This window comes from Paraburkholderia franconis (assembly GCF_009362735.1).
GTDB lineage: Bacteria > Pseudomonadota > Gammaproteobacteria > Burkholderiales > Burkholderiaceae > Paraburkholderia > Paraburkholderia franconis.
This window is the reverse complement of sequence record NZ_WHNP01000007.1, coordinates 1-57,671: the sequence shown is the minus strand read 5'-3', so window position 1 is coordinate 57,671 and position 57,671 is coordinate 1. Positions and strand designations below refer to the sequence as shown.

Sequence of the window (57,671 nt, the reverse complement as noted above, 5' to 3'; positions counted from 1 at the left end):
CAGCCTGAAAACCCGGCTGACCCGCAAGATCTCCCTCAATATGCCGCTCGTGTCCGCCGCGATGGACACCGTCACGGAAGCCCGCCTCGCCATCGCAATGGCGCAGATGGGCGGCGTCGGCATTATCCACAAGAATCTCACGGCGGCCGAACAGGCTCGCGAAGTCGCAAAGGTCAAGCGTTTCGAATCGGGCGTCGTGCGCGATCCGATCACTGTCCCTCCGCAGATGAAGGTGCACGACGTGATCGCCCTGTCGCGCCAGCATGGCATTTCGGGCTTCCCGGTCGTCGAAGGATCGCAGCTGATCGGCATTGTGACGAACCGCGACCTGCGCTTCGAGACGCGCCTCGAAGAACCCGTGCGTACGATCATGACGCCGCGCGAGCGTCTCGTGACGGTGAAGGAAGGCACGCCGCTCGCCGAAGCGAAGGCGCTGATGCACAGCCACCGCCTCGAGCGTGTGCTGGTCGTCAACGACGCATTCGAATTGCGCGGCCTGATGACCGTGAAGGACATCACGAAGCAGACGGAGCACCCGGACGCCTGCAAGGACGAGCACGGCAAGCTGCGCGCGGGCGCCGCTGTCGGCGTCGGCGCGGACAACGAAGAGCGCGTGTCGCTGCTGGTGCAGGCGGGCGTCGACGTGATCGTCGTCGATACGGCGCATGGCCACAGCAAAGGCGTGCTGGAGCGCGTCCAGTGGGTCAAGAAGAACTTTCCGCACGTCGAGGTGATCGGCGGCAACATCGCGACGGCCGACGCAGCGAAGGCGCTCGTTGAGTATGGCGCGGACGGCGTGAAGGTCGGCATCGGCCCGGGCTCGATCTGCACGACGCGTATCGTCGCGGGGGTCGGCGTGCCGCAAATCTCGGCGATCGCGAACGTGTCGGCGGCGCTCAAGGGCTCCGGCGTTCCCGTGATCGCGGACGGCGGCGTGCGTTTCTCGGGCGACGTCAGCAAGGCACTGGCCGCAGGCGCGAACGCCGTGATGATGGGCAGCATGTTCGCCGGCACGGAAGAGTCGCCGGGCGACGTGTTCCTGTATCAGGGCCGCCAGTACAAGTCGTATCGTGGCATGGGCTCGGTCGGCGCGATGAAGGACGGCGCGGCTGACCGCTACTTCCAGGACAACTCCGCGAACATCGACAAGCTGGTGCCCGAAGGCATCGAAGGCCGTGTCGCGTACAAGGGCTCGGTCGGCGCGATCCTGTTCCAGCTGATCGGCGGCGTGCGCGCGAGCATGGGCTACTGCGGCTGCAACACGATCGACGAACTGCACGAGAAGGCCGAGTTCGTCGAAATCACGGCGGCGGGCATGCGCGAATCGCACGTGCACGACGTGCAGATCACGAAGGAAGCTCCCAACTACCACGTGGACTGATCGCCGATGAAGCCGCTGCTGCGCGCCGTACTGATCATCGATGCGCTGATACTGCTGGCGTTCGGGCTGCTGTTCCTGCTCACGCCGTGGAAATCGCTGTACGACGCGCTGCAGCTGGCGCAGACGGACCCGGTGCTGGTGGGTCAAGGCTTCGGGATCGCGCTGGTCGGGCTCGCGTGGCTCGCGCTGCATGCGTCGATCGACGGCGCGATGACGGCGACGGCGGCCAAGGTCGTCGGCCACGTGAACTGGCTGACGGGCGTGCTGATGCTGGTCTGGCTGGTCGGGCTGCATACCCCGTCGCTGCCGGCCCTCGGTCAACTGGTGGCGGTGGTGACGGGCGCGGTGCTGCTCGTCATCGGCTTGGGTGGCGTGAGGCTGGCAAGCACCGTGCGCCGGCGCGATCGGCTGGCGGGCACGGCGTCCGCCGAGCGTGCCGAGCGCGTGGCCGCTCGCGACACGGCGAACGAAGCGCGCAAGACCGAGCGCGAGCGCAACGCGGCGCGTCCCGGAGGCGTCTATCCGGCGGGCGGGTCGCATGCAGTCGAGCCGATGCTCGGCACGACGCGTCCCGAGAGCGCGGTGACACCCGTGAGTCCCGCGACGGGCCATCCCGTCGAGCCGGATCTGACGGCGGCGGCGCCGGGCGCATCGGCGGCGCGGTCGGTCGAGTGCATCGCGTGAAGATGCGCTCGCACGCGAGCGTGCAGCCGCAGCGGACGAAGAAGCCGCCGCGCGGGAGCGCGCCGCAGCCGAAGCGAAGTCCGGCACACCCCGGCCTCCGTTTCATGGCTGATCCGCGACACGACAAGCTCTCTGCCGAAACAACCGGAATCCGTCTGCGCGCAGGCCTTCTGTCGATGGAGCTTCGCCGCTGCGAGTGCATCGCCGGGGTGCCGTCGATGGTGCCTCGTTGCAGTGCGGTCATGCCGCCAGCGCGACTGTTTGTGCCCATTGAGCCGGTCCGTTTTGAATACCACGCCGCCCGGTCGCGAAGCGACTTGCGCGGCTTTCCCTATCCGTTCTTTTTAGATTCCGTCCGCTGCCATGCATGACAAGATCCTGATCCTCGACTTCGGTTCGCAAGTCACCCAACTGATCGCACGCCGCATCCGCGAAGCGCACGTGCTGTCGGAAATCCATCCGCACGACGTCAGCGACGAGTTCATCCGCGAATTCAAGCCGAAGGGCATCATCCTGTCGGGCGGCCCGAACTCGGTGACCGAGACCGACACTCCGCGCGCGCCGCAAGCGGTGTTCGAAGCGGGCGTGCCCGTGCTGGGCATCTGCTACGGCATGCAGACGATGGCCGAGCAGCTCGGCGGCAAGGTCGATACCGGCCATCTGCGCGAGTTCGGCTATGCGGAAGTGCGCGCGCGCAACCACACGAGCTTCCTCGACGGCATTCAGGACTTCGCGACGCCCGAGGGCCACGGCATGCTGAAGGTGTGGATGAGCCACGGCGACAAGGTGCTGGAAATGCCGTCGGGCTTTCAGCTGATGGCATCGACGGAATCGTGCCCGATCGCCGCGATGGCGGACGAAGCGCGTCACTTCTACGGCCTGCAATGGCACCCGGAAGTCACGCATACGGTGCAGGGCCGCGCGATGCTAGAGCGTTTCGTGCTGAAGATCTGCGGCGCGAAGCCTGACTGGGAAATGGGCAACTACATCGACGAGGCCGTCGAAAACATCCGCAAGCAGGTCGGCGACGAGCACGTGATTCTCGGTCTGTCGGGCGGCGTGGATTCGTCGGTGGCGGCGGCGCTGCTGCATCGCGCGATCGGCGATCAGCTCACGTGCGTGTTTGTCGATCACGGCCTGCTGCGCCTGAACGAAGCCGAGCAGGTGATGGCGACGTTCGCCGATCACCTGGGCGTAAAGGTGATTCACGTCGACGCGAGCGAAGCGTTCCTGTCGAAGCTCAAGGGCGTGACCGATCCCGAGGCGAAGCGCAAGATCATCGGCGCAGAATTCGTCGAAGTGTTCCAGGCCGAAGCCGGCAAGCTGACGGACGCGAAGTGGCTCGCGCAAGGCACGATCTATCCGGACGTGATCGAATCGGCGGGCAAGGGCAAGAAGGCGGCGCACACGATCAAGAGCCACCACAATGTCGGCGGCCTGCCTGAAACGCTGAACCTGAAGCTGCTCGAACCGCTGCGCGAACTCTTCAAGGACGAAGTGCGCGAACTGGGCGTGAAGCTGGGTCTGCCGCCGTCGATGGTGTATCGCCATCCGTTCCCGGGCCCGGGCCTCGGCGTGCGGATTCTCGGCGAAGTGAAGCGCGACTACGCAGACCTGCTGCGCCGCGCGGACGCGATCTTCATTGAGACGCTGCGCACGTTCATCGACAAGGAAACGGGCAAGTCGTGGTACGACCTGACGAGCCAGGCGTTTGCGGTGTTCCTGCCTGTGAAGAGCGTTGGGGTGATGGGGGATGGCCGCACGTACGAGTATGTCGTCGCGCTGCGCGCCGTGCAGACGCTGGACTTCATGACGGCGCACTGGGCACATCTGCCGCACGATCTGCTCGGCCACGTGTCGAACCGGATCATCAACGAAGTGCGCGGCATCAATCGCGTCGTGTATGACATTTCGGGCAAGCCGCCTGCGACGATTGAGTGGGAGTGAACTTCAGCGCGGAGGTCGTCTGCACGTTCGACGTGCGTCTGCAGGACACGCCCGACGGTGTTATCGGGACGCTGCTCTTCAATATCTGATCACAGCATCATGTGACGCAAACGCCCGGCAGGAGGACACCTGCCGGGCGTTGTTTTTTGCGCGATGAGCGGGCCGTCATCTGGTTGACGATAATGGATGTTTTCCCACCGGCGTACCTGCAATGCTGCTGTGACCCAACTTACGCTACCAGGATTCGAGGCGCCTCAACTGGCTCCGAAACATCGCTTGTTGTTTGTCGCGATGCCCGATCCGGACACCGCTGCGCGCATTGCTGACATGGCGGGATGGCTGCGGTCCGAGATGCGTGTCAAGGCCAGGCTGCTGCATACCGAGCGCCTGCACATCACGCTGCACCATCTGGGCGACTTTGCGCGTGTGCCGGAGGTAGCCGTCGCGCGTGCATGCGCCGCGGCGACGAGCATTGACGTGCCGCCATTCGGCTTGACGCTTGATCGGGTCTCCAGCTTCAACGGGCGGCAGGGGCATCGGCCTTTGGTGCTGACGGGGAGCGCCGGGCTGGATGAAATGATCGACCTTCAGCAAGGACTTGGGGACGCGCTCAGAGGGGCAGGTCTGCATGATTCACGCGCGCGTTTCACGCCCCACGTCACGTTGCTGTACGGCGCAGGCAGGTTCGATCCCCGCGCGATTGGACCGATCACCTGGACCGTGCGCGAATTTGTCCTGATCCGTAGCTGGCTCGGCGAGACGCCCTACGACGTAAAAGGGCGCTGGCCGCTGAGGGGCGGCGGCGTCTGATCCCTGTCAGCAGCAGTGCTGGAAGCCGATTTTCCAACACATGAAGATTGCTGATTGCGCTCTGCTCAAGCTGGAAAAAAGCGGCGCACGCGAAGCTCATGGTGTCGCTTTGCAGTCGGCACGGTTTGCGATGTTCTACGAACCGGGGACAGTGCCTGACGCCGGGTTGGGGCCCGGCAATTGGGCTCGCGTGGCACGCCAGCGGGATATTGCGCGCGTTGCATGCGCATCGCGCGCGCCCGACGTCAACCGTGCGCACGGGTCATCGATGAATCAATAGCGATCGAGCCGGTTGCCCGCGATGCGCACACGATCGCCCGGATGCAGGTCGCCGGGTGTGCTGACATCGAAAGCGCGCATCGAGCCGTCGTTCAGTTGCACGGAAACCCGGTAGCCGCCCGGCGACGACGCGCCCGCCTGCTGTCCAAGCTGATTGCCGGCGACAGCGCCGCCCAGCACGCCGATCGCCGTCGCAGCATCGCGCCCGTGACCGTGCCCGAACTGGTTGCCGATCACACCGCCCACGACGGCGCCGATCACCGTGCCCGCGACGCCGCCCGCTGTCACGGCACCGGGATTGGCCAGCGGCTGGATCGACGAGACGACGCCGTATTGCTCGCCGTATCCGTAGCCCTGCTGCGGCTGCTGATAGCCCTGGTTCTGGCCGTCCTGCCAGTCGGATTGATCGTACGCGGGCTGTTGTTGATATTGCGGCTGTTGCGCGTAGGGCTGCTGATACTGCGGCGCCTGCGCGTAACCGGGCTGCACATAACCAGGCTGCGAGTAGGCAGGTTGAGAGTAAGCCGGTTGGGCGTACGCCGGTTGCCCATACGCCGGTTGTGTGGCGTACGACGAACCGTAAGCAGAACCATAGGGCGCGTTGCCGGGAACGACACAGCCGGCAAGCGGCAGCGTTACGCAGAGCGCGATCAGCGACGTTCGGACGAGAGGGCGAGCAAAACGGGAGTGGGTCATGTTGCGTGATTGTCGTGGCGCCACCAGCTGTGGACGGCGACGAGTATAGGGAAACGCGCGTCGTTATTGACGGACGCCCTGCGTAACAGTGTGTAAATTGCGCGTCGGAGAAAAACGGCCAGGCGATAGGGACATACGAGCAGGGAAATCGACAACCATATTTCGATGCAGAACGCCATCCCATACGACATTTCTTAGGATCTGATTGCACACTCTAGGCGTCTGACAAATGCATTTCGCGGCTCCTGATAAAATGCCCGAGCCGCAACGTAGTGGATTGCAAATGAAATTGCTTGATGCACTTGTCGAACAACGGATTGCCGCCGCGGCCGCGCGCGGCGAGTTCGACGATTTGCCGGGAGCCGGCGCGCCCCAGACGCTCGACGACGACGCACTGGTGCCCGAAGAAGTTCGAATCGCGAACCGCATTCTGAAGAATGCGGGCTTCGTGCCGCCGGCCGTCGAACAGTTGCGGGCGCTGCGCGACCTGCAGAACGAACTGGATGCAGTCAGCGACCGGACAACCCGCTGCCGTCTGCAGGCGAAGATGCTGGCGCTCGACATGGCGCTGGAATCGCTGCGCGGTGGACCGCTCGTGATGCCGCGCGAATACTGCCGCCGCATCGCCGAGCGTCTTTCGGAGCGCGCCGCTGACGACCCGGCTGCCGACGCGGGGCCGGCGTGAGCATCGACGTCGATCCTTCCGCGTCGCAAACCGATTTGCCCGCCGGTTCGCCGGCCCAGGCCGCCGATCAAACGGGCGCGCAGCCGCCGCTTGCCGTGCCTGCTACGGCCGCTTTGAACGCGTCGAACGCCGAAGCCGCCGTTCCCGCAGAACTGACCAATATCTCCGAACGCGATCTCCACTTCATGGGCCTCGCACAGGCCGCCGCGGACGAAGCGCGCGCCGCGGGCGAAGTCCCCGTCGGCGCGGTGCTCGTGCGCGGCGACGAAGTGATCGCGACGGGCTTCAATCATCCGATCAGCGGACACGATCCTTCCGCGCACGCCGAAATGGCCGCGCTGCGCGCCGCCGCGCAAAAGCTCGGCAACTACCGGTTGCCGGGCTGCGAGCTTTACGTGACGCTCGAACCCTGCCTGATGTGCGCGGGCGCGATCATGCACGCGCGCATCGCGCGCGTCGTGTTCGGCGCGCGCGACCCGAAAACGGGCGCATGCGGCAGCGTCGTCGATGCGTTTGCGAATCCGCAGCTGAACCATCACACGACCGTGACGGGCGGCGTGCTCGAAGACGAATGCGGTGATGCGCTGAGCTCGTTCTTCGCGGATCGCCGGCGTGCCGCGCGGGAAAGGCACGCCGCCGCCGGACGCGATGGCGAACCCGGCGCGTCCGAAACGCTCTAAGACAACAATCCCGTCAACAGAACGACAGCCTGATATGGCCATGCATCGCACCATCGAACTGATTGCGCCTTCGGGCTATCCGCACGATCCGAGCGCGATTCATCTCGCACTGAAACGGTTGCGCGCGCAAGGGCATCACGTCGAAAACATCGGCGCGACGCAGCGGCGTTACCAGCGCTTTGCCGGCACCGACGGCGAACGCGCAGCGGAGCTGAATCGGCTGGCGGACCCGTCGCGCGAGCTGCCCGACATCGTGCTCGCCGTGCGCGGCGGCTACGGCGCCGTGCGTATTCTGCACGGGCTCGACTACGCGGGCCTGCAACGCCGCTTGCGCGACCAGCCGATTGCGTTCGTGGGCCACAGCGATTTCACCGCGCTCCAACTGGCGCTGCTGGCGCAGGCGGGCGTGACGACCTTCGGCGGCCCGATGCTCGCGGTCGACTTCGGCGCCGAAACCGTCAGCGACTTCACGATGAAGCACTTCTGGCGCGCGCTGACTTCGGATACCTACACGATTTCCGGCACGCTCCCTCAGGCGCAAACTGTCGACGTCAAAGGCACGCTGTGGGGCGGCAATCTGGCCGTGCTGGCGTCGCTGGTCGGCTCGCCGTATATGCCGCCTGTCGAGGGCGGCATCCTGTTCGTCGAGGATGTCAACGAGCAGCCGTTCCGGATCGAACGCCTGATCTATCAGCTGCATCTCGCGGGTATCCTCGAGCGGCAGCAGGCGCTCGTGTTCGGCGACTTTTCGGGCGGCAAGCCGTTCGACTACGACAACGGCTACGATCTTCACGCGATGATCGAGCAGGTGAGGTCGGTGGTCGGCATTCCCGTCGTGACGGGCCTGCCGTTCGGCCACATCCCCGACATGGTGACGCTGCCCGTCGGCGCGCAGGCGCATCTCGTCGCGGGGGCGCATGGATTCAAGCTGACGGTGTCGGGACACCCCGTGCTCGGGTAAGGACGCAGGGAGCGGGGCAAGGCCTCGCATTGCGTCGGAGGAAAGGCGAGGCGACTCGCCTTTGTTTTTGGCTATAAGACGCAACTAACCGTCTTACCCCTTCGGTACCCACCAATCTTCACTTCCCGCAGTAGCCGCAAATTTTGTTGACAAAATGTTCGTCAGAGGAGGGGGCTTCGACCGAAGCGGTTGGCTGCTCAATCGCATAGGACGGTCGCCAGAGCCTGTTTCGGATCGTTTTGGGCACGTCAGTCCAAACCAAAATTGTCGAAAGTCGGTGGCATAAATTGTTGACAATTTTTATGTCCGTCATAAGATGGACCCCATAACAGCACGCTCATCATGTCAGAGACACCCAACGCCGCCGCGAGCAGCACGAAACCCGAAACGATCGCCGAGCGCATTCGCGCCGCGATCCTGGAGCATCGGCTTGCGCCCGGCGCGAAATTGACGGAAGCACAGTTGTGCGACGTGTTCGGCGTCAAGCGCGGACCGATCCGGCAGGCTCTGGCCCTCCTGGCCACCGACCGCCTCGTCGATCTGGAGCCGAACCGCGGCGCATTTGTCGCCAGTCCGTCGCTGCAGGAAGTGCATGAAGTGTTCGAGATGCGCCGGATCATCGAGCTGGCCGTCGTCGACAAGATTTGCGCGGGCCAAGGCTCGCGGCGGTTGAAGAGCATCGGCGGGATGATCGCCCGCGAGCGCAGGGCGTTCGAGTCGCGTGACTTCCCGGCGTGGATCAGGCTGTCGGGCGAATTCCATACTGAACTGGCATCGCTGACGGGCAACACCGTGTTGTGCGATTGCCTGAACGGACTCGTCGCGCGTTCGACACTGATCTCCGCGCTGTACGAATCGCTCGGCCGCAGCCCCTGTTCGTTCGAAGATCACGAAGCGATTCTCGCGGCGATCGACGCGGGCGACGCGAAGACGGCGGGCGCGCTGATGTCGCGCCATCTGCAGAGCGTCGAGCTGAAGATGCTTGACCGGCCGGCAAGCGGTGGCACCGATCTGCATGAAGTATTCGGCATGCGTGTGTCCAAGGTCGTCGCCGGCTGAATCAAAGTGCATGCGTGCCGCCCGCCCGCGCTCGCAGGCGGTGCGCGCTGCACTGAAGTGAACTGTGTTTGATCACAAAGTCGGCCGACAGGCCGACCGGGACATGAACCGATACGAGCCGCACCCGGCGCGTATCGAGACCGAAAGACCGTAAGGCGTGAGCGCTCATCAAGCGGCCATGCCGACGCGGCAAAGCCTTGCAGGCATTCGCGGAAAGCCTGCCGGGCCATCAAAACAAGTACGTAAGTACGGAGACACCCGCGGCAACGTGCAGGCACTGCGCATCGGCACGACCCATATCGTGGGCCGGTCGTGCGCCTGGCATACACGATGCAATGCTCGTCGATTCCCGTCGACGTTCCCACCTTAGGAGGAATCCATGGCTCAGTTCAGTGCAGCACCGGACAGTTCGGCAATCCCCGATTACGAGAGCGGCGCGCAAAGCGCTCACGCGCTCCCGGCGGGCTACAGCGAGCGTCTGTACAACGAAGACCTCGCGCCGTTGAAGCATCAGACGTGGGGCGCCTATAACATCTTCGCGTTCTGGATGTCGGACGTGCATAGCGTCGGCGGCTATGTGTTCGCGGGCAGCCTGTTCGCGCTCGGCCTCACGAGCTGGCAGGTGCTGATCGCGTTGCTCGTCGGCATCACGATCGTGAACCTGCTGTGCAACATGATCGCGAAGCCGAGCCAGCTGAACGGTGTGCCGTATCCCGTCGCGTGCCGCGCGACGTTCGGCGTGCTGGGTGCGAACGTTCCTGCCGTGATCCGCGGCCTCATCGCCGTCGCGTGGTATGGCATCCAGACGTATCTTGCATCGAGCGCGCTCGTCATCGTCGTGCTCAAGTTCTTCCCGCAGCTCGTGCCGTACGCGGACGTGCATCATCACGGCTTCATGGGCCTGTCGACGATCGGCTGGGCCGGCTTCATGCTGCTGTGGGTGCTGCAGGCATTCGTGTTCTGGAACGGCATGGAGACGATCAAGAAGTTCATCGACTTCGCCGGTCCGGCCGTGTATGTCGTGATGTTCATCCTGGCCGGCTACATGGTGTGGCGCGCCGGCTGGCAGAACATCGGCATCAACCTGGGCGGCGTGAAGTATCACGGCATGGAAGTGATCCCCGTGATGATCACGGCGATTTCGCTGGTGGTGTCGTACTTCTCGGGCCCGATGCTGAACTTCGGCGACTTCTCGCGCTACGGCAAGAGCTTTCGCAGCGTCAAGCGCGGCAATTTCTGGGGCCTGCCCGTCAACTTCCTCGCGTTCTCGCTGGTGACGGTCATCACGACGGCCGCGACGCTGCCCGTGTTCGGCGAGCTCATCACCGATCCTGTCGAAACGGTGGGCCGCATCGACTATCCGACGGCCGTAATTCTTGGTGCACTGACGTTCACCATCGCGACCATCGGCATCAACATCGTCGCCAACTTCGTGTCGCCTGCATTCGACTTCTCGAACGTCGCACCGAAGCTCATCAGCTGGCGCGCAGGCGGCATGCTCGCTGCCGTCGCGTCGATCTTCATCACGCCGTGGAACCTCTTCAACAACCCGGCCGTGATCCACTACACGCTCGACGTGCTCGGCAGCTTCATCGGACCGTTGTACGGCATCCTGATCGTCGACTTCTTCCTCGTGAAGCGTCAGAAGATCGTGCTCGACGATCTGTACACGGTGTCGGAGAAGGGCTCGTACTGGTATCACAAGGGCGTGAACTATCGTGCAGTGGCCGCGCTGCTGCCGGCTGCACTGATCGCGGTGATCTGCGTGATGGTACCGTCGCTGGACGGCCTGGCGAACTTCTCGTGGTTCATCGGCGCTGGACTCGGTGCGGTGTTCTACAGTGTGCTTGTCCGTAAGCTGCAACGCAGTGCATGAACGCGCATGACAGTTCATCAATGAATGCAATGCAATCATCTTGCAGGGGACTGGAATAAGGCATGAGACCAGAGTAAGTGCTCTGCATGGGGCTGGAGTAAGTGCCAAAGCACTAACTCCAGCCGACAGCTAAAGCGCCAACTCTGGTCGACACGCCAACTCTGGTCGACAGAGGAGTAGACATGCGTATCAAACTGATCAACCCGAACACGACGCAACGGATGACGGAGGCCATGGGCCGTTGCGCGCGCAGCGTCGTGTCGCCGGGGACGGAGCTGATGGCGGTGAGTCCGACGATGGGCCCGCCGTCGATCGAAGGCTACTACGACGAAGCGCTGGCCACGCCGGGGCTGCTGGCGGAAATCGAAGCGGGCGAGCGTGAGGGCTTCGACGGCTATGTGATTGCATGTTTCGGCGATCCCGGTCTCTATGCGGCGCGCGAACTGGCGCGCGGCCCGGTGATCGGCATCGCGGAAGCGGCGATGCATGCGGCGAGCGTGCTCGCGCCAGGCTTCTCGGTGGTAACGACGCTTTCGCGCACCTGCGGGATGGCCTGGCATCTGGCCGAACGCTACGGCATGAAGCGCTTCTGCCGCAACGTTCGCGCCACCGATGTCGCCGTGCTCGAGCTCGATCAGCCCGGCTCGGCGGCGCGGCGCATCATTCTCGACGAATGCCGTCGCGCGCTCGACGAGGATGGGTCGGACGCGATCGTGCTCGGCTGCGCGGGAATGGCGGAATTGTGCGCAGAGATCGAAGACGCGCTGGGCGCGCCCGTGATCGAAGGCGTGACAACCGCCGTCAAATGGGTCGAGGCGCTCGTCGCGTTGCGCCTCGCGACGGCCAAGCGCGGCGACTATGCGCGACCGCTCGCGAAGCGCTACGACGGCGAGTTCGCGCGCTTCAGTCCGACGAGTGAAGTGCCCGCCGACGCGGCATGCAGGCAACAAGCCGCGCCTGGCGCGAATGGTGTCACCGGCACGAACGGCGCGCTGCTGCGGGTCAACGCGAGCGCGCTGCGCGTCGACCCCGCCGCCGATATTGCACCGCACATACATTCCGTCTGACACGCACTATCTGCCCGGGTGTATGGGCGCACCCGGGTGTTTTCGCTACACTGGTTCAACCCTGCCGGCCCTGCCGTAGCGCGTTTCCCCGCTTTCACGACGTCCGCCGGCGCAGACTTGCAACCGCTCACGCCGACCGCTGCGTCACTCACATCATGTCACTCGATTCGAACTATCCACGCGATCTGATCGGCTACGGCCGCCATCCCGTGCAGGCTGACTGGCCAGGACGCGCGCGCGTCGCGGTCCAGTTCGTTCTCAACTACGAAGAGGGCGGCGAGAACTGCGTGCTGCACGGCGACCCTGGCTCGGAACAGTTCCTCTCGGAGATTGTGGGCGCGACGGCGTATCCGTCGCGTCATATGAGCATGGAGTCGATCTACGAATACGGCTCGCGTGCCGGCGTGTGGCGCATCCTGCGCGAGTTCGAGAAGCGCGGCTTGCCGCTCACGGTGTTCGGCGTCGGCATGGCGATCGAACGGCATCCGGAAGTCGCGCGCGCGTTCGTCGAGCTGGGCCATGAGATCGCGTGTCATGGGTATCGCTGGATTCACTATCAGGACATGTCGCCCGAGCGCGAAGCCGAGCACATGCGCCTCGGCATGGAAGCGATCGAGCGCGCGACGGGCGAGCGGCCGCTCGGCTGGTACACGGGCCGCGACAGTCCAAACACGCATCGCCTCGTAGCCGAATACGGTGGCTTCCTGTACGACTCCGACTACTACGGCGACGACCTGCCGTTCTGGATGGACGTCGAGGTGACGGGCGGCGCGAAGGTACCGCAACTGATCGTGCCGTACACGCTCGACACCAACGACATGCGCTTCGCGACGCCGCAAGGCTTCAACACAGCGGACCATTTCTTCACGTATCTGCGCGACGCATTCGACGTGCTGTACGACGAGGGCGACGAAGCGCCGAAGATGATGTCGATCGGCATGCACTGTCGTCTGCTTGGCCGGCCCGGGCGCTTTCGCGCGCTGCAGCGTTTTCTCGATCACATCGAAAAGCACGAGCGCGTCTGGGTCACGCGGCGCGTCGATATCGCGCGTCACTGGCGCGAGCATCACCCCTATCAACCACAGGACATCCGCGGGGCTGCGGCATGAAGGCGATGCAATACACACTCGACCAATTGAACAGGATCTCGACCGACGCGTTCGTCGCGGCGCTGTCGGGTGTCTTCGAGCACTCGCCGTGGGTCGCCGAAGTGGCGGCCGCGCAGCGTCCTTACGAGAGCATCGACGCCTTGCACAAGACGATGTCGAACGCCGTCGAAGCAGCGGGCGAAGCGAAGCAGCTCGCGCTGATCAACGCTCACCCGGAACTCGCGGGCAAGGCGGCCGTGCGCGGCGAGCTGACGGCCGAGTCGACGCGCGAGCAGAGCGGCGCCGGTCTCGATCAATGCACGCAGGAAGAGTTCGACAAGCTGCTGCGCCTGAACGCGGCGTATCGCGAGAAATTCGGCTTTCCGTTCATTTTCGCCGTGCGCGGCTATGACCGGCACGGGATCATCGCGAGCTTCGAATCGCGTGTGAACAACCGCCGCGCCGATGAACTGCGCGCGAGCCTCGACCAGATCTACCGCATCGCGCGTTTCCGTCTCGACGATCTGATCAGCGCGTGAGCGTCGCGCTCGCGGCGCGCTCGGCATTGCGTCGCGCCACATCGCGCGCCCAAGGTACTTACACAAAGTACTCACACAAAGCAACAACCCGACAGCAAGGAACACAAAGATGGCACTCCCGATTCTCGATCCCAACGCACCCGAATTCACCCGCCGTTTCGTGAATCTCGCGGACCCGCGTCTCGGCGCACAGGCGCTCGAAACCAGCGACGATTTCTTCGCGCCGAAGGAACGGATGCTGAATCCGGAGCCCGCCGTCTTCATTCCCGGCAAGTACGACGAGCACGGCAAGTGGATGGACGGCTGGGAGACGCGCCGCAAGCGTACGACGGGCTACGACTGGTGCATCGTGAAGCTCGCGCGTCCGGGCGTCATCAAGGGACTCGATATCGACACGAGCCACTTCACGGGCAACTTCCCGCCGGCGGCATCGGTGGAAGCGGCACGCGTGACGGATGGCGCGCCGAACCAGTCGACGCAATGGACCGAGATCGTTCCGTCGACGACGCTGCAAGGCAATAGTCACCACTACGTCGAAGTGGGCGACACGAACGCGTACACGCATTTGCGCGTGAACATCTATCCGGACGGCGGCATCGCGCGCCTGCGCGTGTACGGCCAGCCGCAAGTCGACTGGGCGGGCGCGAGCCGCACCGATCTGTTCGATCTGGCCGCGATGGAAAACGGCGCGTATCTGGTTGCCGCGAACAACCAGCACTTCGGGGCCGCGTCGACGCTCTTGATGCCGGGCCGCGGCGTGAACATGGGCGACGGCTGGGAAACGCGCCGACGCCGCGAGCCGGGCAACGACTGGGCGATCGTCGCGCTCGCGCAGCCGGGCGTCATCAAGAAGATCGAAGTCGACACGGCGCACTTCAAGGGCAACTTTCCTGATCGCTGCTCGCTTCAGGCCGCATATGTGACGGGCGGCACCGACAGCTCGTTGATCACGCAGGCGATGTTCTGGCCGGTGCTGCTCGGCGAACAGAAGCTGCAGATGGACAAGCAGCATTTCTTCGAAAGCGAGATCGCGGCGCTCGGCCCTGTCACGCATGTCCGCTTCAACATCATTCCGGACGGCGGCGTGTCGCGTCTGCGTCTGTGGGGCACGCTCGCATGATGAAGACACTCGCCATCGAACCGCTGACACGCGAAGCGTTCGCGCCGTTCGGCGACTTGATCGAACTGGAAGGCGCGAAGCAGATCCCGATCAATCTCGGCACGACGATCCGTTATCACGATCTCGCGAAAGTCGATGTCGCCGATCAGGACGGCCGCACGCTCGTCAATCTGTTTCGCGGGCAGCCGCGCGTGCTGCCGTTCGAAGTGAAGATGCTCGAACGGCATCCGCTCGGCAGCCAGGCGTTCATTCCGTTGAACGACAAGCCGTATCTGGTCGTGGTCGCGCCGGCAGGCCTACTCGACGAGTCGAAGATTCGCGCATTCGTCACAAGCGGCTGGCAGGGCGTGAACTACGCGAAAGCCGTGTGGCACCATCCGCTGATCGCGCTGGGCGAAGTGAGCGATTTCATCGTCGTCGATCGCGGCGGCGAAGGGCTCAATCTCAACGAGCAGGATCTGACGGCTTCGCTGTGGCTCACGGAAGAGGCGTTGAGCGCTGTAGCGATTTGAGATGACGTGACATGCATCGCGTCGTGTGCGGTGCTTCGGTGATGAAGGAAAAGCCCATCGCGGATGAATGTCCGCGATGGGCTTTTTTGTCGGCAGGTTCGGGATCGGAGAAACCCGCCGCGTCGATTGCATTCGACTTCGACGAGACTTTGAACTGCATGTTCTTTTTCGGGCTGCGCAGCGGCTGACGATGTGTCGCGCTGCGCATCGGGCGCGATGAAAGTTCTTCGCGGAACAGATCGACCAGGAAGTCGTCGAGCAGGCTTCGCCCCGAAGCGATTTGCCGATAATTGACGCTCCCGAGGAGCACAGGCCGCAGCATCCAGCTTGTAGATCCAGGGCCGCGAAATACCTGCTAAATGCGCATGCCGTAGCTTCGGGCTACGAACGCCCCGGCACCGATTCATCCGCACGCAAACGTGCAGCCCAGTGCAGTCGTCAGACGCAAAAAAAAACGGGCTGCCGCTTGCGCGAACAGCCCGCCAACCTCGAAGAAACGGGCTTGCGCCCATCATCGACACCTCGTCTTATTTCACTGCGCCGCCCTGGAACCACGCGGCGATTTGTTGTCGTTCACCGTCGGTCATGTGCGTGACGTTACCGAGCGGCATCGCCTTGAGCGTCACGGCCTGTTGATAGATGCGCTGCGCGTTCGTCGAAATTTCGTCGGGCGTATCGAGCAGCACGCCGGCGGGCGCGCTGCCCATCAGCGTCGGATGCGCGGAGTGGCACGCGACGCAGCGTTGCTGCAGCACGGGCACGATATCGGAGAGCTTGATGACGGGCGCGTTCGCAGCTTCCGCCACGGGCACGACCGGCTTCGGCATCGTCCAGAACAGCGCGCCGAACATCAGCGCGACGCCGGCGAGGGGCAGATACCACAGTATCTGGCCGCGGTGACGCATCACGAAGAACTGGCGGATCAGCGCGCCCGCCAGCATGATCACGACGAGCACTGCCCAGTTGTACGGATGCGTGTACGTCATCGCGTAGTGGTTCGACAGCATCGCGAACACGACGGGCAACGTGAAGTACGTATTGTGCACGGAGCGCTGCTTGCCGCGCTTGCCGTAGATCGGGTTCGGCGTGTCGCCCTTGAGCATCGCGTCGACCATCTTGCGCTGGCCGGGAATGATCACGAAAAACACGTTCGCCGACATGATCGTCGCGAGCATCGCGCCCATGATCAGATACGCTGCGCGGCCCGCGAAGATGTGACATGCGAGGAAGGCCGCGATCAGCACGTAGATGCCGACGCAGATGCCGAGCAGCTTGTCCCGGTTGCCAAGGATACGGCACAACGAGTCATAGACGATCCAGCCTGCCGCGAGGAAGCCGAGTGCCGAGAAGATCGCGACGACGGGGCCCATATCGAGCACGTTCTTGTCGATCAGATACGTGTTCGGCGCGAACAGATAGAGCACCGTGAAGAGCCCGAAACCGGAAAGCCACGTCGTGTACGACGGCCACTTCGACCAGTGCAGGTCATCGGGCATCTCGGGCGGCGCGACGGTGTACTTCTGCATGTTGTAGAAGCCGCCGCCGTGCACGTGCCACAGTTCGCCGAACACGCCGCGCCGGCGCTGGCTCGGGTCGGTGGGCGGCCTCAGGCTGTTATCGAGAGCGACGAAATAGAACGACTCGCCGATCCAGGCGATCGCGGCGATCACATGAAACCAGCGAATCGCGAGATTCAGCCAGTCGGTAATAAAGCCTTCCATGAAACTCCTCCACTTTTGATTCGTTGTTCGCGCAGCATCTCGTGTGCTGCGCGCAATGCGATGCTGTTGCGCCGCTGCATGTCCGCTAGGGGTTCAATGCATGCAACGACAATAAGATGAACTCGGGTACTGATGGACCGCGTCTGTCCGGCTTGCGCTTCGCGCATGTCTCCATGTCATCGGCGAAACGCACGCGCCCGTGTACGAGGCGCCGCGTCGTTCCGTGTCAGCTGCCGCGATAGGTGCTGTACGACCACGGCGACACCAGCAGCGGCACGTGATAATGCGCGCCGGCGTCGGCGATGCCGAAACGCAGTACGACACGATCGACGAAGCGCGGCTCGGGCACTTTGGTGCCGATCGACGCGAAGTAGTCGCCCGCATGGAACACGAGTTCATATTCGCCGACAGTCAGTGCATCGCCTTCGAGCAGCGGCTCGTTGCAGCGGCCATCGTGATTGGTGGTGGTGGCCTTGAGCGCGCGGCGCGTGTCGCCGGAAAGCGCAAACAGTTCGACCTTGATATCGGCGCCGGGACGGCCGTTTGCCGTGTCGAGCACGTGGGTAGTGAGCTTGCCCATTCGCGATTGTCCTTGTGTAGATGCGAGGTTTCAGCGGCGGCCCGATCCATCAGTTTGCGGCGGATCGAGGCTCCACGTCAGTGGCTACATACCCGTCGGCGGATTGAAGCGAGCGCCGTGACATCCATTGTAGAAACATTGTTCATCTGCGCGAGCGCGCGATAGGAAAGATAATCGCTGCCGCATGACGGCTCACTGAAAGCCTCTGCACAGGTAGTCGAGTGCAGTCCGAAACGGCATGGCCGCGCTTGCTCGATCGTACCGGCGCCAAAAATACCGACTATATGCACTGCGTGAATCCGGGTATCGCAACCTCCCGGGTTGCCAGCGCAATTTTGTCGTCCGAAGGTTACGTCCATGCACGGTGCGGCCGTGCATCCCGAAGACGGCGGAGCACGCCGGGTAACCGGGCCAACGGCGTTCGAACGGGACGCGGCGGCGCGGTGGCGTGCCCGTGACATCGCGTTCGAACGACTTTTGCACTCGCCCGGACTGCCGCGGACAGTGATCACGTGCAGATCGATGCAGCAGCAAGTGACGGCATGCAATCCTATGCAGCCGAATGCAGCGGCAGCCGCATCGCGTGGCGGCGAACAGGGCGGCACTGGAGAAACGAATGACGATGCAAACCCAAGCAACGGGCGCAACGCGAACAACCGGCCAGCGCGGCAAGACGATGCTGGTCCGACACGCAGACGTACTCGTGACGATGGACGACGGGCGGCGCGAACTGCGCGACGGTGGCCTCTATATCGAAGACAACCGGATCGTCGCCGTCGGCCGGACTGCGGAACTGCCGGACACGGCCGACGAGATTCTCGACATGACGGGGCATCTCGTCATTCCCGGTCTCGTCAACACGCACCATCACATGTATCAGAGCCTGACGCGCGCGATTCCGGCCGCGCAAAACGCCGAGTTGTTCGGCTGGCTGACGAACCTGTACAAGGTGTGGGCGAATCTCACGCCTGAGATGATCGAAATTTCGACGCTGACGGCGATGGCGGAACTGCTGCTCTCAGGCTGCACGACGTCGAGCGATCACCTGTACATCTATCCGAACGGCAGCCGTCTCGATGACAGCGTCGCCGCCGCGCGCCGTATCGGCATGCGTTTTCATGCAAGCCGCGGCAGCATGAGCGTCGGACAGAAGGACGGCGGCCTGCCGCCCGATTCCGTCGTCGAAAGCGAAGCGGACATCCTGAAGGACACGCAACGGCTGATCGAGACGTATCACGACGAAGGGCGCTATGCGATGCTGCGCATCGTCGTTGCGCCGTGCTCGCCGTTTTCGGTGAGCCGCGATCTGATGCGCGAATCGGCTGCACTGGCGCGGCACTACGGCGTGTCCCTGCATACGCACCTCGCCGAGAACGTGAACGATGTTGCATACAGCCGCGAGAAGTTCGGCATGACGCCGGCCGAGTATGCCGAGGACTTGGGCTGGGTCGGCCGCGACGTATGGCATGCGCACTGCGTGCAACTCGACGATGCGGGCATTGGCCTGTTCGCGCGCACGGACACGGGCGTCGCGCATTGTCCCTGTTCGAACATGCGGCTCGCATCGGGCATCGCGCCTGTGAAGAAGATGCGGCTGGCGGGCGTGCCCGTCGGGCTCGGTGTCGACGGGTCGGCGTCGAACGATGGCGCGCAGATGGTCGCCGAAGTGCGCCAGGCGTTGCTGCTACAGCGGGTCGGCTTCGGGCCCGACGCGATGACGGCGCGCGAAGCGCTCGAAATCGCGACGCTCGGCGGCGCAAAGGTACTAAACCGCTACGATATCGGCGCGCTGGCGCCCGGCATGGCAGCGGATTTCGTGTCGTTCGATCTGCGCCAGCCGCTTTTTGCGGGTGCACTGCATGATCCTGTCGCGGCGCTTGTGTTCTGCGCGCCGTCTCAGGTATCGACGAGCGTGATCGGCGGAAAGATCGTCGTCAAGGACGGCGTGCTGACGACGGTGGACCTGGGCCCCGTGATCGAACGGCACAACAGCCTTGCGAAGTCGCTGTACGAAAGTGCCGCTTAAAAGCGAAGCGGCAGTTTCAAAAGCGGAAGCGGCGGTTTAACAACCGCCGCCTGCAACATAGTGCCTTCTTTGTCTCGCTTTACTTGTCGACGAGCGTTTTGGTCGCCTCCGCGACGAGGCTGCGCAACCAGCGCACTTCATCGGAGTAGTGCACGCGCTCATGCCACAACTGGTAATACTGCATCGGCGGGAAGTCGAGCGGCGCGGGCACGACGGTCAGCGGCAGGAACTTCGCGTAGTAGTCGGCGAACAGGCGCGTCGTCGTGAAGATCAGGTCCGACTTGATCAGCACGTAAGGCGCGAGGTTGAAGTACGGCAGCGTGACGACGACGTGGCGCTTCAGGCGCTCGCGCGCCAGATGCACGTCGATCGCGCCGCGCTGGCCGACGGAGTAGGGCGTCGGCGCGAGATGCGGCGCATTCAGGTACTGGTCGAGCGTCAGGACGCCGCGCCGGGCGAACGGGTGTGTGTTGCTCATCAGGCACACGATCTGGTCGACGAACAGGTTCGACAGGTGCAGCTGCTCGGGCGGTTCCGGCCAGTTGCCGACGACGATATCGAGCTTGCCGTCCTCGAGCGCCAGTTCATAGTCGAACGCGGGCCCGAGCGAGTGGAACTCGAGTGTCGCGTTCGGCGCGGCCTGGCGGAAGCGCTCGACGACGGTCGGCACGAACAGCACGTTCAGGTAGTCCGGGCAGCCGATCCGGTAGCAGCGGATCGAAGTTGCGGGGTCGAAGTTGTGCTGCTGAAATTTAATGCGTTCGATCTCGCGCAGTGCATTCTGGACGGGTTCGAGCAGTCGCAGCCCGTACTCGGTCGGCACCATCCCGGATTTGCCGCGCACGAGCAACGGATCGCCGGTGATGTCGCGCAGCCGTCGCAGCGCGGCGCTGATGGCGGGTTGGGACTGGTTCAGTTTGACGGCGGCGCGCGTGACGCTGCGCTCCATCAGGAGGGTGTGCAAGACGCGCAGCAGGTAAGTGTCGATCGCCTCGCGTTGTTGGCTCATGACTTCTCCGAAATATATGTTCAGGCTGATCGAACTGGCATGGGGCTATATGCGTTTTAATATAGGGATAAGAGACCGTCAAGGGAGGGATACCCGCAAACCGTGCAGTGGCGCGGCTCTGCGGGAATTTTGGCGGCTCGACTGATGGGGTCGATTTCGGTATCGTCGATCGGCTGCGGCACCACGACACGCGCGTCCACGCGGGCAATTCAATCGGGGAAACGTGTGAGGCCGCGTGCTGGCGGCATCACGCGTAATACGGAACAACATGAGCGACACATCTTCAGTCAGCCCGACGGGCGGCAGCGCACACGCAAGCGGCGCAAACCGTAGCGGCCGCGCCACACCGCGCCTCGCGCTCGCGGGCATCAGCAAGCAGTATCCCGCCGTGCGCGCCAACGACGACGTCACGCTGGTCGTCGAGCCCGGCGAAATCCATGCGGTGCTCGGCGAAAACGGCGCGGGCAAGAGCACGCTGATGAAGATCATCTACGGCGCGGTGCGGCCGGATGCGGGCGAAATCCGCTGGGAAGGACAGCACGTCGAGATCGCGAGTCCGGCGGCCGCGCGCAAGCTCGGCATCGGCATGGTGTTTCAGCACTTCTCGCTGTTCGAGACGCTGACGGTCGGCGAGAACATTGCGCTCGCGCTCGACGAGCCATTCGATCTGAAGGCGCTCGGCAAACGCATCCGCGAGGTGTCGGCGGACTACGGGCTCGACATCGATCCGCAGCGTCACGTGCACAGCCTGACGGTGGGCGAGCGGCAACGCGTCGAGATCGTGCGCTGCCTGCTGCAGAACCCGCGTCTGCTGATCATGGACGAGCCGACTTCCGTGCTCACGCCGCAAGCCGTGCGCAAGCTGTTCGAAACGCTGCGCCGTCTCGCGTCGGAAGGCTGCAGCATTCTCTACATCAGCCACAAGCTCGACGAAATCCAGGAGCTCTGCGATACCGCGACCGTGATGCGTGGCGGCAAGGTGACGGGGCACGTGAGGCCGCGCGAGGAAACGCACGCGTCGCTGGCGCAGCTGATGGTCGGCCATTCACTGCCCGATTACGAGCGCCGCGCGCACATGCCGGGCGACGTGCTGCTCGACGTGAAGCATCTGTCGTCGTCGAGCGACGATCCGTTCGGCACGTCGCTCGACGATGTGTCCTTCAGCGTGCACGCGGGCGAGATCTTCGGCATCGCGGGCGTGTCGGGCAGCGGGCAGGCCGAGCTGCTCGCCGCGCTGTCGGGCGAACACAAGGGCAACAACAAGGGCCATCGCGCGGATGCGGTGACGATCTGCGGCAAGCCGGCGGGCAAGCTGGGCGCCGCAGCGCGCCGCAAGCTGGGCTTCGCGTTCGTGCCCGAAGAGCGTCTGGGACGCGGCGCTGTTCCCGCGATGTCGCTTGCGGAGAACGCGTTGTTGACCGCGCATCGGCAGCAGATGGTCCGCTCGGGCTGGATCAACGCGGGCGCGATGCATGCGTTCGCGAAGCGCTGCATCGAAGCCTTCGACGTGCGTTGCGGCGGCGAAGGCGCTTTTGCGCAGAGCCTGTCGGGGGGCAATCTGCAGAAGTTCATCGTCGGGCGCGAGATCCTGCAGGCGCCGAAGGTACTCGTCGTCGCGCAGCCGACATGGGGCGTCGACGTCGGCGCGGCCGCGTTCATCCGGCAGCAGTTGCTCGATCTGTCCGCACGCGGCGTCGCGATTCTGGTGATCTCCGAGGAACTCGAAGAACTGTTCGACATTTGCGATCGCCTGGCCGTGCTGGCGCGCGGGCGCCTGTCGCCGTCGCGCAAGACGGGCGACACGAACGCGGAGGAAATCGGCCGCTGGATGGCCGGGCTCTTCGGCGACCGCGAAGGTGCGCCGCCGTCGGCCGGCCAGCCGGCGCATGCATGACGGCGCACGCGCAACGCGCACGACACGAGGCGCCTCACGCGAGCCCGGATCAAACCGCAGACACCCCATCGACCAGGCACACAATGATTCTTCCGTATCGACTCGAAGCCCGCACGACGCCCTCGCGAACGATGCAGCTTGCCGTGCCGCTGATCGCTGCGCTTCTCACGCTCGTGATCGGCTTTCTGATCTTTAGCCTCGTCGGCCGCGATCCCGTGCAGGCGATGGTCGCGTTTTTCATCGAGCCGCTTTCGAGCGTCAACGGCTGGTCCGAACTGCTGCTGAAGGCGTCGCCGTTGTGCCTGATCGGCCTCGGTCTTGCGATCGGCTATCGCGCGAACGTGTGGAACATCGGCGCGGAAGGGCAGATGGTGCTGGGCGGCATCGCGGCGAGCGGCGTCGCGATCTACTTCGATCAGGCGACGGGCTGGTGGATCCTGCCGACGATGATGATCGCCGGGATGCTCGGCGGCATGGCGTGGGCGGCGATTCCTGCGCTGCTCAAGAGCCGCTTCAACACGAACGAAATCCTCACGAGCCTGATGCTCACCTACGTCGCGACGCAATTGCTGATCTATCTGGTGAGCGGCCCGTGGCGTGATCCGCAAGGCATGAACTTCCCGCTCTCCGAAATGTTCACGGGCGACGCGCTGTACCCGACGCTCTACGGCGACTGGCACTGGAAATTCATGCGCGGCACGCGGCTGAACGCATCGATCTTCGTGACGATCGTGGCGATCCCGCTCGTGTGGCTCTTCATGCGCAAGAGCTTCGCCGGCTTCCGGATGAACGTCGGCGGTCTTGCGCCGCTCGCCGCGCGCTACGCGGGCTTTTCGGACAAGAAGACGATCTGGACGTCGCTGCTCATCAGCGGCGCGCTGGCGGGCCTCGCGGGCATGGGTGAAATCGCCGGCCCCATCGGCCAGTTGCAGGCGACATGGTCGCCGGGCTATGGCTTCACCGCGATCATCGTCGTGTTCGTCGGGCGGCTGCATCCCGTCGGCATCGTGCTCGCGAGTCTGCTGATGGCGCTGCTGTACCTCGGCGGCGAAGCCGTGCAGACATCGATGCAGCTGCCGCAGGCGTTGTCCGGCGTGTTCCAGGGGCTGCTGCTGTTCTGCCTGCTGGGCGCCGATCTGTTCGTCAACTATCGCGTGCGCCGTCGCGGCATCGCGGCATCGTAACAAGGCTCGAAACCGGATCAACATGGATATTCAACAAGCTAGCTCGCTGACGTCGAGCGCGGTCGTCGCGGCGATACCGCTGATGTTCGCGGGCATCGGCGAACTCGTGACCGAGAAGTCGGGCGTGCTCAACCTTGGCGTCGAAGGGATGATGCTGATGGGCGCCGTGACGGGCTACGCGGTGACGTCGATCACGGGCAACCCGTGGCTCGGCGTGCTCGCCGCGATCGGCGCAGGCATCGCGATGTCGCTGCTGTTCGCGTTCCTCGTGCTGTCGATGCTCGCGAACCAGGTCGCGACGGGCCTCTCGCTGACGATCTTCGGCATCGGCCTTTCGGCGTATGTCGGCAAGCCGTACACGTCGGCGGCCGTGCGTGAGTCGATCGGCACATGGGTCATTCCCGGCCTCTCGAAGATTCCCGTGCTCGGCCCGGCATTGTTCAGCCTTACGCCACTCGACTATCTCGCGTTCGTCATGTTCGCCGTCGTCGGCTGGTTCCTGTACCGCACGCGCGCCGGGCTCGTGCTGCGCTCGGTGGGCGAGTCGCCGCAGGTCGCACATTCAGTCGGTTTTCCCGTGATCGGCGTGCGCTATGGCGCGACGCTCTTTGGCGGAGCGATGGCGGGGCTCGCAGGCGGCTACTACTCGATCGTTAATCTGCACCTGTGGCAGGAGCAGTTGACTTCAGGTCGCGGCTGGATCGCGCTGGCACTCGTCGTGTTCGCGACGTGGCGTCCGGGACGGCTGTTGATCGGTGCATTATTGTTCGGTGCGGTGACGGGCCTGCAGTTTTATGCACAGGCGATCGGCGTTCCAGTGCCGACACAGTTTCTTGCGATGCTGCCTTACCTTGCGACCGTCGTCGTACTCGTGCTGATTTCGCGCAATCCGAACACGATCCGCCTGAATGCGCCTGCGTCTCTCGGCAAGCCATTCTTCGCGGCGGGCTGAGCGCGTGAACGAATCCATACGCGGGGCTCATGCGTCCCGGTTCATCAATCAAAACCCAACGACAGGAGAAAACATGAAAAAAAGAACCATGCTGAGCGCACTTGCGCTGGCGGCTGCGTCGCTGGCTGCCGGCGGCGCACTGACGCAGACGGCGCAGGCCGCCGATGTGCCCGGCGTCGCATTCGTGTACCTCGGCAATCCGGGCGACGCGGGCTGGACGTTTGCGCACGACCAGGGCTCGAAGGAGGCCGAAGCGAAGTTCGGCAACAAGATCAAGATCACGCGCATCGAGAACGTGCCGGAATCCGCGGACTCGGAGCGCGTGTTCCGCGATCTGGCGAACAAGGGCAACAAGATCATCTTCGGTTCGAGCTTCGGCTACCAGGATTTCGAGCTGAAGGTGGCGAAGGACTTCCCGGACACCGTTTTCCTGCATGCAACCGGCTACAAGAAGGCAGCGAACTTCGGCACGTATGACGTGCGCATGTATCAGGGTGCATATCTCGCAGGCGTCGCTGCGGGCTACGTGACGAAGACGAATACACTTGGCTTCGTCGCGTCGGTGCCGATTCCGGAAGTCGTGCGCAACATCAATGCATACACGCTTGGCGCGCGCTCGGTGAATCCGAAGGTGCACACGAAGGTCATCTGGATCAACAGCTGGTTCGATCCGGGCAAGGAAAAGCAGGCGGCTGAAACGCTGATCGGCCAGGGCGCCGACGTGCTGCTGCAGAACACCGACTCCAGCGCGACGCTCGCAACGGCTTCCGAAAAGCATGTGCATGCATTCGGCTGGGATTCTGACATGAAGAAGTTCGGTCCCGACGCGCATCTCGGCTCGGTGGTCGCGCACTGGGGCGTGTATTATTCGGCCGCCATCCAGCAGGTGCTGGACGGCAAGTGGAAGAACGACCCGGTGTGGTGGGGCATTCCGCAGAAGGCTGTCAATCTCGAAGACCTGAATACGTCGGCGATCCCGGCCAATGCGCAGAAGGAGGTCGAAGCGAAGCGCACGCAACTGGCAGGCGGCAAGTGGGACGTCTTCACGGGTCCCATCAAGGACCAGACGGGCGCCGTGAAGGTGCCGGCTGGCAAGACTCTGACCGATCCGGAACTGCAGCGCCTGAACTGGTACGTCGAGGGCGTGGACGGCTCGTTGCCGAAGTGATGTCCCGAGCTGACGTGCCGATGTGACGTGACGATGTGACGTGGACGATGTGAATCGCGCGCGGCATGCCGGATCTGACGCGGCGCGTGAATCGACAGGCACTCGGACTGCGCGGCGCGTGCGACTCTAAAAGCTGCATAGGGCTCTGGGCCCTGTGCAGCTTTTTTCATGAGGTACGCGAATCGAGCGACCGCGCTTTCACGGCCGCATGCATGCCGGCGGACGCCGGCATCAATCCTCGATGCGCAAGCCGACTTTGAGCGTCACCTGCCAGTGCGAAACCTTGTTGTCTTCGATCTGGCCGCGCGTTTCGATGACTTCGAACCAGTGCAGATTGCGCAGTGTTTCGCCGGCCTTTTCGATCGCGCAACGGATGGCGTCGTCACTGGACTTCGTCGACGAACCGGTTAGCTCAATCTGCTTGTACACGTGGTCGCTCATGATTCACCTCCTGGTGGTCGAAAAAAGTATAGGCAATGCCTGTCGTGTGAACGAACCAGAATTCACGTCGCACGTCGCGTGCCCGGCATGATGCATTGCGATGCCACCGGTATCATTGACGATTCATGTGCCGCACAACGGTGGCTGCAATCCGGTGCGTTTGATGCGCCGAATAGAGGAGAAACAAGTGGAGATCGGTTTTTGCGGACCGGGGCTGATGGGTGCGCCGATGATCCGGCATCTGCTGAGTGCAGGACATGCAGTACAGGTGTGGAACCGCACGCGCGCCAAGGCGGACGCGCTGGTGGCTGACGGCGCGACCGTCGCGTCGACGCCTGCGGAACTGGCCAGTCGGGCTGAAGCCATTTTCCTGTGCGTGCTGGATGCGGCGGCCGTCGAGGAAGTCGTGTTCGGCACGAACGGGGTCGTGCAGGGTGTCAACCAGTCGAACGGAGCGAGTCCTGTTCGCTGGATCGTCGATCACGGCAGCATTCCGCCATCGGCTACACGCGTCTTCGCAAAGCGGGCCGCCGAAGCGGATATCGGCTGGATCGACGCGCCCGTGTCGGGCGGCGTTGCAGGCGCAATCGCGGGCACGCTCGCCGTGATGGCGGGCGGAGACGCCGCCGATGTCGAGGCAGTGACGCCCGTCATCGGGGCCTACGCGGCGCGCGTCACGCATATGGGCGCGGCGGGCGCGGGACAGACGACGAAGCTCTGCAATCAGGCGATCGTCACATCGACGGTGGCGGCGATCGCCGAGGCCGTCAGCCTTGCGCAACGCAGCGGCATCGACGCCGCGCGCCTGACGCAAGCGCTCGCCGGCGGCTGGGCGGATTCGGTGCTGCTGCAGACCTTCGTGCCGCGCATGACGCAAGCGGGCCAGCCGCCCATCGGCGCGCTGAGCACGTTCCAGAAGGACGTCGATACGATTGCAGCCGCTGCGTACGAAACAGGCACTCCAATGCCGGTTTCAGGCACAGTGCAGCAGCTACTACGCCTGGGTGCAGTCATGGGGCTGGCGGATGCCGATCTTTCCGGTTTCATCGACGTGTTGCACACGCCGCGTAAAAAAGCGTAGCGGGGTATCGCGGCGGCCCGGGGCGCGGCGCGCGAGATGCGATAACCTGCTAAGATATTTGGTTTTTCGCCGATCTACATTCAAAGGGACGCGCCGTGCTGTCTACTGCCAACATCACCATGCAATTCGGGCCGAAACCCCTGTTCGAGAACATCTCGGTCAAATTCGGCGAAGGCAACCGCTACGGCCTGATCGGTGCGAACGGTTGCGGCAAGTCGACGTTCATGAAAATTCTGGGCGGCGACCTGGAGTCGAGCTCCGGCAACGTGATGCTCGAGCCGAACGTTCGTCTCGGCAAGCTGCGCCAGGACCAGTTCGCGTATGAAGACGTGCGCGTGCTCGACGTCGTGATGATGGGCCACGCGGAAATGTGGGCGGCGATGACCGAGCGCGATGCGATTTACGCGAACCCGGAAGCTACCGACGACGACTACATGCACGCGGCGGAACTGGAAGCGAAGTTTGCCGAGTACGACGGCTACACGGCGGAAGCGCGCGCGGGTGAACTGCTGCTCGGCATTGGCATCGCGATCGACCTGCACAATGGTCCGATGAGCAATGTCGCGCCGGGCTGGAAACTGCGCGTGCTGCTGGCGCAGGCGCTGTTCTCGAAGCCCGACGTGCTACTGCTGGACGAGCCGACCAACAACCTGGACATCAACTCGATCCGCTGGCTCGAGGACGTGCTGAACGAGTACGACTCGACGATGATCATCATCTCGCACGACCGTCACTTCCTGAACCAGGTTTGCACGCATATGGCGGACATGGACTACGGCACGCTGAAGGTCTACCCGGGCAACTACGACGACTACATGCTCGCGAGCACGCAGGCGCGCGAGCGCCAGCAGGCCGCGAATGCGAAGGCGAAGGAGCGCGTCGCCGACCTGCAGGACTTTGTGCGCCGCTTCTCGGCCAACAAGTCGAAGGCGCGTCAGGCAACCAGCCGTCTGAAGATGATCGACAAGATCAAGATCGAGGAATTCAAGCCGTCGTCGCGTCAGAACCCGTTCATCCGCTTCGAGTACGAGAAGAAACTGCACAATATTGCAGTGGTCGCTGAAGACGTCACAAAGAAGTACGACCGCACGATTTTCCAGAACTTCAACTTCAGCGTGCAGCCGGGTGAGCGTATTGCGATCATCGGTGAAAACGGCGCGGGCAAGACGACGCTGCTGCGTTCGCTGTATGGCAATCTCACGGTCGACCACGGTAAGATCAAATGGGCCGAGAACGCGAACGTCGGGTACATGCCGCAAGACACGTACGAAGAATTTCCGGACGACATCACGCTGATGGACTGGATCGACCATTACCGAAAGGAAGGTGACGACGAGCAGATGGTGCGCGGCACGCTTGGTCGCCTGCTCTTTAATGCAGACGACATCAAGAAGTCGGTGAAGGTGCTGTCGGGTGGCGAGAAGGGTCGCATGATCTGGGGCAAGCTGATGCTGGGCCGCCACAACGTGCTGCTGATGGACGAACCGACCAACCACATGGACATGGAATCGATCGAGTCACTGCAGATTGCACTGGAAAAGTACGATGGCACGCTGATTTTCGTTTCGCACGACCGTGAATTCGTGAGCGGTCTCGCCGACCGCATCATCGAAGTGAAGACGGACGGTACGCTGAACGATTTCGGCGGCAATTACGAAGACTTCCTGGCGAGCCAGGGCGTGCAGTAAGCAAGCATTACTGCCTGGCTTCTAGCGAAAACCCGCTTCAGACGAAGCGGGTTTTTTGTTTGGTGCGGCGGGGCTATGGTGTTGCTCGAGCGATTAGTCTCGCGTGTGTCCGATTACGTCCTAAGTCGGCGAGTAGAATAAATAGACTATCCGTGCGACAGGACAGAAGACATGAAGACCTTCGAGCACTTCTACATCGACGGCAAATGGATCAAACCATGTGGCACCGGCACGATCGACGTGATCGACTCAGGCACCGAAGAAATCATGGGCCGCATCCCCGAAGGCAACGAAGCGGATGCCGAAGAGGCGATCAATGCTGCGCGTGCCGCATTCGACAGTTGGGCGGCGACGCCACCCAAGGAGCGCGCCAAGTACCTGCAAAAGATTGCCTACAACCTCAAGGCGCGCACCGATGAACTCGCCGGCTACATTTGCGGCGAAGTCGGCATGCCGATCAAGCTTGCGCGTGCAATTCAGGTCGGTGGTCCCGTGTACAACTGGAATGCCTACGCGAAGCTCGCAGGTGAATTCCACTTCGAAGAGCAGGTCGGCAACTCGCTCGTCGTGCGAGAACCGGTCGGTGTCGTGGCCGCGATTACGCCGTGGAACTATCCGCTTAACCAGATCACGCTGAAGGTTGCAGCGGCGCTTGCCGCGGGCTGCACTATCGTGCTCAAGCCGTCGGAAGTCGCGCCGCTCAACGCGTTCGTGCTGGCCGAAGCAATTCATGATGCGGGGCTACCCGCCGGCGTATTCAACCTCGTCTGTGGGTATGGACCGGTGGTCGGCGAAGTGCTTGCCAGCCATCCGTCTGTCGACATGGTGTCGTTCACAGGTTCCACGCGCGCGGGCAAGCGTGTATCGGAACTGGCGGCGGCATCGGTGAAGCGTGTCGCGCTGGAACTGGGCGGCAAGTCGGCGTCGGTGATACTCGACGATGCGGATTTTGCGGCGGCGATCAAGGGCACGGTGAACGCATGCTTCCTGAACTCAGGGCAAACCTGTTCCGCGCATACACGCATGATCGTACCGGAATCGCGCTATGACGAAGTGCGCGATCTTGCGAAGAAGGCGGCCGAAGTCTTCGTGGCAGGCGATCCGCGTGCCGAGACGACGCGTCTTGGTCCGCTCGCTTCGGCTGCACAGCAAGCGCGAGTGCAGCACTATATTGCGCGCGGCATCGAGGAAGGCGCAGATCTCGTGACGGGTGGTCCAGGCATGCCGGACGGTGTGTCCAAAGGCTTCTTCGTGAAGGCGACGGTGTTCGGCCGTGTCCATCCGAAAGCGACGATCGCGCAGGAGGAAATCTTCGGGCCCGTGCTGACGATCCTCACATACAAGGACGAAGAGGAAGCCGTGCGCATCGCCAACGACTCGCTATACGGTCTTGCTGGTGCGGTATGGGCCGGCAGCGACGAGCGCGCGATTGGCGTCGCGCGGCGTATCCGCACGGGGCAGGTCGACATCAACGGCGGCGCATGGAACATGGCCGCTCCGTTCGGCGGCTTCAAGCAGTCCGGGCACGGTCGCGAGAACGGCACGTACGGACTCGAAGAGTATCTCGAGTACAAGTCGATGCAGTTAAAGGTCAACAAGCCTGCGTAGACGTGCACCCATCTGCATGAGCGCGATGCACTGCGATTTATCTTGCTACCGCGTGCACGACAGATGACGAAGCGCAACCAAAGTGCGCGTCCTCGAAGGGCACGCACTTTTGTTTGACTTCACTCAACATACTGCATTCGCCAGTTGCGACCATCGAGCCTTTGCGTCGAATCCCATCGACGACGGAGGCCTCTCATGTTCCCCTCTCATCCGTTTGCACCGCTTGTGATTCGCGGGCGGTCGCTGTTGCCCGTCGTGCAGGGCGGCATGGGCGTCGGCGTGTCTGCGCACCGCCTTGCGGGCAGCGTTGCGCGCGAAGGTGCGCTCGGCACGATCGCGAGTATCGACCTGCGCCACCATCATCCCGATCTGCTCGAACGCTGTCGCGCGACATCCGATCGCGCAACGCTGGAAGACGCGAATCGCACCGCGCTCGCGCGCGAAATTGAAGCCGCGCGCACGCTGAGCGAAGGGCGCGGAATGATCGCCGTCAACGTGATGAAGGCGGTCAACGCGCACGCGGACTACGTGCGAATCGCCTGCGAACAGGGCGCCGATGCAATCGTCATGGGTGCCGGTCTGCCGCTCGATCTGCCGGATATGACGCAGGGGCACAATATTGCATTGATCCCGATCCTGTCCGATAGCCGCGGCGTCGGCGTCGTGTTGAAGAAGTGGATCAAGAAAGGCCGTTTGCCCGATGCGATCGTGATCGAGCATCCCGCTCACGCGGGTGGCCATCTCGGCGTGACGAATCTCGACGACATGCACGATGCGCGCTTCGAATTCGCGCGGGTGCTGCAGGAGATCGACGAACTGTTCACTTCGTTGCAGATCAGCCGAACTGAAGTGCCTGTGATCGTTGCAGGAGGCATCAACAGCCATGCGGCTGTGCGCACCTGTCTGGAAGCAGGCGCAAACGGCGTGCAGATCGGCACGCCATTCGCCGTCACCGAGGAGGGCGATGCCCATCCGAATTTCAAGCGCGTGCTGGCCGATGCGAAGCCCGATGACATCGTGGAATTCGTCAGCGTGACGGGCCTCCCGGCACGCGCCGTGAAGACGCCGTGGCTCGATCGCTATCTGCGCAACGAGACGCGCATTCGCACGAAGATCGGTGCACTCAAGCGTGCGTGTCCGACTGCACTCGAGTGTCTGAGTGCATGTGGTTTGCGCGACGGTATCGAAAAGTTCGGCCACTTCTGCATCGATACGCGGCTGGCTGCTGCACTGCGCGGCGATGTAGCCAACGGCCTGTTCTTCCGTGGACGTGAAGCACTGCCATTCGGCAATGCAATTCGCAGCGTGCGCGATCTTCTGGAACTACTGCTGACGGGTGTTGCGCGACCGGCTGTCGCAGGGCGCCTGGCATTTTCCCTGGGTTGACGGCGGTCAATGAGCGCACCCTGGTGAGCTTCGACAATCGACCGCGCGTCACTACATTGGTCACGCAATCACAAAAAAATCAGGGTAGCTTATGTTCGGAAACACTCGATTGATCGCAGCCGCTCTCTGCGCAGCAGGGATCGCGCTGACGACTCCACACGCCTTCGCAGCAGACAGCGATTCGACTTCAGGCATTCATGCAGGCGACACACTCGTGCGTCTGCGCGCCATCACCATCGTGCCGCAGGTCCGCACCAGCGATACATTGTCGACGCTCAACGTCGGCGTCAACAACGCAACCGTGCCTGAACTCGATTTCACGTACATGATCCGCGACAACATCGGCGTGGAACTGATTCTCGCCACGTCGCGGCATCAAGTGACATCGAGCCTCGGCGGGCTGGGCGGCGTCAACGTGTTGCCGCCGACGTTGCTGCTGCAATATCACTTCAACCATCAGGGGCAGGTTCGGCCGTACGTCGGCGCGGGCGTGAACTATACGTACTTCTACAACAACGGACTGCATGCGGGTGGTCAGGACATTTCGATCAAGCGCAGCAGTTTCGGTCCGGCACTGCAGATGGGCGTTGACGTGCAAGTGACGAAATCGGTATTCGCCAACGTCGATGTCAAGAAGGTCTGGATGAAGACGGATGCATCGCTCAACGGCACGCCTCTCGGCACGCTGCATATCGATCCGTTGATCGTCGGCGTGGGTGTCGGCATGAAGTTCTAAGCGCGACGCAGACGTCCATGCAATGAAAAACGCCGGCTCTCACACGCGAGCCGGCGTTTTGTTTTGTCGCGTTCGCCGAAGTCTCTTGCAAAAAACTGCATCGAGGTCGATGCGAATCACAGCTTGTCGTACTTGAATCGCATCGCCGTGCCTTCGCGTTCGATGCGTTCCCACACGGCGCGCTTTTCCTCGCCGGTGAGGAATACCCAGTTCGACACTTCCGCCGCCGTACGGCCACAGCCCTTGCAGACCTCGTCGAAAAGCGTCGAGCAGACGCCGATGCAGGGACTATCGGGGAGGTCGTGCAAATTCGAAGACATCGAGTTACCTTGGATCGGAAATGCGGGCGGCCCGCTATGGTAAACCAAAAGCGCAATCGGCTTCCGGCACCGCTTCTGCTGGATGCGACAGCACTCGAATGCTTCTATGCATGGTCCGCGCCGACTACATCACTAATGCATCGCGTCACGAGCCGGTGCGCGCGCAAGCACTTCCGTTCATCCCGTCGCCGTCTCCCAGATCAGCGCGCCATTCAGCGCGATGATCCCCGCCGCGCAAGCCCACGCGAGCGCGAGCGGCACGCCGCGCACGCGCCAGCTACGCATCAGCCGCGCGTCCGACGCAAGGCGGATTAACGGCACTACCGCGAGCGGCAATTGCAGGCTCAGCACGACCTGGCTTGCCACCAGCAGTTGCGCCGAGCCATGCGGCCCGAACAGGGCAACGGCTACGAGCGCCGGACCGATTGCCAGCGAGCGCGTCAGCAGCGCGCGCTGCCAGCGCGGCAGGCGAATCTGCAGGAACCCTTCCATCACCGCCTGGCCGGCGAGCGTGCCCGTCACGGTCGCGCTGAGTCCGCATGCGAGCAACGCGGCCGCGAACAGGACAGCGGCCCAGCGCGAGCCGACGATCGGCGCGATGAGCCGGTGCGCGTCGGCGAGATCGGTCACGTTGTGGTGGCCGCTCGCATGGAACACGGCCGCCGACACGATCAGAAGCGCCGCATTGATCACGAAAGCCAGTGAAAGCGAGCTGAACGTGCCGAAGTTGACGCCACGCAGCGCGCGGGCGATGTGGGCGTCGCTGGCCGAGCGCGCATGCGTCCTGACGAGCGCCGAGTGCAGATAGAGGTTGTGCGGCATCACGGTCGCGCCGAGGATGCCCGCCGCGAGCCACACCATGCCCGCGTCGCGCAACAGCCCGGGGCTGGGCGCCGCGCCCGCCAGTGCCTCGCGCCAGTCGGGCCGGGCGAGCGCCAGTTCGACCACGAAGCACATTCCGACGAAGATGATCAGCGCGACCACGGCCGTCTCCAGCGTGCGCCGGCCGTGCCGCTGCAGCGCGAGCATCGCGAAGGTGCCGACGGCCGACAGCAGCACGCCCACCGTCAGCGACATGCCCAGCAGCAACTGCAACGCGACGGCGCTGCCGACCACTTCGGCGACGTCGCACGCGATGATTGCGATCTCGCTCGTGATCCACAGAAAGAGTGTCGTGCTTCGGCCGGTGCGTTCACGGCAGAGCTGCGCAAGGTCGCGCCCCGTCACGACGCCGAGCCGCGACGAGACCCATTGCAGCAGCATGGCCATCAGGCTCGAGATGAGCACGACACTGAGCAGCCGGTAGCCGTAGCCTGCACCGCCCGCAAGCGCCGTCGCCCAGTTGCCGGGGTCCATGTAGCCGACCGCGACGAGCGCGCCCGCGCCGACGAACCCGAGCCAGTTTTCAGGGCGCGGCCGTCCCCGGTCGACACGGCGTCGGCGGCGAGAGGGATCGAGTGCGAACGGGTTCGTGTTCATCGCAGTGTGACGGACTGACGGGCGTAAAGCTTTCGGTGCAGCAAGCATGCCTGCGATGCATTCGCGGTACGCCGCGTACCTGCCACTATCTGGGCTGATTTGACAGTCTATAGTGATGTTGAAAGACGCGTATCGAGCCTGGTGCGGCAGGATGCGAGCGCCGTCGGCGGCGACGCGATGCGCGATGTTTCTGCCGCATCGGCACGGAGGTTTTTTTCGGGTGGACAGGACGCGATAACCCGATAAAATTGCGGCCAATTTTGCAGCCGCACGACGGCCGTCCCGGCGCGCTTCATCGCGATGCGAGCGGGCCGCAGCGGCGATCGACAGCCATCGGCAAGCAATCGGCGGCAATCGGGTGATGCCCGGATCGATGCGCATGAGCGCACAGGAAACCTGAACGAAGGCCGCGCGCTGTACCCTTTGCGCGACATCCGGCGGTTTTTTTTGAATCGGGCATCGTTTGATGGTAGCTTTCGGGTTTTTCAAGGGTAGCCGGCCGTGGCATGGCGCGGCTTGAGGCGGGGTAGGCGACCGGTTTTCGCGCCGGTCAGAACGGAGAACGGAATGAAAAAACTGGTGGTGGGCCAACTGGCTGCGCTGGTGTTGTGCGCTACGCCTTTCATGTCGGCGACGGCAAAAGATACGCAACTGAATGTGTACAACTGGTCGGACTACATCGCCAAGGACACGATTCCGAACTTCACGAAACAGACGGGCGTCCAGGTCAAGTACGACAACTACGACAGCGACGACACGCTGCAAGCCAAGCTGCTGACGGGCAACTCCGGCTATGACATCGTCGTGCCGACCAGCAACTATGCGGGCAAGCAGATCGCAGCGGGCATCTTCGCGCCGCTCGACAAGTCGAAGCTCCCGAACCTCAAGTACCTCGACCCATCGCTGATGGCGCTCGTCGCGGGCGCCGATCCGGGCAACAAGTACGCGGTGCCCTGGGCGTACGGCACGACGGGTCTCGGCTACAACGTGACGAAGGCGCAGCAGATTCTCGGCAAGGGCGTCGCGCTCGACAACTGGGACATCCTCTTCAAGCCGGAAAACATTTCGAAGCTCAAGGCGTGCGGCGTGTCGGTGCTCGACGCGCCCGACCAGATGTTCGCGGCCGCGCTGCACTACATCGGCAAGGACCCGATGAGCACGAACCCGGAAGACTATCGCGCCGCGCTCGCGATGCTGAAGAAGATCCGTCCGTACATCACGCAGTTCAACTCGTCGGGCTACATCAACGATATGGTCGGCGGCGACGTCTGCTTCGCGTACGGCTGGTCGGGCGACGTCGTGATCGCGAAGCATCGCGCGCTCGAAGCGAAGAAGCCGTACAAGATCGACTACTACATCCCGAAGGGCGGCGCACCCGTGTGGTTCGACGTGATGGCGATTCCGAAGGACGCGAAGAACAAGGAAGCCGCGCTCGAGTGGATCAACTACATCGAGACGCCGCAGGTCCACGCGGCCATCACGAATGCCGTCTACTATCCGAGCGCGAATCTCGAAGCGCGCAAGTACGTGGACAAGGATGTCGCGAACGATCCCGCCGTGTATCCGCCGGCGGACGTCGTCAAGACGCTGTTCCTGCTGAAGCCGCTGCCGCCTGAAATCCAGCGTCTGCAGACGCGGCTGTGGACCGAGTTCAAGTCCGGCCGCTAAGCCAGTCCTAACCGGACGGCTGTGCAGGAATGCATCATCATGAAGCCCTCGGCATCCAGCCGGGGGCTTTGTTCGTCAAATGCAGGGAGAGAAGCAGCAGATCATGAGTGACCAGTCGAATGCACTGGCAGGGGCCGGCGTGTCGTCCTCGGGCAATTCCGCCGCTGCGCAGGAGGCAGCGGATAACTTCGTGCAGATCGTCGACGTCGTGAAGAAGTTCGGCGAGACGGTTGCCGTCAAGGGTGTGAACCTGTCGGTGAAGAAGGGCGAGCTGTTCGCGCTGCTCGGCAGTTCCGGTTGCGGTAAGTCGACGCTCTTGCGCATGCTCGCGGGCCTCGAGACAGTCACGTCGGGCAGGATTCTCATCGACGGCGAAGACCTCGCGCAGATGCCGCCGTATCGGCGCCCCGTCAACATGATGTTCCAGTCGTATGCGCTCTTTCCCCACATGACGGTCGAAGCGAATGTCGCGTTCGGTCTCAAGCAGGAAGGCGTGCCGAAAGCCGAGCTGAAGGAGCGTGTGCAGACCGCGCTCGACCTCGTGCAGATGGGGCGGTTCGCAAAGCGCAAGCCCCATCAGCTGTCGGGCGGCCAGCAGCAGCGTGTCGCGCTCGCGCGCTCGCTGGTCAAGCGTCCGAAGCTGTTGCTGCTCGACGAGCCGATGTCCGCGCTCGACAAGCAGATCCGACAGCGCACGCAGATCGAGCTCGTCAACATTCTCGACAAGGTCGGCGTTACCTGCATCATGGTCACGCACGATCAGGAAGAGGCGATGACGATGGCGAGCCGCCTCGCGGTGATGAGCGAAGGCGAGATCGTACAGCTCGGCACGCCGGGCGAAGTCTACGAGTATCCGAATAGCCGCTTCTCGGCGGAGTTCATCGGCTCGACGAATCTGTTCGACGGCAATGTCGTCGAGGACGAGCCGGATCACGTGTATATCGAAACGTCCGATCTGCCCGTACGCATGTACGTGAGTCACGGCATTACGGGGCCGCTCGGCATGCCCGTGACGATCTCGGTGCGGCCCGAGCGCATTGCGCTCACGCGCAAACCGCCCGAAGGCGCGTTCAACTGGGGCAAGGGCGTCGTGACGAACATCGCGTACATGGGCGGCTACTCGCTGTACCACGTGAAGCTCGACGCGGGCAAGACGGTGATCGCGAACGTGTCGAGCCTCGCGCTGTCGGAAATCGAAACGCCGACATGGGGCGATGAAGTCTATGTGCGCTGGAGCGCATCGGCAGGCGTGGTGCTGACGTCATGAAGAGCGCGCTGCAATCCCTCATGATATGGCCGGTGCGGCGCTTCAATCTGACGGGGCGCACGGCCGTCGTCGCGGGCCCGTTCGTGTGGCTGCTGCTGTTCTTCCTCGTGCCGTTCCTGCTGGTCGTGAAGATCAGCTTCGCGGACCTGCAACTGGGCATCCCGCCATACACGGAACTGACGACCTTCAAGGAGGGCGTGGTTCACGTCGCGCTCGACCTGTCGCACTACGCATTTCTGCTGACCGACAGCCTGTACTTCGCGACCTATGTGAACTCGGTGGTCGTCGCGGCGATCTCGACACTGCTGTGCCTGCTGCTCGGCTATCCGATGGCGTACTACATCGCGCGCTCGAACCCCGCCACGCGCAACATCCTGATGATGGCCGTGATGCTGCCGTTCTGGACGTCGTTTCTGATTCGCGTGTACGCGTGGATCGGCATCCTGAAGAACAATGGCCTGCTGAACAATTTCCTGATGTCGATCGGGCTGATCCACACACCCATCGAGCTGTATCACACGAACACGGCCGTCTATATCGGCATGGTGTATTCGTACCTGCCGTTTCTCGTGATGCCGCTCTACGCGCACCTCGTGAAGATGGACCTGACGCTGCTCGAAGCCGCCTACGACCTTGGCGCGAAGCCGTGGAAAGCGTTCTGGCAGATCACGCTGCCGCTGTCGAAGAACGGCATCATCGCGGGCTGCCTGCTGGTGTTCATCCCGGCTGTGGGCGAGTACGTGATTCCTGAACTGCTCGGCGGCGCGAACACGCTGATGATCGGCCGCGTGATGTGGAATGAGTTCTTCGACAACGCGGACTGGCCGATGGCATCCGCGGTCACATGCGCAATGGTGCTGCTGCTGCTCGTTCCGATGGCACTCTTTCAGTACTCGCAGGCGAAGGAACTGGAGGAGAAGCGATGAAGCCGAACCGCATTCTGCAATTTATTGCACTCGCCATCGGCTTCGCATTTCTGTATGTGCCGATCATCAGCCTCGTCGTGTATTCGTTCAACGAGTCGCAGCTCGTCACCGTATGGACGCGCTTTTCGACGCGCTGGTACGCCGCCCTGCTGCAGGATGACGAACTGATCAACGCCGCGTGGCTGTCGCTGCGCATCGCGCTGCTGACGGCGTTCGCATCGGTGTTCATCGGCACATGGGCGGGATTCGTGCTCGCGCGGATGGGGCGTTTTCGCGGATTCACGCTGTACACGGGGATGATCAACGCGCCGCTCGTGATCCCCGAGGTGATCCAGGGCATTTCGCTGCTGCTGCTCTTCATCGAAATGGGGAAGTGGCTGGGCTGGCCGGCGGGGCGCGGCATCTTCACGATCTGGATCGGCCACGTGATGCTGTGTATTTCCTATGTCGCGATCATCGTGCAGTCGCGCGTGCGCGATCTGCATCCGTCGCTCGAAGAAGCTGCACTGGACCTGGGCGCAACGCCGCTACGTGTATTTTTCTTCATCACGTTGCCGCTGATTTCGCAGGCGCTGGTGGCGGGGTGGCTTCTGTCGTTCACGCTCTCGATCGACGATCTGGTGCTGTCCGCGTTCCTGTCGGGCCCAGGATCGACGACGCTGCCGCTGGTGGTGTTCTCGCGCGTGCGACTGGGCCTGAATCCGGAGATGAATGCACTGGCGACGCTGTTCATTGCAGTCGTCACCGTGGGCGTAGTGGTTGCCAACCACTTCATGCAGCGCGCCGAGAAGCGGCGGCTGGCGATGGCGGTCTAGGAGCGCAAGTGCCGGGGGCGAGCAGGTTTTCGATCCGGCGCTGCGATGCGTAACGCGCAAGAGGGAACGGCCGGTGCTTCCGATGAGCGCCGGCCGTTCTTTTTTGTTGCCGCTTGCTCTTGCTGATCAATCGTCATCGACCGTTATGCGGACAGTTCTTTGTCAGATCCGGTATCCGATTCTGAGTCCGCCCCAATGCCTGCCGTTCACGAAGATGGGCGCCGACGCGTCCTTCATCAGCGCGTATTCGCCACCACCCATGTCGCGCCGGTAAGTCTGCAGCAGGAAGCGCTTTGTGTTCGTTCCGGCAGCGAGGCCGGTGCGGTCGTTGAACAGCCGGCGGTTCCGGCAGTTTGCTGCATTCCAGACGGGATCGTCGCGCTTCGGTTGTGAGAACTTGAGATTGTGGGTCGGCAGGTAGCCTCGTACATCGACGGCCGCGCAGAAGGCGACGCGTGCATCGAGGCCCAGCATCGGCTCCTGAATCAACGGCAGCACGCGATCGGTGAACCCGGTGAATCGCGTCGTGAATTGCGGCGGGTTCGTGCCCGGTACAGGCACGTAGCGGTCGTCGAACAGATCGTTGATCGAGAGTTCGCCACGCGCCACGGCAGCCTCGAACAGCTTGCCGACTTTCGCGGCGGCCTGTTCGACGGCGTCGATGAACGGCGTATCCGCTGTCTCGGCGCCCGTGGCCGCCGTCAGTTCGATCAGGCTTTCCGATACGCCCAGCAGATGGCCGAGCTGGTCCTTCGCCTGCACGAAGTTCTCGCCTGAATGCTCGACGTCCGATGCGATTTCCAGCACCTGCGATTCGAATGCATTGCATTGCTCTTCGATTTCACCGGAGAGCAATGCAATCTGGTTCGCCTCTGCATTCAATTGCATGATCGCGTGACCGGTCGAGTGCACGACGTCGCCGATCATCCGCGTGCCTTCGCGCACGCGTTGCGCTCGTGCGGTATTTTCCGCACCCTCGGCGATCAGCCTCTCGGTCTGCCCGGTGAGTTCCGCAAGCGTCGTCTCGATCTGGCCGGTGGCCTGTGCCGTCTTTGCCGACAGTGTCTTCACCTCTGCCGCGACGACCGCAAAGCTCTTGCCGAATTCGCCTGCACGTGCCGCTTCGATGGCGGCGTTCAGCGCGAGCAGATGGGTCTGGCGGGCGATCAGCGAGATTTCCTCCGACACGCGGCTCACGTGCGACAGGGCCGCGCGCAACGCGCTGATCTGGCTCTCGATTACGGTCACGCCCTCGACGAGCCCGTGAATATCGGACAGCGACGCTTCGAGCGTTTGCTGCGATCGCCCGACTTCGTCGGTAGCCTGAGCGGTGACGGCGTGCATTTCGCGCGCCGCGGCGGCGATCCGGTGATTGCCGGCGAGCGTTGCGGCTGCCGACTGGCGAAGCGTCTGGCATACGTCGGCCTGTCGATTTACGCGCGCCGCGACTTCTTCGATATGGCCGGACACATCGCAGATTTCGATGCCGAGCTTGCCGGCCTGCGCAGCAATGTCGCCGACGACGGATGAAGCGCTACCTTTACGGTGCGTGCGCCGAGTGAAGAAACCCATTATCGCGAAAGCTCCCGGACGGCGCGGCGATTGTGTTCGCATCATCGTCCCAATGTCCATTGAATGTGCAAGTTCGTGCATGTGTCGCGTACGTGTGCATGCGGTGCATGTGTCGCAGATCGCACGATGAACGACGCAACGGATGAACCGTGGCACATGAATTGCGCGTCCGACGCGCTTTCATTTTTCTACGGCGTCTTACGGAGTCGCTTGATAGGGACTATCCCGCAGTCGATTCGGGTAGGATCGACTGCGGGCGCGACTCGTAGTTCGCGTCTGTCGAATTAACCAACCAACGAACGATGATTGAATCCTTCGCGCGCTTGTCGGGCTGGGACCAACTGGTGTACCTATGGGAGTTGATCGTGCTGCTCTGCAAGTTCCTGTGGAATCTGCTGCGCCTGCTGGGCGGCGGCTGAAGCGCAATGCAGTGCATTGCTCATGCAATGGAAGATGAACCACGGTAACGTATGAACCCGATTGCATTGCTTGCCGTGACCTCATGTAGCGATCTTCCTCAGCGCCTCCAATCACATGACACATGATTCCACTCAGCGCTTCACCGACCGCGTGACCGACTACGTGAAGTATCGGCCCGGCTATCCGCGCGACGTCGTGACGTTCCTGCACGACACATGCGGACTTGCAGACGACGCGCGCGTTGCCGATATCGGCGCGGGCACGGGTATCTCGTCCTGGCTCTTTCTCGAGGAAGGGCATCCCGTCGTCGCGGTGGAACCGAATCAGGCGATGCGCGCGGCCGCTGATGCATGGCTCTCGCACTACTCCGCCTACGCGAGCGTCGCGGGCACGGCCGAAGCGACGACATTGGAAACAGCCAGTGTCGATCTCGTAATCGCCGCGCAGGCGTTCCACTGGTTCGATCCCGCCGCGGCGCGAGAGGAGTTCGCGCGCATTCTGAAGCCACGCGGGCTGGTCGCCTTGCTGTGGAACAGCAGGCTGCTCGAAGGCACTGCGTTTCTGACGGGTTATGAAGCGCTGCTGCGCCGTTTCAGCGAAGACTATCAGTCCGTCGCTGAGCGCTATGCCGACGACGAATCGATGGCCGAATGGTTTGGTGACGGCTTGAGTCACAACGCGCGTTTTCCAAATGCACAGCGACTCGACTTCGAAGGGTTGAAAGGGCGCTTGATGTCGTCGTCGTATGCTCCGAAGGCGGGGCATCCCAATCACGAACCGATGCTCGCGGCGTTGCGTGAACTGTTCGACCGTACCGCGCAGGACGGCACGGTCGAATTCGTCTACGAGACACGCGTCTATGCGGGATCTGCACCGATACAACGCTAGACGTGCAACGGACTGCTGCTAGTCCTGGACTTCGCGAAGAACATTCGCAGGTCGTGCAAAACACGTTGCGGTGCCATTCCACGTATGCAGCGAAGACGCGAAGCCGTGGATCATCACGATCGGGCTAGTGCCTGTGTCCGTGCCTTCGTCGATATGGTGCACATCGGCGCCCATAATCTGCACGAAGCGCGAACCGCTTTGCCTGTAACGGCGTTTCAGTTCATCGCGCGGCACGCTCGTGATGCCGAGCCGCGCGGCGAGCGAGCGGGCGGCAGAGGGCATGCACAGGCTGCGTCGTGTCGACGTTTTGTCTTCCCGGACGTTGTATGCGTCGGTGCAACCGCTTTCGATGCACACTCCTAACGCGAAAAGATGTACTCGGCTGCACGCACGCGTCGCGTGAGCCGGCGGAAGGTGAACGTGAAGCCAGGCCAGATCGCCGTGACCTTGCCGCTCTTCGTCTGGTAGTAGCTGCGGCAGCCGCTCGTCCATACCGATCGCTGCATATTGCGTTGCAGACGTGCATTGAACGTGCGTTGCACGTCTGGGCGCAGATTCATCGTGCGTGCGCCGCGTCGCTGCAGTTCGCGCAAGCAGTCGGCAATGTATTGCATCTGCGACTCGATCATGTAGATCATCGAGTTGTGGCCGAGGGCCGTGTTCGGCCCGGCCATCATGAAGAAATTCGGGAAGTCCGCGATGCTCGTGCCGAGGTACGCTTCGGGGCCGTCGCTCAGCCACAGTGCACCGAGATCGGCGCCGCCGATGCCTGTCACGTCGAATGGCGCACCCGCATCGTTCACCTGGAATCCCGTGCCGCAAATGATCGCGTCGACGACATGATGCGTACCGTCTGACATCACGATACCGTCACGCACGATTGCGCGGATCGGCCCGGTCACTACCTCGACGTTCGGCTTGTCGAGCGCCGGATAGTAGTCGCTCGACAGCAGCACGCGTTTGCATCCCAGCCGATAGTTCGGCGTGAGCTTGACGCGCAGTGCAGGATCTTTCACGCGCCGCTCGAGATAAGCACGCGCGAATTTCATCGTGGGTTCCGTCAACTTCGGATTGACGAAGAACGCGATGCCGCGCGACTCCATCTGCCAGTAGATCGCGTTGCGCACGCAGCGTTGCGTAAAGGGCAGATGCCTGAAGAACCAGCGCGCGCGTTCGCTGACGGGCTTGTCGGACTTCGGCAGGACCCACGGCGCGGTGCGCTGGAGCAGCAGCAGTTTCTCGACGCGTCGCTGGATTTGCGGCACGAACTGGATTGCGCTTGCGCCGGTGCCAATTACGGCGACGCGTTTGCCTTCGAGTGCATAGTCATGATCCCAGCGTGCCGAATGAAATATCTTGCCGCCGAATGCATCGAGTCCGTCGATTCCCGGCATCGCGGGACGCGACAACGGGCCGCTCGCCGCGATCACGACATCGGCTTCGACCGCCTCATGCACACCGTTGCATTCGATATTGAGCCGCCACACGAGTTGCGTTTCGTCGAAGCGCGCTGCTGTCACACGTGCATTGAAGCGTATTGCACTATCGATCTCGTACTTGACTGCACAATGCTTCAGGTACGCGAGTATCTCGTGCTGGTGACTGAATGCGCGCGACCACGACGGGTTTGCTTCGAACGAGAACGAATACAGATGAGACGGCACATCGCACGCGGCGCCCGGATACGTGTTGTCGCGCCAGGTGCCGCCCAGATCGCTCGCCGCCTCGTAGATCGTGCACGACGTGTAACCGAGGCGCTTCAGACGGATGGCCATGCCGATGCCTGCAAAACCGCTTCCGACAATCGCGACACGCAACTCGGCACGACGGGGTGAGGGCATATGTGCAGTGCTCCAATGAGTCCGCGGAGTCAGCAACGCTCCGACGGCGAATGAGAGGAAAGGAGAATTGTCTACGTCCGTCTGCGACGGTTAAAGCGCAGGGTAGACAACTGTACACAGCCCGTCAAGATCGTTGTACAGTGCTGACTCCGAGATCACGACGCCCGTCGGCCTCAATGCATTCGAACAAGAAGCTCATGCAATCGACAACGGAACTGGAACTCGCACCGGGCAAGCGCAAGCTGATCGAGGCCGCGTTGCGCCTGACGGCGGGCGGCCGCAGTTTCGCGACGCTCGGCTTGCGCGAACTCGCACGCGAAGCCGGCCTCAATCCCAACACGTTTTATCGGCACTTCGATACGCTCGACGAACTCGCGCGCGAAGCCGTCGGATGGGTTAGCCGTCGTCTGCGTCCAATGTTGCGGCGCGAGCGCTGGCTGGCTGCACACGATGAGCCGCATAGCGTGCCACGTCGCGCATGTGCGGCGTTTTTCGCGTTCGCGCTCGAAAACCGCGAGGCGTTTCTGAGCGCGCTGGCCGAATATCACGGCACGTCGGCCGCGTTGCGCGAGGCGGTGCGCGTGAACCTGCATGAGGTATCGGCGGAGATGGCCGAGGACGTCGTGCAATTGAACCTGATGCCCGCGCTGTCGCGCGAAACCATCGAGGAAATCTGCACGCAGATCGTGCTGCAGCTTTTCCATCTGTCGCATGAGTACATCGGCAAGGCCGCGCAGCGTGACGCGTTGATCGACTACGCGGAGCGTTTCATCGTCAGGCTCTTCGCGGGCGCCGTCGCACTTGCGCAGCACGACGCGCAGGGTTCGATGTGATGCAATGAAAAAGGGCTCCGGGGGAGCCCTTTGTGCTAGTCGCACATTCGTCGAGCGGCTTGCGCCGATAGCGAAGCGAGGCCGTATCAGGTGTCGTTCCAGCCGCCCGAATCGTCGCTGCCCATGTCGACGCCGCCGTCGCCACCGCCATCGCTCCAGTCGTTAGAACCCTGGCCGAAGTCGACGGACCCGGCGTCATTGCCGGCGCGCTTGCGCGCTTCGTCATCGACGATCACATCGCGTTCGATCACGCGGTCACGCCCGGAGCTCAGCGCTTCGCCGAGCAGCACGCCCGTCAGCAGACCGCCCATGCCGCCGCCGAAACCGCCGCCTTGCTGCACGATGACGGGCGGCTGCTGTTGCGGCGGATACGGATAGGGCGCTTGTGGCGGATAGCCCTGTTGCTGTCCGCGCCCGAACGCCTCGTTCGCTTCGCGCACATACGGGGAGTCGCCCGTGCCCGACGATGCCGCGGGTGCCGCGTTCGGATCGGGCCGGCCTTCGGCGCGCGCCTTCAGGCTCGCCACCTGTCGTTCGAGATCTTCTACCTGATACGGCGGCACCGGGTTCTTGCTGTTCGACAGCGCCTCGACCAGTTGACGCAGTTGCGTTTCCACGCCTTCGACTTCGCGTTCGAGCGCTTCGTGTCCGGGCGCCGTCGACAGCTTCACGTCCAGCTTCAGCGAACGCACGTCGTTGAGCAGATCGGTGGCGCGCTTGAGTTGCACGCGGCGATCGTCGTTGGCGCGCGTATCTTCCTGCGAGCGCGCGCGGCGCAGCGTCCAGCGCAGAATCAGCGCGATCGCTCCGAGCAGCACGGCGATGCCGATCCACATGCCCATCGACGGGCCGTGGCGTTGCGGCGCCTGCTCGAGCGCGGACGGCGAAACGGGCGCGGCTTGCTGCTGTGCGAACGGATTGGTGGCGCGATGCGCGCCGTTGGCCGCGAGGCTGCCCGCCGTGCCGCCGGTGACGCGCGCGGCGTCGGCGCGCAGGCGCGCTTCCGTCTGCGCGAAGCGGGCAGGATCGGTGAAGCGAACCTGCGGGTCGAGCGTCTTCGCCTGCTGGAGCTGCGCGAGCGCGTCGGCCGGGCGGCCTTCGCGATCCAGCACCTGCGCGTACAGATAGTGCGCGCGGGCATTGTTCGGATGTGCCTTCAGCACTTCGTTCAACTGCGAATCCGCTTGCTGCCAGTTGCCTTGTTGAATCGACGTTTCGATCTGCGTTGCCGTCGGCAGCGCGAAAGCGGCGCCCGATACGAGCATCAGCGAAACACAGGCTGCTGCGAGGAATTTTTTCATGATGCGGGCCGGGCGGATTGACGCCCGTCTCCATGGCTATCGAGTTGCCGTGCCGCGCGCCGGCCGATGCGCTCGGACGCCGCGCGGCACATCGCCTGGAATGCCGTTACTGCGCAGGCGTGTCCAGCTGCTTCTTCAGCGCCGCAAGGCGGTCTTCGACAGACGGGCCGCGGTTCAGATCCGCGAGCTTGTCGTCGAGCGCCTTGCCGCTTTTCTCGTCGGCGGAATTCAGGCGTGCGTCCGAGCGTGCGTTCGACAGCGACACCTTGTCTTCCAGCTTCTGGAAATCTTCAGCAAGATTCTTGCCGCCGATACCGCCCAGCGCCGTCGCCGCCGTGTCCTTGGCCTGCGCGATCTGCTGCTTCGCCTGCAGGATGTTCGAGCGCGCGTTCAGATCGTTGCGGCGCTCGCGCATGTCGTCGATCTGCTTCTTCAACTGCTCGACCGAGGGCTCGAGCGTCGCGAGTTCCTTCGCGAGTGCATCGCGCTCCGCTTCGGCCGTCGCCTGGGCGCCGAGCGCCTCGCGCGCGAGCGCTTCGTCGCCGGCTTGCAGCGCGCGCCGTGCGCCGTCCTCGTACTTCTTCGCCTTGTCGGCGGCCACGTCGCGCTTGCTCTGCTGCGTGGCGACCTGCGCCTGGATCTCGATCAGCGAGTTCTCGGCTTTCGCGATGCTATCGTCGAGTTCGCGCACGATCTGGCGCGCATCACGCGACGGGTCCTGCACGGAATCGGCTGCGTCGTTCAAGAGACCTTTGACCGTTCGCGTGATGCTGTCAAAAAGCGACATGAATACCTCCATTGGATGAAATCGACGCTGAATACCCGGCGCGCTGCATGGGTGCGTAATCACGTCGACAGCACGTAGTTTACGCCGCCCTGCGCGAGACTGCGGATCATGCTGCATGCCATCGCGGATCGCGTTCGTGTGCATGCTCGCGATGACATCGGGGCGCGCGCACGGATTGCAATAGCGCCATGAAAATTTAACTTGCCGCGGCGCGATGTCCGACACTTCGAACAGGCCCGCAGATCGACGCGAACGGGTATTCAACAGCTCGCGGATATTACACCACGCGTACCCTTAAAACGATCTTAAAGCGCGATTTCGTGCGCGTTTCGGCGGGTCCGTTCGCAATGTCGTGCGGCTTGTTTGTCGAGCGCAATCGACGCAATCAAAGAACGAACGAATGCGCAGATCTGTCGAAATAGAGATGAGGGAATTCTTTCGGATAGCCGACGATGCGCGGCCTTGCTCGCACGCCGCATAGGCAAGCATCGACACGCGGTGTTCACGCGAAGCGGCCGTTGCCTTCGGTGGGATCGATGTTGGGTTCGTCCTCTTCATGCTCGCGTTGGCGCTTGCCGGCGGCGCTGCGTTTCGACGACAACAGTGTCGCAGTCCGGGATGGCGCGCGCGTGTCGCTGTCCGTTGCCGGGGCCTCGTCGGTATCGTGGGCGATGGCGGCGGCTTTCGCGGCCGCCACGCGCGCGGCAACTTGCGCGGCGTTATCGTCATCCGCGCTTTCAAGCGTGCCGACGGGCGCGAGCACCGCAGCGGAATCGGCGGGGCGCGCGAGATCGATCGGCGCGAGTGTTTCGCGCGGCTCGCCGGATGCGGCGAGCGCGGCATCGTTTCCCGGCGATGAGGCCGGCTCGCGCGCGGCAGAAGAGCCGGCGGAGGATTCGGCACGTGACACGCCAGCTGACGCAGCAGGCGACGTAGCAGACGACCCGGCGCGAGGCTTGAGCGCTGCCGGCGCCGCTTGCCGCATGCGATTGCTCGAGCGCGCGACGCGTTGCAGCGCTTCGTTCAGCGCATCCGGTTCGCGCGGCGCGCGCAGCCGGTCGACGATGCTCGCCGCCTTCACCTGCTCGCTGGTCGCACCGAAGCTCAGCACCGCGCGACGCATGAGTTCGCTGACGCTGATGCCGAGGTTGTCCGCCGTCGCGGAGATCGCGCGTTTCTGGGCGGGCGTCACGAATACGACAATGCGTTCGCTGGGCTTGTTCATAGATCGGCTCGCGTTCTTTGTTGGTGTCGAACTGCGGAGGAATCCGGGCAGGGTGCGAGGCCTGCTTGGCGCGCGTCAAACCATCATAAGACTAAATCGTGGCGCGCGGTGGAGCGCCGCCGCAAATCGGGCGGCCTGCAAAATGGCTGTCACATCAACGAGTTGCCCGAGTTGCAGGGATATTGTCCACAAGGCTTTGCACAATTTCTGTTGATAACCGCACAAGCGCGCCACGGCGGGCCCCGCGCGGTGTTTTTGCACATGAGGGCACGATCATGAGGGAATTCTTACAAAAAAATCACGATCCACGCGGCTTGATTTCTTTAAAATGCGCTGTTACGTTGCGCCAGAACCTGTCTGCGCGCGCCGTGCGACCGGCCGGGACGGGGTAAATATACGGCGCCGCGCGGTGGCAGCCGCCAGGGCCGAAACGAGCGTCGCGCGCAGTATCATTGCAGGGCCGCCGCCAGCGCCGTACCCGGTGGCGCCGCGAATCTGCGCGAATGCTGTCGCGTCGGCGGATGGGCGCCGCTCCGGCGCGCAACGGTGCCGCTGCCGCCCGTTCGGGCGCGCGACGCACGCCAGGACCACGATTCGAGCGCACCGCGCGTGCATAGCCGGCGTGTAGGAAAGCGCCAATCATTCCAGTCATGCCAATCATCAAACGACCGCATTCTTCTCATCCAGGCCGCGAGCCATCTTTCGGCAACAACGACAACCCGAGCCGTGACTATCGCCACGCGCAGCGCGAAGAAGACGACGGCGACGACCGCGGCCGACGCGGCAGCCGCTCGGTCTTCGGCACGATCACGCTGTGGTTCGCCGGACTGTTCGCGACGCTGGCGGTGGTCGGCGCGCTGATCGTCGGCTACGCGCTCGTCGTGATGGGGCCGCAGCTTCCGTCGCTCGACGCGCTGACCGATTACCGTCCGAAGGTGCCGCTGCGCATCTATACGGCGGATCACGTGCTGATCGGCGAGTTCGGCGAAGAGCGGCGCAGCCTCGTGCGCTTCCAGGACATCCCCGACGTGCAGAAGAAAGCCGTGCTCGCGATCGAGGACTATCGCTTCTACGAGCATGGCGGCGTCGATTTCATCGGCATATTGCGCGCGGGTTTCGCGGACATCATGCACGGCGGCTCGTCGCAGGGCGCGAGCACGATCACGATGCAGGTCGCGCGCAACTTCTTCCTGTCGAGCGAGAAGACGTACACGCGCAAGATCTATGAAATGCTGCTCGCGTACAAGATCGAGCGCGCGCTCACAAAGGACCAGATTCTCGAGCTGTACATGAACCAGATCTATCTGGGTGAGCGCGCTTACGGCTTTGCGGCCGCCGCGCGCGTGTACTTCGGCAAGGATCTGAAGGACATCTCGCTTGCCGAGGCGGCGATGCTCGCGGGCCTGCCGAAGGCACCGTCGGCGTACAACCCGGTCGTCAATCCGAAGCGCGCGAAGATCCGCCAGGAGTACATCCTCAAGCGGATGCTCGATCTGCGCTACATCACGCCGGAACAGTACGACGAGGCCGTCAAGCAGGAGATCCACACGAAGACGGCGGGTAACGAGTACAGCGTGCACGCCGAGTACATCGCGGAAATGGTGCGTCAGATGATGTACGCGCAGTACAAGGACGAGACCTATACGCGCGGCCTCAGCGTCACGACGACGATCGATTCCGCCGACCAGGAAGCCGCCTACCACGCGGTGCGCAAGGGCGTGATGGACTACGAGCGCCGTCACGGCTACCGCGGTCCCGAAGGCTTCGTCGAGTTGCCGGCAGCCGGCGACGAGCGCGACGAGGCGATCGAAGATGCGCTCAACGATCATCCCGACAACGGTGAGATCGTGGCCGCGGTCGTGACATCGGCGACGCCGAAGGAAGTGAAGGCGCAACTGCTCGACGGCACCCAGGCGAGCATCAAGGGTGACGGGCTGCGCTTTGCGGCGGCTTCGTTGTCGCCGCGCGCGGCGCAGGCGCAGCGCATGCGTCCGGGCTCGATCATCCGCCTGATCGCGGATGCGAACGGCAACTGGCAGATCACGCAGTTGCCGCAGGTGGAGGGCGCGCTCGTGTCGATGACGCCGCAGGACGGTGCGATCCGCGCGCTTGTCGGCGGCTTCGACTTCAACAAGAACAAGTTCAATCACATCACGCAGGCATGGCGCCAGCCAGGTTCGAGCTTCAAGCCGTTCATCTATTCGGCGGCGCTCGACAAGGGCCTCGGACCGGCGACGATCATCAACGACGCGCCGCTGTACTTCCCGCCGAGCGCGCCCGGCGGCGACGCGTGGGAGCCGAAGGACGACGACCAGCCCGACGGTCCGATGCCGATGCGTGTCGCGCTGCAGAAGTCGAAGAACCTCGTGTCGATCCGCATCCTGTCGTATATCGGCACGAAGTACGCACAGGACTACGTGACGCAGCGCTTCGGCTTCGACGCCGACAAGACGCCGCCGTATCTCCCCATGGCGCTCGGCGCGGGGCTCGTCACGCCGCTGCAGTCGGCGGGCGCATATAGCGTGTTCGCGAACGGCGGCTACCGGATCAATCCGTATCTGATCGCCGAAGTCGACGATGCGCACGGCCAGCCGATCTCGCGCGCGCAGCCGCTGACTGCGGGCCGCGACGCGCCGCGCACGCTCGACCCGCGCAACGCGTACATCATGAACAGCCTGCTGCACTCGGTCGCGACAGGGGGCACGGGCGCGGGGACGAACGTGCTGCATCGTAGCGACCTGCAGGGCAAGACGGGTACGACCAACGATGCGAAGGACGGCTGGTTCGCCGGTTATCAGCAATCGCTCGTGGCCGTCGCGTGGATGGGCTACGACCAGCCGAAGTCGCTCGGCAGCCGCGAATTCGGCGCACAGCTGGCACTGCCGATCTGGGTCGACTACATGCAGCGCGCGCTGCGCGGCGTGCCGCAGGCCGAGCCCGAAATGCCTGCGGGCGTGACGAGCGTCGACGGCGAGCTGTTCTATGCGGACATGACGCCGGGCGGTGGCTTCATCGCGAGCATCGGCATGGATTCGGCGAATCCGCTGGCGAGCGGCGGCGATGCCGTCGGCACCGTGGGTCCGGCGGGCATGACGCCGCCCGCGCCGCCGCCGCCGAACGTCACGTCATCGGAGAAGAAGCAGATCATGGATCTGTTCGAGTCGAACAAGCCCTGATCGCTTGAGCCTGGATGAACGACGCGCCCGTGATGAGAATCACGGGCGCGTTTTTTTGCGCGTGCGTCAGTCGGGGATTAAGGTGCGCGCTCAACGGGTTAGCGTGATTGTCCAGGCGTTATCAACAAGGCTGTGCACGGAATCTGTTGATAACAAACGCGAGCGCGCCATTGAGCGCTTTTCAGGCACGCGCAGCGCAATCTGCATCGCGGGACAAACCGCTGACGCCTCAATGCCTTATCTCGCCTTGCGGCGCCGCAGCAGGGCACGGGCATCGCCAGGAGCGAAGCGAGGAAGGCGCTGGCCGCGAAGGGAGGTGAAACGCAATCCGGGGTGCACTGGTACACGACCCGCGGAAAATCATAGGGTGTGATTTTTCAGGTGACTTGACGGGCGATGTGATTTTCGGAGTTATCTCATGGATCGTCGCGCGTCGAACTGTTTACAGTCAACCACTCTCAGCTGACCATGAACGGCCCGTTCGAAAGAATGGGGTGGTCGGTTTCTCAGGCCCGCCACAAGCGGGCCTTTTTTCTGCCCGCTTCCTGATGCGGGTCGCATAACTTTCGCCCGTTCGGGCAATTTCGAATCTTTCTGATTTTTCCATTGCAGCGAAGCTGCTGGAATGGCGCAGCGCAGGGCTACATCAAGAAAATTTGCATACCTTATTAAGAGAAGAACCATGAGAGATATAGCAGGGCGAGAAGTTGCCCGTCTTGGTCATGTGACGGACCACGGCGGCAGGATCATTGAAGGCGCGGGCGACTTCAGCCAGAAGGGCATTCCCGTTGCACTCGATGGGCATCAGGTCGAATGCCCGAAGTGCGGTGGCAGCTATCCCATTATCGCAACCGGGCGGATGACCCACAAAGGCAGGCGTGTTGCCTACGTGGGCGACGCAACCGCATGCGGCGCAATCCTGATGCGGGGCTGACATGGGAACGTCTATCTTCAAGCCCTTGCAGGCCCGCACCCTGAGCGTCGAATGCGAAGCGCTACCGCTGTGGGGCGGCGAGCCGGTATTGCTGCCATCGCGCCTGAAGGGAACCGAAGCGCTCGGCAAGCCTTATCGCTACGAACTTGACATGGTGTCAGTCGACAGCCCGATACTGCGTGCCGCCGTGGTCCGCGAAAAGATCGACACTGCGAAACTGGCAGGCAGGATCATCGACATACGGGTCGAGTTCGAGGGGAAGGGCGAATTCATCCCCGGCATGCCGGGCGATACCGGCATGGGCAATATCGGCGCGGGCACACGCACCATTACCGGCATCATTACAGAGGCGCAGATTACCGGCACGGATGACCGTCACATGTATTACAGGTTTGTCGTGCGCCCCTGGTTGTGGCTGGCTTCAAGGACCGTTGAGAACCGCATATTCCAGAACGCCAGCGTTGTTGAGATAACCGAAGAAATACTGAAATCGGAACCGTATCACTTTCCAGTCGAATGGCGGCTCGGTGCCGTAGGCTTCAGAAAGGGCTATCCGCCGCGCGACTATGTCAGACAGTTCTGGCAGACAGACCTGGAATTTCTTGAACAAATCTGGCGCGAGTGGGGAATTTACTATTTCTTCGAAGGCTCGACGCTGGTGCTGTGCGACTCGCCCGGTTCCCACAAGACGCACGATAACGCCTACGACAACATCATCTATCACGTGCCGGATGGTGCGCGTATCGATGAGGAGCACATACACAGGCTGAAAGCGTCGCGCCGGATCACGTCAGGCACGGTAAAGCTCGCTGACTACGACTCTACGCGGCCCAGGGCGCAGTTCCATGATGAATACAGTCTCCACAGCGGAGCGCCCTACGACGACGCCGAACATTATCAGTGGGGTGACTTCTCGCAGCCGCTGGCGGGCGCGATGGGCCTGTCAGGCGAGCCAAATGATTATCGCGAAGAAGCGCGACATCTTGCCAGTGTGCGTGTCGATGCGATGCGCTGCAAGCGTGAGCGGCTGCATGGTCGGGGCAACCTGCGCGCGCTGACGACGGGCAAGACGTTCCATCTGGAGCGACATCCGCAGAACGAAGTCAACGGCGAGTATCTGGTCGTCAGCACGACGATCGACATCCGCAACGTCGATACGGTTACGCAACCGTCCGGCAGCGAAAGCGCGTACCAGTGCGTGACGGATTTCGTGCTCCAGCCCGCCAACACATTCTTCAAGAACAAACCGAGGAAGAAGCCGCGTGCGCACGCGGAAACAGCCGTCGTAACCGGTTACGACAAGGAACCCATATGGCCCGACGCTTTCGCTCGCGCGAAGGTCTGGTTTGTCTGGGACCGGCGCAACCGGCCGGATCAGAACTCAAGCTGCTGGGTGCGCGTCTCGTCGCCGTGGCAGGGTAATGGTTACGGCTTCATCGCGTTCCCGCGCACGGGTGACGAAGTGACCATCGGCTATCACGAAGGCGATCCCGACAAGCCGTTCGTGAGCGGCAGGATGGTGAACCAGTTCAACCAGCCACCCTGGGATCTGCCCGCCAACGACGCGCTCACGGGCATCCTGAGCCAGAGCCTCAAGGGCAGGGAACACAACCAGGTTGTCACGGATGACACGCCCGGAAAGCTCCAGGTCCAGGTCACCAGCGATCACGACCAGTCGCGGCTCGTGCTGGGTTACAACACGCGCATCGTACCCGGCGCGGGACGCCAGGACCCCCGCGGCGAAGGCTTCGAACTGGCAACCGAGGGGCATGGCGTCGCACGTTCAAACCGGGGCATGCTGCTGACGACCGAGTCGCGCAGCGGCGCGCAGTCGCCGATGAAGGATATGGGCGAGACGGTCGCACGACTGACGACGGCCCATGATCTTCATGACGATCTCGCGAAGGCCGCGCAGCAGAACGAGGCGCAGCAGGTCGGCGCGGACCAGTCGGACGTGACGAAGGCGATCGGCAGGCAGAACGACGCGATTGAAGGCACGGCATCGGGAGACAATCCGTTCCCTGAAATGAACCGGCCCGACATGGTTCTGTCGAGCGCTGCGGGCGTTGCGATGACGGCACGACAGGGAGTGCATGTCGCGGCCCATGACGATTTCGCCGTGACAACCGGCCGGAATATCGCACTCGCTGCGGCGAAATCGCTCTACGCGAGCGTGCGCGATGTGATGTCGCTGTGCGTGATGCGCGGTCCGATGAAACTCGTATCGGTTATGGACCGTATCTCAATCGTCGCACGCAACAGCCTCATTGAACTGCGGGCGAAGGAGAAGGTATCGATCGGCTCACTCGATACGGTCGAGGTGCTTGCGTCGAAAAAGCTTGTCTGGAATGCGGGCGGTACGCAGGTCGTTATCGATGGCAGCGGCTTCACGGTATATACGGATGGCAAGGTCACATTCCACTCAGCCGATGTGAAGCAGGAAAACCCCCTTGCGGTGCCAGAGGGCCTCGCGCCGCTCGCGTCGCATCCAGTGGAGCTGAGCTGTTCCGCGCTTGCGGTAGACGCGGCAGGGGAATCGCCCACGGTTCACGCAACGGGTTCGCAATCCGGCGATGCTTCAGCCCGAGCGCAGGACACACCGGCACCTGCGCCAGCACCAGGCCAAACCTCAACGTCCAGCGCTGAAGGCCAGGATCAGACTGACGAGCCTTCCCTTGTGAAGTTGACGCGTGACCTCGTAAAAACCGCTACGCAGATTTCGCATCCCGCCCCCGGTTCAGTACCATCGAATGCTGGCGGGTCTGCTGCATCGACTTCATCGAAAAAAGGTGAACCCGCGACCGGCCCCCATACGTGCACCTACAAGATGAAAGACATCGACCTGAAGAACAAGAACATGTCGATGGAGTCGGCGGACTACTGGGGCGTCTATCAGAATGGGACCGCGTGGATTGACCCGAGAACGAACAAGCAAATCTTTCTGAGCTATGTAGCCTCATCTGGCACGTTCGACCTCGCGTTCGATGTTGCCACAATGACCATTACGGCAACGGTTATTGTGCTCGTGATTCCCAAGCGCGTAAGGTTGCGGAACGCGGTAACGAAGGAACTAAAGAATAACGCAGACGGCACGCCAGCATCCGTACCTTACGAGACGTTCGAAGATAACAAAAACGAAACCGATACTAACCGAGTCAACCAGAACAGCTACAAGCTCACGCCGGCCAAGTGTCAGCAGGGTGATGCCTGCTCTTGCCAGATCAGTGTGAAGTTAAGAATCAACTTCGTGACAAGCGCAACGGAAAGGCATCATGCACAGGTGAACCTTTACGCGGAGGCCGAACGTGCTGACTCAGGTAACTGGGGTGAAAAGAGCGTAAGAAAGAACAAGGGTACAGACACATTCATTTCGATAACCACAGATAAGGTGCAAGCACATGAAACGGGTCATTTGTTCAGTTTTCCAGACGAGTACTACGATCAAGGTGGCGCTGTCCATAAGGACTACATCACCATGGAGCAGAAAGTAGACATCAAGCTAGGCCAGAACAACCCTAACAAGGACACATGGCAGGGAACTACCTCAAATAATCTAATGGGTACAGGTGTGTACTCCAGCGGCAATACCCCTTCCTATTATGTCTATCGCATCAGCAAATGGTTTGGTGAGGCGACGCAGCGGGATTGGAAGGTCGATCCACATAAGGAAGCTTGATGAACAAAGTACGGGTTGCATTTTCATCGCTCTTTTGTTTCATGTTGTTTTCTCAAACGGGTACGGGTATGGCAAAGTCGGATAAAGATACGATGGGTTTCGGCTTGAACGGCTATAACATGAGCAACGCGGAATCGAGTATCGGCCTGGAAGATGGCAAATTCCTCCTTGTCATGAAAGGTCAGGTCAAGCGTGGGTCAGGCCAACCCGCACCTATGCATGGCATTGGTGTATTTGAGGGGGCAATCTCCGACCGCGACCGGGCGAAGATGTATGCGATGCGAAACACTGTATGCTCGATAAAACAACTTCCCCGAAATACGCCGGGTAATACGTTTATCTTCGTCCCGAGTGTGACCTGTGACGATGGACGAGAGATCGCGATTGCGATTGATAGCTTTTCTTCACTCCCAGAAGGAACTGGAGCGAAGCTAGTGACGCCGACTGAGGAACTGGTTAAGTCGTTTTACGAGACAGGCGACAAGGTTGCAAAGCTGGACGCCAGTACCAGCATGGTTCCGAAGGACGGAAAACTGCTGGTGACGCTGAAGTTCATTAATTCGGGTCACACAGAAATTGCTTTCAAGAGTCCGGCAACATGGGAGGGCTATTACGATCCAATGTCTAAGGCATCGTACGCGGAGGTAGGGGGTGTAAAGTCGACGAACGAAGGCGAATTCTTTTCGCTGATGCTTGGTCGTGAGCAGATGATTAATCGCTCTGACTACCACGATGACATCATTCGTATTCCACCTGGACAAGTACGTTATGCCAGTTTTCTCGCGTATCCCGACGGCCGGTTCAAAAAGGGCCGATATAGCGCAGGTGGCGGGGCCGTCATCAGGGAGATACTTGCTCCGGAGAAGCTACGAGGCGTGGTGGAGTTTACCTTCCAGGACACCGTTGCCGATTTCGTATACGACTATCCCGCTAACCAGAAGGAAATGAACGCGTTCGAAGCCTATCGCCGCAAACGTCTGTTCGACGATATTCATGGCGTGGGCGATGGTGTTGAAGAGGCCGGTTACTACCGCGCCTATGGCGAAGACAACAAACGTGACGACTTCCCCGTCCTGCTCAGGAAAGGCGAGAAATTCCCCGGGCGCACGATGGAACATCAGGTCGGCGGCTCGCGCAAGAGCATCGGCCCCGCAACCATCTGGCGATGGGAAGCTTACCCCGATTCGAAGGTGTCGGCGGTCACGGGCGAACCATGTCCGCGTAGCGGCTACTGGATTCCCGGCATGCCGAGCGGGCTTTCTGCGAACGGCCTTTATATGTTCAGCCTGGCAGCCGACAAACGCAGGATCGCAGAGAACGAAGTGATGCCACGCCTGGGATTAGGCAACGACAGCTATCTCACGTGGACATGGCTCGGTGATGTGACCTAGTATGACATCCCTTAAATACGTTGAATAATTAAACGCCTTGGTTATCATGTCGGGATGAGCCGAGGCCGTCATGCAACGTCAGTGAAGCTGACGAAGAAAGAAAAAAAGAAACTCCTGTCGCTGATCGCACAGAAGACGGCCCCGCAGCGGGATGTGATGCGGGCTCGGATTGCGTTGTGGGCACATGAGGGACACTCGAATACCGTGATTGCGCGAGAGCTCGGTGTATCGGTGCAGACGGTCAGCACGTGGCGCAAGCGCATTGCGCGGCAAGGCGCACAGGGCATTCGGGAA

48 protein-coding genes and 1 pseudogene (1 of these 49 running past the window's edge) are annotated in these 57,671 nt (G+C 62.6%); 36 read left to right on the top strand and 13 right to left on the bottom strand.

Annotation, left to right across the window (positions count from 1 at the left end; genetic code table 11):
* The 5 genes and pseudogenes from guaB to thpR all read left to right on the top strand — a co-directional run.
* Positions 1-1,381: the 3' portion of an IMP dehydrogenase gene (gene guaB, locus GCT13_RS09855; protein ID WP_152757402.1), read on the top strand. The gene continues 80 nt to the left of window position 1, outside the view; the window shows 1,381 of its 1,461 coding nt (coding positions 81-1,461); its start codon lies beyond the left edge, outside the window; its stop codon occupies positions 1,379-1,381.
* A 6-nt stretch (positions 1,382-1,387) separates the two neighbouring features.
* Positions 1,388-2,177, top strand: a pseudogene (locus GCT13_RS09850) (hypothetical protein).
* On the top strand, positions 2,062-2,436 hold the full coding sequence (locus tag GCT13_RS48270) for a hypothetical protein (RefSeq protein ID WP_193727629.1): 375 nt from the start codon (positions 2,062-2,064) through the stop codon (positions 2,434-2,436). The pseudogene GCT13_RS09850 and the gene GCT13_RS48270 overlap by 116 nt, the downstream one beginning before the upstream one ends.
* Entirely contained in the window at positions 2,429-4,012 is a 1,584-nt protein-coding gene (gene guaA / locus GCT13_RS09845; RefSeq protein WP_152757400.1) for a glutamine-hydrolyzing GMP synthase, read from the top strand. The genes GCT13_RS48270 and guaA overlap by 8 nt, the downstream gene beginning before the upstream one ends.
* A 186-nt stretch (positions 4,013-4,198) precedes the next feature.
* Positions 4,199-4,822 (top strand): RNA 2',3'-cyclic phosphodiesterase, encoded by a 624-nt coding sequence (thpR, locus tag GCT13_RS09840; protein WP_152757398.1) that lies wholly within the window; start codon positions 4,199-4,201, stop codon positions 4,820-4,822.
* A gap of 273 nt (positions 4,823-5,095) precedes the next feature.
* Here thpR and GCT13_RS09835 read toward each other — a convergent pair whose 3' ends face one another.
* Entirely contained in the window at positions 5,096-5,797 is a 702-nt protein-coding gene (locus GCT13_RS09835; RefSeq protein WP_152757395.1) for an outer membrane lipoprotein, read from the bottom strand.
* A 283-nt stretch (positions 5,798-6,080) separates the two neighbouring features.
* Between GCT13_RS09835 and GCT13_RS09830 the strand changes: the two genes are divergently transcribed.
* From GCT13_RS09830 to GCT13_RS09785, 10 genes are all read left to right on the top strand, one after another.
* On the top strand, positions 6,081-6,482 hold the full coding sequence (locus GCT13_RS09830) for a DnaJ family domain-containing protein (protein WP_152757393.1): 402 nt from the start codon (positions 6,081-6,083) through the stop codon (positions 6,480-6,482).
* Positions 6,483-6,595: 113 nt separating this feature from the next.
* Positions 6,596-7,162, top strand: coding sequence for a tRNA adenosine(34) deaminase TadA (tadA, locus tag GCT13_RS09825; protein WP_152757703.1), 567 nt, complete (start codon positions 6,596-6,598; stop codon positions 7,160-7,162).
* Positions 7,163-7,196: 34 nt separating this feature from the next.
* Positions 7,197-8,123, top strand: coding sequence for a muramoyltetrapeptide carboxypeptidase (gene ldcA, locus GCT13_RS09820; RefSeq protein ID WP_152757390.1), 927 nt, complete (start codon positions 7,197-7,199; stop codon positions 8,121-8,123).
* Positions 8,124-8,465: 342 nt separating this feature from the next.
* Complete coding sequence (locus tag GCT13_RS09815) at positions 8,466-9,182, top strand: GntR family transcriptional regulator (protein ID WP_152757388.1); 717 nt, start codon at positions 8,466-8,468, stop codon at positions 9,180-9,182.
* Between the two features lie 379 nt (positions 9,183-9,561).
* Positions 9,562-11,058: an NCS1 family nucleobase:cation symporter-1 gene (locus GCT13_RS09810; protein ID WP_152757386.1), complete on the top strand. Its 1,497-nt coding sequence runs from the start codon at positions 9,562-9,564 to the stop codon at positions 11,056-11,058.
* 182 nt (positions 11,059-11,240) lie between these two features.
* Positions 11,241-12,125 (top strand): aspartate/glutamate racemase family protein, encoded by an 885-nt coding sequence (locus GCT13_RS09805; RefSeq protein WP_152757384.1) that lies wholly within the window; start codon positions 11,241-11,243, stop codon positions 12,123-12,125.
* A gap of 155 nt (positions 12,126-12,280) precedes the next feature.
* A complete protein-coding gene (puuE, locus tag GCT13_RS09800; protein ID WP_152757382.1) occupies positions 12,281-13,234 on the top strand; it encodes an allantoinase PuuE in 954 nt (317 codons plus the stop codon).
* Positions 13,231-13,752 carry a 2-oxo-4-hydroxy-4-carboxy-5-ureidoimidazoline decarboxylase gene (uraD, locus tag GCT13_RS09795; protein WP_152757380.1) on the top strand — a complete coding sequence of 174 codons (522 nt, stop codon included), beginning with the start codon at positions 13,231-13,233 and terminating at the stop codon, positions 13,750-13,752. The genes puuE and uraD overlap by 4 nt, the downstream gene beginning before the upstream one ends.
* 109 nt (positions 13,753-13,861) lie before the next feature.
* Positions 13,862-14,872, top strand: a complete 1,011-nt coding sequence (alc, locus tag GCT13_RS09790) for an allantoicase (RefSeq protein WP_152757378.1) — start codon at positions 13,862-13,864, stop codon at positions 14,870-14,872.
* Positions 14,872-15,384 carry an ureidoglycolate lyase gene (locus tag GCT13_RS09785; RefSeq protein WP_152757701.1) on the top strand — a complete coding sequence of 171 codons (513 nt, stop codon included), beginning with the start codon at positions 14,872-14,874 and terminating at the stop codon, positions 15,382-15,384. Before alc ends, GCT13_RS09785 begins: the two co-directional genes overlap by 1 nt.
* Before the next feature lie 527 nt (positions 15,385-15,911).
* On the opposite strand, the gene GCT13_RS09780 is transcribed toward GCT13_RS09785, so the two are convergent.
* On the bottom strand, positions 15,912-17,105 hold the full coding sequence (locus GCT13_RS09780) for a urate hydroxylase PuuD (RefSeq protein ID WP_152757376.1): 1,194 nt from the start codon (positions 17,103-17,105) through the stop codon (positions 15,912-15,914).
* A gap of 226 nt (positions 17,106-17,331) precedes the next feature.
* Positions 17,332-17,685: a hydroxyisourate hydrolase gene (gene uraH, locus GCT13_RS09775; RefSeq protein ID WP_152757374.1), complete on the bottom strand. Its 354-nt coding sequence runs from the start codon at positions 17,683-17,685 to the stop codon at positions 17,332-17,334.
* Between the two features lie 616 nt (positions 17,686-18,301).
* Between uraH and GCT13_RS09770 the strand changes: the two genes are divergently transcribed.
* Entirely contained in the window at positions 18,302-19,711 is a 1,410-nt protein-coding gene (locus GCT13_RS09770) for an 8-oxoguanine deaminase (protein WP_152757372.1), read from the top strand.
* A gap of 79 nt (positions 19,712-19,790) precedes the next feature.
* Here GCT13_RS09770 and GCT13_RS09765 read toward each other — a convergent pair whose 3' ends face one another.
* The gene (locus GCT13_RS09765; RefSeq protein WP_152757370.1) at positions 19,791-20,720 is read right to left on the bottom strand and encodes a LysR substrate-binding domain-containing protein; all 930 of its coding nucleotides are present in this window, start codon (positions 20,718-20,720) and stop codon (positions 19,791-19,793) included.
* Between the two features lie 268 nt (positions 20,721-20,988).
* On the opposite strand from GCT13_RS09765, the gene GCT13_RS09760 reads away from it, so the two are divergent.
* The 4 genes from GCT13_RS09760 (at position 20,989) to GCT13_RS09745 (ending at position 25,918) form a co-directional block, all read left to right on the top strand.
* Complete coding sequence (locus GCT13_RS09760) at positions 20,989-22,614, top strand: ABC transporter ATP-binding protein (RefSeq protein ID WP_152757368.1); 1,626 nt, start codon at positions 20,989-20,991, stop codon at positions 22,612-22,614.
* Between the two features lie 83 nt (positions 22,615-22,697).
* Positions 22,698-23,798, top strand: a complete 1,101-nt coding sequence (locus tag GCT13_RS09755; RefSeq protein ID WP_087735330.1) for an ABC transporter permease — start codon at positions 22,698-22,700, stop codon at positions 23,796-23,798.
* Between the two features lie 22 nt (positions 23,799-23,820).
* Positions 23,821-24,750 (top strand): ABC transporter permease, encoded by a 930-nt coding sequence (locus GCT13_RS09750; RefSeq protein WP_152757366.1) that lies wholly within the window; start codon positions 23,821-23,823, stop codon positions 24,748-24,750.
* 73 nt (positions 24,751-24,823) lie between these two features.
* The gene (locus GCT13_RS09745; RefSeq protein ID WP_152757364.1) at positions 24,824-25,918 is read left to right on the top strand and encodes a BMP family ABC transporter substrate-binding protein; all 1,095 of its coding nucleotides are present in this window, start codon (positions 24,824-24,826) and stop codon (positions 25,916-25,918) included.
* Between the two features lie 231 nt (positions 25,919-26,149).
* Here GCT13_RS09745 and GCT13_RS09740 read toward each other — a convergent pair whose 3' ends face one another.
* Complete coding sequence (locus GCT13_RS09740) at positions 26,150-26,359, bottom strand: dodecin (protein WP_152757362.1); 210 nt, start codon at positions 26,357-26,359, stop codon at positions 26,150-26,152.
* A gap of 163 nt (positions 26,360-26,522) precedes the next feature.
* Between GCT13_RS09740 and GCT13_RS09735 the strand changes: the two genes are divergently transcribed.
* From GCT13_RS09735 to GCT13_RS09715, 5 genes are all read left to right on the top strand, one after another.
* The gene (locus tag GCT13_RS09735; RefSeq protein ID WP_152757360.1) at positions 26,523-27,440 is read left to right on the top strand and encodes an NAD(P)-dependent oxidoreductase; all 918 of its coding nucleotides are present in this window, start codon (positions 26,523-26,525) and stop codon (positions 27,438-27,440) included.
* Positions 27,441-27,535: 95 nt separating this feature from the next.
* Complete coding sequence (locus GCT13_RS09730) at positions 27,536-29,128, top strand: ABC-F family ATPase (RefSeq protein ID WP_321574267.1); 1,593 nt, start codon at positions 27,536-27,538, stop codon at positions 29,126-29,128.
* Positions 29,129-29,299: 171 nt separating this feature from the next.
* Positions 29,300-30,736, top strand: coding sequence for an aldehyde dehydrogenase family protein (locus tag GCT13_RS09725; RefSeq protein ID WP_152757358.1), 1,437 nt, complete (start codon positions 29,300-29,302; stop codon positions 30,734-30,736).
* Between the two features lie 195 nt (positions 30,737-30,931).
* Complete coding sequence (locus tag GCT13_RS09720; protein WP_152757356.1) at positions 30,932-32,122, top strand: NAD(P)H-dependent flavin oxidoreductase; 1,191 nt, start codon at positions 30,932-30,934, stop codon at positions 32,120-32,122.
* Between the two features lie 91 nt (positions 32,123-32,213).
* Positions 32,214-32,858: an OmpW/AlkL family protein gene (locus GCT13_RS09715; protein ID WP_152757354.1), complete on the top strand. Its 645-nt coding sequence runs from the start codon at positions 32,214-32,216 to the stop codon at positions 32,856-32,858.
* A gap of 116 nt (positions 32,859-32,974) precedes the next feature.
* Here GCT13_RS09715 and GCT13_RS09710 read toward each other — a convergent pair whose 3' ends face one another.
* Both GCT13_RS09710 and GCT13_RS09705 read right to left on the bottom strand, forming a co-directional pair.
* A complete protein-coding gene (locus GCT13_RS09710) occupies positions 32,975-33,178 on the bottom strand; it encodes a DUF1289 domain-containing protein (protein ID WP_152757352.1) in 204 nt (67 codons plus the stop codon).
* A gap of 177 nt (positions 33,179-33,355) precedes the next feature.
* Positions 33,356-34,657, bottom strand: coding sequence for an Nramp family divalent metal transporter (locus GCT13_RS09705; protein ID WP_152757350.1), 1,302 nt, complete (start codon positions 34,655-34,657; stop codon positions 33,356-33,358).
* A 567-nt stretch (positions 34,658-35,224) separates the two neighbouring features.
* Between GCT13_RS09705 and GCT13_RS09700 the strand changes: the two genes are divergently transcribed.
* The 4 genes from GCT13_RS09700 (at position 35,225) to GCT13_RS09685 (ending at position 39,333) form a co-directional block, all read left to right on the top strand.
* Positions 35,225-36,325: a polyamine ABC transporter substrate-binding protein gene (locus GCT13_RS09700; RefSeq protein ID WP_152757348.1), complete on the top strand. Its 1,101-nt coding sequence runs from the start codon at positions 35,225-35,227 to the stop codon at positions 36,323-36,325.
* 103 nt (positions 36,326-36,428) lie between these two features.
* Positions 36,429-37,592 carry an ABC transporter ATP-binding protein gene (locus GCT13_RS09695; protein WP_193727622.1) on the top strand — a complete coding sequence of 388 codons (1,164 nt, stop codon included), beginning with the start codon at positions 36,429-36,431 and terminating at the stop codon, positions 37,590-37,592.
* Complete coding sequence (locus GCT13_RS09690; RefSeq protein ID WP_152757346.1) at positions 37,589-38,518, top strand: ABC transporter permease subunit; 930 nt, start codon at positions 37,589-37,591, stop codon at positions 38,516-38,518. Before GCT13_RS09695 ends, GCT13_RS09690 begins: the two co-directional genes overlap by 4 nt.
* Positions 38,515-39,333 carry an ABC transporter permease subunit gene (locus GCT13_RS09685; RefSeq protein WP_152757344.1) on the top strand — a complete coding sequence of 273 codons (819 nt, stop codon included), beginning with the start codon at positions 38,515-38,517 and terminating at the stop codon, positions 39,331-39,333. Before GCT13_RS09690 ends, GCT13_RS09685 begins: the two co-directional genes overlap by 4 nt.
* A gap of 162 nt (positions 39,334-39,495) precedes the next feature.
* Here the strand turns inward: GCT13_RS09685 and GCT13_RS09680 are convergent, their stop codons facing one another.
* Positions 39,496-40,905 carry a methyl-accepting chemotaxis protein gene (locus tag GCT13_RS09680; RefSeq protein WP_152757342.1) on the bottom strand — a complete coding sequence of 470 codons (1,410 nt, stop codon included), beginning with the start codon at positions 40,903-40,905 and terminating at the stop codon, positions 39,496-39,498.
* 534 nt (positions 40,906-41,439) lie between these two features.
* Between GCT13_RS09680 and GCT13_RS09675 the strand changes: the two genes are divergently transcribed.
* Positions 41,440-42,213 carry a class I SAM-dependent methyltransferase gene (locus GCT13_RS09675; protein ID WP_152757341.1) on the top strand — a complete coding sequence of 258 codons (774 nt, stop codon included), beginning with the start codon at positions 41,440-41,442 and terminating at the stop codon, positions 42,211-42,213.
* 18 nt (positions 42,214-42,231) lie between these two features.
* Here the strand turns inward: GCT13_RS09675 and GCT13_RS09670 are convergent, their stop codons facing one another.
* Both GCT13_RS09670 and GCT13_RS09665 read right to left on the bottom strand, forming a co-directional pair.
* Positions 42,232-42,495 (bottom strand): hypothetical protein, encoded by a 264-nt coding sequence (locus GCT13_RS09670; protein ID WP_227746776.1) that lies wholly within the window; start codon positions 42,493-42,495, stop codon positions 42,232-42,234.
* A 77-nt stretch (positions 42,496-42,572) separates the two neighbouring features.
* On the bottom strand, positions 42,573-44,054 hold the full coding sequence (locus tag GCT13_RS09665) for a flavin-containing monooxygenase (RefSeq protein ID WP_152757340.1): 1,482 nt from the start codon (positions 44,052-44,054) through the stop codon (positions 42,573-42,575).
* A 197-nt stretch (positions 44,055-44,251) separates the two neighbouring features.
* Between GCT13_RS09665 and GCT13_RS09660 the strand changes: the two genes are divergently transcribed.
* Positions 44,252-44,887 (top strand): TetR family transcriptional regulator, encoded by a 636-nt coding sequence (locus GCT13_RS09660; protein WP_152757339.1) that lies wholly within the window; start codon positions 44,252-44,254, stop codon positions 44,885-44,887.
* 86 nt (positions 44,888-44,973) lie between these two features.
* Here GCT13_RS09660 and GCT13_RS09655 read toward each other — a convergent pair whose 3' ends face one another.
* The 3 genes from GCT13_RS09655 to GCT13_RS09645 form a co-directional block, all read right to left on the bottom strand.
* The gene (locus GCT13_RS09655) at positions 44,974-46,188 is read right to left on the bottom strand and encodes a tetratricopeptide repeat protein (RefSeq protein WP_152757338.1); all 1,215 of its coding nucleotides are present in this window, start codon (positions 46,186-46,188) and stop codon (positions 44,974-44,976) included.
* A 106-nt stretch (positions 46,189-46,294) separates the two neighbouring features.
* Positions 46,295-46,975, bottom strand: a complete 681-nt coding sequence (locus tag GCT13_RS09650; RefSeq protein WP_087735516.1) for a PspA/IM30 family protein — start codon at positions 46,973-46,975, stop codon at positions 46,295-46,297.
* A 502-nt stretch (positions 46,976-47,477) separates the two neighbouring features.
* Positions 47,478-48,200 carry a plasmid mobilization protein gene (locus tag GCT13_RS09645; protein WP_152757337.1) on the bottom strand — a complete coding sequence of 241 codons (723 nt, stop codon included), beginning with the start codon at positions 48,198-48,200 and terminating at the stop codon, positions 47,478-47,480.
* Positions 48,201-48,850: 650 nt separating this feature from the next.
* Between GCT13_RS09645 and GCT13_RS09640 the strand changes: the two genes are divergently transcribed.
* The 5 genes from GCT13_RS09640 to GCT13_RS09620 form a co-directional block, all read left to right on the top strand.
* The gene (locus tag GCT13_RS09640; RefSeq protein ID WP_152757336.1) at positions 48,851-51,376 is read left to right on the top strand and encodes a penicillin-binding protein 1A; all 2,526 of its coding nucleotides are present in this window, start codon (positions 48,851-48,853) and stop codon (positions 51,374-51,376) included.
* A gap of 682 nt (positions 51,377-52,058) precedes the next feature.
* On the top strand, positions 52,059-52,310 hold the full coding sequence (locus GCT13_RS09635; protein WP_152757335.1) for a PAAR domain-containing protein: 252 nt from the start codon (positions 52,059-52,061) through the stop codon (positions 52,308-52,310).
* Position 52,311: 1 nt separating this feature from the next.
* On the top strand, positions 52,312-55,986 hold the full coding sequence (gene tssI / locus GCT13_RS09630) for a type VI secretion system Vgr family protein (protein ID WP_152757334.1): 3,675 nt from the start codon (positions 52,312-52,314) through the stop codon (positions 55,984-55,986).
* Positions 55,986-57,377 (top strand): hypothetical protein, encoded by a 1,392-nt coding sequence (locus GCT13_RS09625; RefSeq protein ID WP_152757333.1) that lies wholly within the window; start codon positions 55,986-55,988, stop codon positions 57,375-57,377. Before tssI ends, GCT13_RS09625 begins: the two co-directional genes overlap by 1 nt.
* Before the next feature lie 81 nt (positions 57,378-57,458).
* On the top strand, positions 57,459-57,671 hold a 213-nt coding region (locus GCT13_RS09620), incomplete at its 3' end, for a helix-turn-helix domain-containing protein (RefSeq protein WP_321574266.1).

Bases quoted from the DNA above. Each gene is read 5' to 3' on its own strand.
- GCT13_RS09710 (WP_152757352.1), bottom strand. From the start codon at position 33,178: ATGTCTTCGAATTTGCACGACCTCCCCGATAGTCCCTGCATCGGCGTC.
- GCT13_RS09670 (WP_227746776.1), bottom strand. From the start codon at position 42,495: ATGCCCTCTGCCGCCCGCTCGCTCGCCGCGCGGCTCGGCATCACGAGC.
- GCT13_RS09645 (WP_152757337.1), bottom strand. From the start codon at position 48,200: ATGAACAAGCCCAGCGAACGCATTGTCGTATTCGTGACGCCCGCCCAG.
- GCT13_RS09695 (WP_193727622.1), top strand. From the start codon at position 36,429: ATGAGTGACCAGTCGAATGCACTGGCAGGGGCCGGCGTGTCGTCCTCG.
- GCT13_RS09830 (WP_152757393.1), top strand. From the start codon at position 6,081: ATGAAATTGCTTGATGCACTTGTCGAACAACGGATTGCCGCCGCGGCC.
- puuE (WP_152757382.1), top strand. From the start codon at position 12,281: ATGTCACTCGATTCGAACTATCCACGCGATCTGATCGGCTACGGCCGC.
- GCT13_RS09680 (WP_152757342.1), bottom strand. From the start codon at position 40,905: ATGGGTTTCTTCACTCGGCGCACGCACCGTAAAGGTAGCGCTTCATCC.
- GCT13_RS09815 (WP_152757388.1), top strand. From the start codon at position 8,466: ATGTCAGAGACACCCAACGCCGCCGCGAGCAGCACGAAACCCGAAACG.
- GCT13_RS09685 (WP_152757344.1), top strand. From the start codon at position 38,515: ATGAAGCCGAACCGCATTCTGCAATTTATTGCACTCGCCATCGGCTTC.
- GCT13_RS09655 (WP_152757338.1), bottom strand. From the start codon at position 46,188: ATGAAAAAATTCCTCGCAGCAGCCTGTGTTTCGCTGATGCTCGTATCG.
- GCT13_RS09725 (WP_152757358.1), top strand. From the start codon at position 29,300: ATGAAGACCTTCGAGCACTTCTACATCGACGGCAAATGGATCAAACCA.
- GCT13_RS09705 (WP_152757350.1), bottom strand. From the start codon at position 34,657: ATGAACACGAACCCGTTCGCACTCGATCCCTCTCGCCGCCGACGCCGT.
- GCT13_RS09625 (WP_152757333.1), top strand. From the start codon at position 55,986: ATGAACAAAGTACGGGTTGCATTTTCATCGCTCTTTTGTTTCATGTTG.
- GCT13_RS09715 (WP_152757354.1), top strand. From the start codon at position 32,214: ATGTTCGGAAACACTCGATTGATCGCAGCCGCTCTCTGCGCAGCAGGG.
- GCT13_RS09785 (WP_152757701.1), top strand. From the start codon at position 14,872: ATGAAGACACTCGCCATCGAACCGCTGACACGCGAAGCGTTCGCGCCG.
- ldcA (WP_152757390.1), top strand. From the start codon at position 7,197: ATGGCCATGCATCGCACCATCGAACTGATTGCGCCTTCGGGCTATCCG.
- GCT13_RS09765 (WP_152757370.1), bottom strand. From the start codon at position 20,720: ATGAGCCAACAACGCGAGGCGATCGACACTTACCTGCTGCGCGTCTTG.
- GCT13_RS09780 (WP_152757376.1), bottom strand. From the start codon at position 17,105: ATGGAAGGCTTTATTACCGACTGGCTGAATCTCGCGATTCGCTGGTTT.
- GCT13_RS09810 (WP_152757386.1), top strand. From the start codon at position 9,562: ATGGCTCAGTTCAGTGCAGCACCGGACAGTTCGGCAATCCCCGATTAC.
- GCT13_RS09650 (WP_087735516.1), bottom strand. From the start codon at position 46,975: ATGTCGCTTTTTGACAGCATCACGCGAACGGTCAAAGGTCTCTTGAAC.
- GCT13_RS09665 (WP_152757340.1), bottom strand. From the start codon at position 44,054: ATGCCCTCACCCCGTCGTGCCGAGTTGCGTGTCGCGATTGTCGGAAGC.
- GCT13_RS09660 (WP_152757339.1), top strand. From the start codon at position 44,252: ATGCAATCGACAACGGAACTGGAACTCGCACCGGGCAAGCGCAAGCTG.
- GCT13_RS09740 (WP_152757362.1), bottom strand. From the start codon at position 26,359: ATGAGCGACCACGTGTACAAGCAGATTGAGCTAACCGGTTCGTCGACG.
- uraD (WP_152757380.1), top strand. From the start codon at position 13,231: ATGAAGGCGATGCAATACACACTCGACCAATTGAACAGGATCTCGACC.
- GCT13_RS09640 (WP_152757336.1), top strand. From the start codon at position 48,851: ATGCCAATCATCAAACGACCGCATTCTTCTCATCCAGGCCGCGAGCCA.
- guaA (WP_152757400.1), top strand. From the start codon at position 2,429: ATGCATGACAAGATCCTGATCCTCGACTTCGGTTCGCAAGTCACCCAA.
- GCT13_RS09720 (WP_152757356.1), top strand. From the start codon at position 30,932: ATGTTCCCCTCTCATCCGTTTGCACCGCTTGTGATTCGCGGGCGGTCG.
- GCT13_RS09755 (WP_087735330.1), top strand. From the start codon at position 22,698: ATGATTCTTCCGTATCGACTCGAAGCCCGCACGACGCCCTCGCGAACG.
- GCT13_RS09835 (WP_152757395.1), bottom strand. From the start codon at position 5,797: ATGACCCACTCCCGTTTTGCTCGCCCTCTCGTCCGAACGTCGCTGATC.
- alc (WP_152757378.1), top strand. From the start codon at position 13,862: ATGGCACTCCCGATTCTCGATCCCAACGCACCCGAATTCACCCGCCGT.
- tssI (WP_152757334.1), top strand. From the start codon at position 52,312: ATGGGAACGTCTATCTTCAAGCCCTTGCAGGCCCGCACCCTGAGCGTC.
- GCT13_RS09750 (WP_152757366.1), top strand. From the start codon at position 23,821: ATGGATATTCAACAAGCTAGCTCGCTGACGTCGAGCGCGGTCGTCGCG.
- GCT13_RS09735 (WP_152757360.1), top strand. From the start codon at position 26,523: ATGCGCCGAATAGAGGAGAAACAAGTGGAGATCGGTTTTTGCGGACCG.
- GCT13_RS09745 (WP_152757364.1), top strand. From the start codon at position 24,824: ATGAAAAAAAGAACCATGCTGAGCGCACTTGCGCTGGCGGCTGCGTCG.
- GCT13_RS09760 (WP_152757368.1), top strand. From the start codon at position 20,989: ATGAGCGACACATCTTCAGTCAGCCCGACGGGCGGCAGCGCACACGCA.
- GCT13_RS09700 (WP_152757348.1), top strand. From the start codon at position 35,225: ATGAAAAAACTGGTGGTGGGCCAACTGGCTGCGCTGGTGTTGTGCGCT.
- GCT13_RS09770 (WP_152757372.1), top strand. From the start codon at position 18,302: ATGACGATGCAAACCCAAGCAACGGGCGCAACGCGAACAACCGGCCAG.
- GCT13_RS09805 (WP_152757384.1), top strand. From the start codon at position 11,241: ATGCGTATCAAACTGATCAACCCGAACACGACGCAACGGATGACGGAG.
- thpR (WP_152757398.1), top strand. From the start codon at position 4,199: ATGTTTTCCCACCGGCGTACCTGCAATGCTGCTGTGACCCAACTTACG.
- GCT13_RS09690 (WP_152757346.1), top strand. From the start codon at position 37,589: ATGAAGAGCGCGCTGCAATCCCTCATGATATGGCCGGTGCGGCGCTTC.
- uraH (WP_152757374.1), bottom strand. From the start codon at position 17,685: ATGGGCAAGCTCACTACCCACGTGCTCGACACGGCAAACGGCCGTCCC.
- GCT13_RS09635 (WP_152757335.1), top strand. From the start codon at position 52,059: ATGAGAGATATAGCAGGGCGAGAAGTTGCCCGTCTTGGTCATGTGACG.
- GCT13_RS09675 (WP_152757341.1), top strand. From the start codon at position 41,440: ATGACACATGATTCCACTCAGCGCTTCACCGACCGCGTGACCGACTAC.